This window comes from Lentzea flava, assembly GCF_014648475.1.
GTDB classification, from domain to species: Bacteria; Actinomycetota; Actinomycetes; order Mycobacteriales; family Pseudonocardiaceae; genus Lentzea; species Lentzea flava.
The window spans coordinates 1-56485 of record NZ_BMRE01000052.1 but is presented as its reverse complement, the minus strand read 5'-3'; the positions used below and the strand labels follow the sequence as shown (position 1 = coordinate 56485).

Annotated in this window: 50 protein-coding genes, 1 tRNA gene, 2 pseudogenes and 1 riboswitch; of the genes and pseudogenes, 20 read left to right on the top strand and 33 right to left on the bottom strand. The window is 68.5% G+C overall.

Features of this window, described 5'->3' with window-relative positions; translation table 11 throughout:
• Positions 1 to 895 precede the first annotated feature (895 nt).
• A complete protein-coding gene (locus IEZ09_RS37625; protein WP_189258600.1) occupies positions 896 to 1330 on the top strand; it encodes a hypothetical protein in 435 nt (144 codons plus the stop codon).
• A gap of 98 nt (positions 1331 to 1428) precedes the next feature.
• Here the strand turns inward: IEZ09_RS37625 and IEZ09_RS37620 are convergent, their stop codons facing one another.
• The 5 genes from IEZ09_RS37620 to IEZ09_RS37600 form a co-directional block, all read right to left on the bottom strand.
• Entirely contained in the window at positions 1429 to 4599 is a 3171-nt protein-coding gene (locus IEZ09_RS37620) for a S41 family peptidase (RefSeq protein ID WP_229813305.1), read from the bottom strand.
• 10 nt (positions 4600 to 4609) lie between these two features.
• Positions 4610 to 5548, bottom strand: a complete 939-nt coding sequence (locus IEZ09_RS37615) for a nucleoside triphosphate pyrophosphohydrolase (RefSeq protein ID WP_189258599.1) — start codon at positions 5546 to 5548, stop codon at positions 4610 to 4612.
• On the bottom strand, positions 5545 to 6486 hold the full coding sequence (locus IEZ09_RS37610; protein ID WP_189258598.1) for a hypothetical protein: 942 nt from the start codon (positions 6484 to 6486) through the stop codon (positions 5545 to 5547). The genes IEZ09_RS37615 and IEZ09_RS37610 overlap by 4 nt, the downstream gene beginning before the upstream one ends.
• 14 nt (positions 6487 to 6500) lie before the next feature.
• Complete coding sequence (gene mfd / locus IEZ09_RS37605) at positions 6501 to 10055, bottom strand: transcription-repair coupling factor (protein ID WP_189258597.1); 3555 nt, start codon at positions 10053 to 10055, stop codon at positions 6501 to 6503.
• A gap of 89 nt (positions 10056 to 10144) precedes the next feature.
• Positions 10145 to 10558 (bottom strand): RidA family protein, encoded by a 414-nt coding sequence (locus tag IEZ09_RS37600; protein ID WP_229813304.1) that lies wholly within the window; start codon positions 10556 to 10558, stop codon positions 10145 to 10147.
• Between the two features lie 70 nt (positions 10559 to 10628).
• On the opposite strand from IEZ09_RS37600, the gene IEZ09_RS37595 reads away from it, so the two are divergent.
• Positions 10629 to 11147, top strand: coding sequence for a DUF4291 domain-containing protein (locus IEZ09_RS37595; RefSeq protein ID WP_229813307.1), 519 nt, complete (start codon positions 10629 to 10631; stop codon positions 11145 to 11147).
• Here IEZ09_RS37595 and IEZ09_RS37590 read toward each other — a convergent pair.
• Positions 11126 to 11716: a flavin reductase family protein gene (locus IEZ09_RS37590; RefSeq protein WP_229813303.1), complete on the bottom strand. Its 591-nt coding sequence runs from the start codon at positions 11714 to 11716 to the stop codon at positions 11126 to 11128. The genes IEZ09_RS37595 and IEZ09_RS37590 overlap by 22 nt on opposite strands.
• 81 nt (positions 11717 to 11797) lie before the next feature.
• Here IEZ09_RS37590 and IEZ09_RS37585 point away from each other — a divergent pair, with 81 nt between their 5' ends.
• On the top strand, positions 11798 to 12907 hold the full coding sequence (locus IEZ09_RS37585; protein WP_189258594.1) for a PQQ-dependent sugar dehydrogenase: 1110 nt from the start codon (positions 11798 to 11800) through the stop codon (positions 12905 to 12907).
• Here the strand turns inward: IEZ09_RS37585 and IEZ09_RS37580 are convergent.
• Genes IEZ09_RS37580 through IEZ09_RS37565 form a run of 4 tightly spaced genes read right to left on the bottom strand, consistent with a single transcriptional unit; the run spans position 12891 to position 15339 of the window.
• Entirely contained in the window at positions 12891 to 13319 is a 429-nt protein-coding gene (locus IEZ09_RS37580) for a MarR family winged helix-turn-helix transcriptional regulator (protein WP_229813302.1), read from the bottom strand. The genes IEZ09_RS37585 and IEZ09_RS37580 overlap by 17 nt on opposite strands.
• Positions 13316 to 13720: an SRPBCC family protein gene (locus IEZ09_RS37575; protein WP_189258593.1), complete on the bottom strand. Its 405-nt coding sequence runs from the start codon at positions 13718 to 13720 to the stop codon at positions 13316 to 13318. The genes IEZ09_RS37580 and IEZ09_RS37575 overlap by 4 nt, the downstream gene beginning before the upstream one ends.
• A gap of 43 nt (positions 13721 to 13763) precedes the next feature.
• Complete coding sequence (locus tag IEZ09_RS37570) at positions 13764 to 14363, bottom strand: TetR/AcrR family transcriptional regulator (RefSeq protein ID WP_189258609.1); 600 nt, start codon at positions 14361 to 14363, stop codon at positions 13764 to 13766.
• A 34-nt stretch (positions 14364 to 14397) separates the two neighbouring features.
• Positions 14398 to 15339: an acyl-CoA desaturase gene (locus IEZ09_RS37565; protein WP_189258592.1), complete on the bottom strand. Its 942-nt coding sequence runs from the start codon at positions 15337 to 15339 to the stop codon at positions 14398 to 14400.
• A gap of 169 nt (positions 15340 to 15508) precedes the next feature.
• On the opposite strand from IEZ09_RS37565, the gene IEZ09_RS37560 reads away from it, so the two are divergent.
• From IEZ09_RS37560 to IEZ09_RS37520, 9 genes are all read left to right on the top strand, one after another.
• Entirely contained in the window at positions 15509 to 16648 is a 1140-nt protein-coding gene (locus IEZ09_RS37560; protein ID WP_189258591.1) for an alpha/beta hydrolase family protein, read from the top strand.
• Between the two features lie 88 nt (positions 16649 to 16736).
• Positions 16737 to 16807, top strand: a tRNA-Gln gene (locus IEZ09_RS37555).
• Positions 16808 to 16832: 25 nt separating this feature from the next.
• Positions 16833 to 18530 (top strand): GGDEF domain-containing protein, encoded by a 1698-nt coding sequence (locus IEZ09_RS37550; protein ID WP_308202450.1) that lies wholly within the window; start codon positions 16833 to 16835, stop codon positions 18528 to 18530.
• A 47-nt stretch (positions 18531 to 18577) separates the two neighbouring features.
• Positions 18578 to 20047 (top strand): bifunctional UDP-N-acetylglucosamine diphosphorylase/glucosamine-1-phosphate N-acetyltransferase GlmU, encoded by a 1470-nt coding sequence (gene glmU, locus IEZ09_RS37545; protein ID WP_189258590.1) that lies wholly within the window; start codon positions 18578 to 18580, stop codon positions 20045 to 20047.
• Between the two features lie 14 nt (positions 20048 to 20061).
• Complete coding sequence (locus IEZ09_RS37540) at positions 20062 to 21033, top strand: ribose-phosphate diphosphokinase (RefSeq protein ID WP_189258607.1); 972 nt, start codon at positions 20062 to 20064, stop codon at positions 21031 to 21033.
• Positions 21034 to 21720: 687 nt separating this feature from the next.
• Positions 21721 to 22323 carry a 50S ribosomal protein L25/general stress protein Ctc gene (locus IEZ09_RS37535; RefSeq protein ID WP_189258589.1) on the top strand — a complete coding sequence of 201 codons (603 nt, stop codon included), beginning with the start codon at positions 21721 to 21723 and terminating at the stop codon, positions 22321 to 22323.
• Between the two features lie 62 nt (positions 22324 to 22385).
• A complete protein-coding gene (locus tag IEZ09_RS37530) occupies positions 22386 to 22892 on the top strand; it encodes a DivIVA domain-containing protein (RefSeq protein ID WP_229813301.1) in 507 nt (168 codons plus the stop codon).
• Positions 22882 to 23445 (top strand): aminoacyl-tRNA hydrolase, encoded by a 564-nt coding sequence (pth, locus tag IEZ09_RS37525; RefSeq protein ID WP_189258588.1) that lies wholly within the window; start codon positions 22882 to 22884, stop codon positions 23443 to 23445. Before IEZ09_RS37530 ends, pth begins: the two co-directional genes overlap by 11 nt.
• Before the next feature lie 35 nt (positions 23446 to 23480).
• Complete coding sequence (locus IEZ09_RS37520) at positions 23481 to 23915, top strand: hypothetical protein (RefSeq protein ID WP_189258587.1); 435 nt, start codon at positions 23481 to 23483, stop codon at positions 23913 to 23915.
• Here IEZ09_RS37520 and IEZ09_RS37515 read toward each other — a convergent pair.
• Entirely contained in the window at positions 23912 to 25525 is a 1614-nt protein-coding gene (locus IEZ09_RS37515; protein ID WP_189258586.1) for a fatty acyl-AMP ligase, read from the bottom strand. The genes IEZ09_RS37520 and IEZ09_RS37515 overlap by 4 nt on opposite strands.
• Positions 25526 to 25625: 100 nt before the next feature.
• Between IEZ09_RS37515 and IEZ09_RS47765 the strand changes: the two genes are divergently transcribed.
• The gene (locus tag IEZ09_RS47765; protein WP_308202449.1) at positions 25626 to 26915 is read left to right on the top strand and encodes a DivIVA domain-containing protein; all 1290 of its coding nucleotides are present in this window, start codon (positions 25626 to 25628) and stop codon (positions 26913 to 26915) included.
• Here the strand turns inward: IEZ09_RS47765 and IEZ09_RS37495 are convergent, their stop codons facing one another.
• The 9 genes from IEZ09_RS37495 to metG all read right to left on the bottom strand — a co-directional run bounded on the left by IEZ09_RS37495 (position 26916) and on the right by metG (position 38038).
• Complete coding sequence (locus IEZ09_RS37495) at positions 26916 to 28685, bottom strand: ABC-F family ATP-binding cassette domain-containing protein (protein WP_189258585.1); 1770 nt, start codon at positions 28683 to 28685, stop codon at positions 26916 to 26918.
• A 125-nt stretch (positions 28686 to 28810) separates the two neighbouring features.
• Entirely contained in the window at positions 28811 to 29776 is a 966-nt protein-coding gene (locus IEZ09_RS37490; protein WP_189258584.1) for a 4-(cytidine 5'-diphospho)-2-C-methyl-D-erythritol kinase, read from the bottom strand.
• 54 nt (positions 29777 to 29830) lie between these two features.
• Positions 29831 to 30586: a MetQ/NlpA family ABC transporter substrate-binding protein gene (locus IEZ09_RS37485; protein WP_308427939.1), complete on the bottom strand. Its 756-nt coding sequence runs from the start codon at positions 30584 to 30586 to the stop codon at positions 29831 to 29833.
• A gap of 60 nt (positions 30587 to 30646) precedes the next feature.
• Positions 30647 to 31330: a methionine ABC transporter permease gene (locus IEZ09_RS37480; protein WP_189258582.1), complete on the bottom strand. Its 684-nt coding sequence runs from the start codon at positions 31328 to 31330 to the stop codon at positions 30647 to 30649.
• Positions 31327 to 32325 carry a methionine ABC transporter ATP-binding protein gene (locus IEZ09_RS37475; RefSeq protein WP_189258581.1) on the bottom strand — a complete coding sequence of 333 codons (999 nt, stop codon included), beginning with the start codon at positions 32323 to 32325 and terminating at the stop codon, positions 31327 to 31329. Before IEZ09_RS37475 ends, IEZ09_RS37480 begins: the two co-directional genes overlap by 4 nt.
• A 217-nt stretch (positions 32326 to 32542) precedes the next feature.
• Positions 32543 to 32636, bottom strand: a riboswitch (SAM riboswitch).
• A gap of 88 nt (positions 32637 to 32724) precedes the next feature.
• Positions 32725 to 33558: a 16S rRNA (adenine(1518)-N(6)/adenine(1519)-N(6))-dimethyltransferase RsmA gene (gene rsmA / locus IEZ09_RS37470; protein ID WP_189258604.1), complete on the bottom strand. Its 834-nt coding sequence runs from the start codon at positions 33556 to 33558 to the stop codon at positions 32725 to 32727.
• A 136-nt stretch (positions 33559 to 33694) separates the two neighbouring features.
• The gene (locus IEZ09_RS37465) at positions 33695 to 35107 is read right to left on the bottom strand and encodes a resuscitation-promoting factor (RefSeq protein WP_229813300.1); all 1413 of its coding nucleotides are present in this window, start codon (positions 35105 to 35107) and stop codon (positions 33695 to 33697) included.
• A gap of 302 nt (positions 35108 to 35409) precedes the next feature.
• On the bottom strand, positions 35410 to 36231 hold the full coding sequence (locus IEZ09_RS37460; RefSeq protein ID WP_189258580.1) for a TatD family hydrolase: 822 nt from the start codon (positions 36229 to 36231) through the stop codon (positions 35410 to 35412).
• A 13-nt stretch (positions 36232 to 36244) separates the two neighbouring features.
• Positions 36245 to 38038: a methionine--tRNA ligase gene (gene metG, locus IEZ09_RS37455; protein WP_189258579.1), complete on the bottom strand. Its 1794-nt coding sequence runs from the start codon at positions 38036 to 38038 to the stop codon at positions 36245 to 36247.
• Between the two features lie 54 nt (positions 38039 to 38092).
• Here metG and IEZ09_RS37450 point away from each other — a divergent pair, with 54 nt between their 5' ends.
• Genes IEZ09_RS37450 through IEZ09_RS37440 form a run of 3 tightly spaced genes read left to right on the top strand, consistent with a single transcriptional unit; the run spans position 38093 to position 40338 of the window.
• Positions 38093 to 38644, top strand: a complete 552-nt coding sequence (locus IEZ09_RS37450; RefSeq protein ID WP_189258578.1) for a PadR family transcriptional regulator — start codon at positions 38093 to 38095, stop codon at positions 38642 to 38644.
• A gap of 58 nt (positions 38645 to 38702) precedes the next feature.
• Complete coding sequence (locus IEZ09_RS37445; RefSeq protein ID WP_189258577.1) at positions 38703 to 39635, top strand: ATP-binding cassette domain-containing protein; 933 nt, start codon at positions 38703 to 38705, stop codon at positions 39633 to 39635.
• Positions 39625 to 40338 (top strand): ABC transporter permease, encoded by a 714-nt coding sequence (locus IEZ09_RS37440; RefSeq protein WP_189258576.1) that lies wholly within the window; start codon positions 39625 to 39627, stop codon positions 40336 to 40338. The genes IEZ09_RS37445 and IEZ09_RS37440 overlap by 11 nt, the downstream gene beginning before the upstream one ends.
• Here the strand turns inward: IEZ09_RS37440 and rsmI are convergent.
• Positions 40330 to 41175 carry a 16S rRNA (cytidine(1402)-2'-O)-methyltransferase gene (gene rsmI, locus IEZ09_RS37435; RefSeq protein WP_189258575.1) on the bottom strand — a complete coding sequence of 282 codons (846 nt, stop codon included), beginning with the start codon at positions 41173 to 41175 and terminating at the stop codon, positions 40330 to 40332. The genes IEZ09_RS37440 and rsmI overlap by 9 nt on opposite strands.
• On the opposite strand from rsmI, the gene IEZ09_RS37430 reads away from it, so the two are divergent.
• Entirely contained in the window at positions 41176 to 42738 is a 1563-nt protein-coding gene (locus IEZ09_RS37430) for a dolichyl-phosphate-mannose--protein mannosyltransferase (protein ID WP_189258574.1), read from the top strand.
• Here the strand turns inward: IEZ09_RS37430 and IEZ09_RS37425 are convergent.
• Positions 42725 to 43384, bottom strand: a complete 660-nt coding sequence (locus IEZ09_RS37425; RefSeq protein WP_189258573.1) for a hypothetical protein — start codon at positions 43382 to 43384, stop codon at positions 42725 to 42727. The two genes, IEZ09_RS37430 and IEZ09_RS37425, sit on opposite strands and share 14 nt — an antisense overlap.
• On the bottom strand, positions 43374 to 43895 hold the full coding sequence (locus IEZ09_RS37420; RefSeq protein ID WP_229813299.1) for an RNA polymerase sigma factor: 522 nt from the start codon (positions 43893 to 43895) through the stop codon (positions 43374 to 43376). The genes IEZ09_RS37425 and IEZ09_RS37420 overlap by 11 nt, the downstream gene beginning before the upstream one ends.
• Positions 43896 to 43959: 64 nt before the next feature.
• On the opposite strand from IEZ09_RS37420, the gene IEZ09_RS37415 reads away from it, so the two are divergent.
• A complete protein-coding gene (locus IEZ09_RS37415; protein ID WP_189258571.1) occupies positions 43960 to 44553 on the top strand; it encodes a hypothetical protein in 594 nt (197 codons plus the stop codon).
• A gap of 144 nt (positions 44554 to 44697) precedes the next feature.
• Here the strand turns inward: IEZ09_RS37415 and IEZ09_RS37410 are convergent, their stop codons facing one another.
• The 8 genes from IEZ09_RS37410 to IEZ09_RS37375 form a co-directional block, all read right to left on the bottom strand.
• Complete coding sequence (locus IEZ09_RS37410; protein WP_229813298.1) at positions 44698 to 46125, bottom strand: hypothetical protein; 1428 nt, start codon at positions 46123 to 46125, stop codon at positions 44698 to 44700.
• A 99-nt stretch (positions 46126 to 46224) separates the two neighbouring features.
• A complete protein-coding gene (locus IEZ09_RS37405) occupies positions 46225 to 48165 on the bottom strand; it encodes a serine/threonine-protein kinase (RefSeq protein WP_229813297.1) in 1941 nt (646 codons plus the stop codon).
• Positions 48166 to 48400: 235 nt separating this feature from the next.
• Positions 48401 to 48961, bottom strand: coding sequence for a hypothetical protein (locus tag IEZ09_RS37400; protein WP_189258570.1), 561 nt, complete (start codon positions 48959 to 48961; stop codon positions 48401 to 48403).
• Positions 48958 to 49221: a hypothetical protein gene (locus IEZ09_RS37395; protein WP_189258569.1), complete on the bottom strand. Its 264-nt coding sequence runs from the start codon at positions 49219 to 49221 to the stop codon at positions 48958 to 48960. The genes IEZ09_RS37400 and IEZ09_RS37395 overlap by 4 nt, the downstream gene beginning before the upstream one ends.
• A 48-nt stretch (positions 49222 to 49269) precedes the next feature.
• The gene (locus IEZ09_RS37390; RefSeq protein ID WP_189258568.1) at positions 49270 to 50106 is read right to left on the bottom strand and encodes an SEFIR domain-containing protein; all 837 of its coding nucleotides are present in this window, start codon (positions 50104 to 50106) and stop codon (positions 49270 to 49272) included.
• 25 nt (positions 50107 to 50131) lie between these two features.
• On the bottom strand, positions 50132 to 50677 hold the full coding sequence (locus IEZ09_RS37385; RefSeq protein ID WP_189258567.1) for a hypothetical protein: 546 nt from the start codon (positions 50675 to 50677) through the stop codon (positions 50132 to 50134).
• A gap of 68 nt (positions 50678 to 50745) precedes the next feature.
• Positions 50746 to 51126, bottom strand: a complete 381-nt coding sequence (locus IEZ09_RS37380) for a cupin domain-containing protein (RefSeq protein WP_189258566.1) — start codon at positions 51124 to 51126, stop codon at positions 50746 to 50748.
• An 88-nt stretch (positions 51127 to 51214) separates the two neighbouring features.
• Positions 51215 to 51529, bottom strand: a complete 315-nt coding sequence (locus IEZ09_RS37375; protein ID WP_189258565.1) for a hypothetical protein — start codon at positions 51527 to 51529, stop codon at positions 51215 to 51217.
• Positions 51530 to 51691: 162 nt separating this feature from the next.
• Between IEZ09_RS37375 and IEZ09_RS48265 the strand changes: the two are divergent.
• A pseudogene (locus tag IEZ09_RS48265) lies at positions 51692 to 51997 on the top strand (transposase); the annotation flags it as partial.
• A gap of 62 nt (positions 51998 to 52059) precedes the next feature.
• On the opposite strand, the gene IEZ09_RS37365 reads toward IEZ09_RS48265, so the two are convergent.
• Together IEZ09_RS37365 and IEZ09_RS46980 are read right to left on the bottom strand one after the other, a co-directional pair.
• Positions 52060 to 53640, bottom strand: coding sequence for a penicillin-binding transpeptidase domain-containing protein (locus IEZ09_RS37365; RefSeq protein WP_189258564.1), 1581 nt, complete (start codon positions 53638 to 53640; stop codon positions 52060 to 52062).
• Positions 53641 to 53875: 235 nt separating this feature from the next.
• Positions 53876 to 54589, bottom strand: a pseudogene (locus IEZ09_RS46980) (transposase); the annotation flags it as partial.
• Positions 54590 to 55599: 1010 nt separating this feature from the next.
• Between IEZ09_RS46980 and IEZ09_RS48005 the strand changes: the two are divergent.
• Positions 55600 to 56163, top strand: a complete 564-nt coding sequence (locus IEZ09_RS48005; protein ID WP_189258562.1) for a tyrosine-type recombinase/integrase — start codon at positions 55600 to 55602, stop codon at positions 56161 to 56163.
• Positions 56164 to 56485: the final 322 nt, after the last annotated feature.

Sequence of the window (56485 nt, the reverse complement as noted above, 5' to 3'; positions counted from 1 at the left end):
TTTTCGTCCGAGTTGACACCCCTCCCTGGGTGTGGCTCGCTCACGCGCGGCTCGTGACGAGACCCACCCCACCCGAAACGCAACCACCCACGCAACAGCAAGCCGCCCAACGCAACCGGCGTGCCATCAACCCGCTGAAGGCGCTGGTGGGTCTTTGATCAGATTGGCGGGGTCTGGGGCGGAGCCCCAGAAAGCAACCGGCACATGACTACGGCACGCAACCACCTACGGACACCCAACAGGAACCCGCCAACGCACCAGGGGGACGACCCACAAAACCCACGCGCACAACAACAAACGCAGAAACGGGGCAGCGGCAACAGCCACTGCCCCGCAGGCCGGGTGACCCAAGGAGGACGCGGTGCCGGCCAAGGTCGGGGCAGACCGGCACGGGCAACACCCAGCCCCGCACTGCACAAACAATCTGTGCGTTCTCAAAGCCCTGAAGAGGGTTGGGGCTTGGCGGAAGAAACCCCCAACCCCCCTCTATCAGGCCCCTGCCGAAGGCGCGGAGGACGTGGACAGAACCTCAGCAGGGGAAGGCAACGGCAACTCCAAACCCACCTCAACGGCCCCCTCGGAGCCCTCTCCGACAACCCCTTCGGAGCCCTCGCCAACAGCCCCTTCGGAGCCCTCTTCAGCCGACGAGGAAGGCTCAGACCGCTGAGACGGCGAGGAAGACCGCCCAGGCTGCCCCGACCGCCCAGGCTGCCCCGACTCCCCAGCCCGCCCCTTTCCGTGCTCCCCCTTCTCACAAGGAGGCTGAACAGGCGTGGTGGGAGTGACCGGCGGAACAGGATCCTCCGACCGAGGCGTGGAGCTAGGCGGAGTCTGCGTAGACGGATCGGACGGCGCCGACGTGCCAGGCGGCTGCGCAACAGGCGGCGCAGGAGGCTTGACCGAACTGGACGAGGTGACCACCGGCGGCGCCGAGGTGTCCGAAGAGGACGTCGGAACCGGCTCACCGGGCTCCTCGGCACCAGGCGACTCGTTCCGCGGCGCGGCAGGCGGTTTCGCCCCGGTGGCCCGGACGGTCTCGGTGACAGTGGACACCGCAACCCGAGTCTGCGTGGCCAGCCGAGCAGCCCGAGCCTCCCGAGCGGCTCCTTCCACCACAACGGTTTCCGTGACGGTGGACAGGGAGGTCGCGGTCTCGAACGGCTCGGTCCACCACTGCGAGGTGGGACGGGACGGCGGCGGCGCGGCGAGCGGCGCCTCTTCCGGCGACCCGGTGAGCGCGATCAGCGCGAACATGCCGCCCAGTGCCAGGAACGGCACGACGACCACGGCTCCGAAGCACCCGCGACCGCTGCGCGGCTCTTCACGGTGACTCATCTGGGACACCCCCGAACGGTGACAACTGTTCCATGTGGTTGATCGTCCACATGGAACAGTCCGTCACAGTTCTTTAGTCACACGATGGGGTGGTCAGGCCAGCGGTGGCAACTCCGGAGCGTGAGCAGCTGGCGAAGATGAAAGGCTTTCCAGGGCCAACGAAACGGCCTTCTCCAGCTGTGGGTCCCGCCCGGAAACGCGGTCGGACGGTGTCATGACCACCTCGATGTCCGGGTCGACACCGTAGTTCTCCACTGCCCACCCGTGGCCCTTGAACCACGTCGCGTACCTCGGTTGGGTGACCATGGTGCCGTCGACGAGCGTGTAGAGCATGTCGATGCCGATGACACCGCCCCACGTCCGGACGCCGACCACGGGCCCGATCCCGAGCTCCTTGATGGCCACGTTGACGATGTCGCCGTCCGAACCGGCGTACTCGTCGGCCACGGCCACGACCGGGCCGCGCGGCGCGTCCTGCGGGTAGGACTCCGACGCCGTGTACCCGCGGGCCACCGACCAGCCGATGACCTTGCGGCCGAGCTTCTCGATGACCAGCTGCGAGGTGTGGCCGCCGCCGTTCTCGCGGACGTCCAGCACCAGGGCCTCGCGCGCCAGCTCCACCCGCAGGTCGCGGTGCAGCTGGGCCCAGCCGGCGCCCATCATGTCCGGCACGTGCAGGTAGCCCACGCGGCCGCCGGACAGCGCGTGCGTGAACGCACGGCGGTTCGCCACCCAGTCGTGGTAGCGCAGCGGCTCCTCATCGGCCAGCGGCACGACCACGACCCGACGCAGCTCACCACCACCAGCAGGGCGAACGGTCAGCTCCACGGGCTTACCGGCAGTCCCCACCAACAACGCGCCGGGCCCGGCAATACCGACAGGACGACCGTCCACGGCCACGATGGCGTCACCCGCGCGCACGGCCACGCCAGGCGCGGCGAGCGGCGAACGGGCGTGCGGGTCGGACGTCTCGCCGGGGATCACGCGCTTGACGACCCAGGAACCGTCGACCAGAGCGAGGTCGGCCCCGAGCAGGCCCTGCCGGCGCGATGCGGGCACGCGCGGCGACTCGCCCCAGACGTAGGCGTGCGAGGTGCCGAGCTCGCCCTGCACCTCCCACAGCAGGTCGACCAGGTCGTCGTGGCTGCCCACCTGCGCCACCAGCGGCCGGTAGCGGTCCAGTTCGCCCTGCCAGTCGACGCCGCCCATGTCGGTGCGCCAGAAGTGGTCGCGCATGAGCCGCCCGTTCTCGGCGTACATCTGCGCCCACTCGGCGGCCGGGTCGATCACGACCCGCACGCGTGACAGGTCGATGTCGACGTAGTCGGACGAGTCCTCGTCGACCTTGCTGTCGGACGGCACGACCCGCAGGTCGCCGCGGTCCTCGACCACCATCCGCTTGCCGTCGCCGGACACCGCGAACGCCTCCGCGCTGTCCGCCAGGACGTCGGTCTTCTGCTTCGCGAAGTCGAACCGCTCCAGCACCGTGCGCGGCGGCCGTGCTTCCGGCGAGGCCAGGTTGTCGCCGAGCACCCCGAGCAACGGCCTGCGCAGCCACAGCAGCCCGCCACGGGCGGCCTTCAGCGAGACGTAGTCGGCGGCCGCGACGGGCACCGGCACGACGCGGTCGGCGAGGCCTTCGAGGTCGACCTTCGTGGTCGACGGCTTCTCGTCATCGTCGTCGGAGTCCTTGTCCTCGTCGCCGACCGGGCGCCCGCCTTGCATCGGGTGGAACGGCGACGGCGTGGTGGCGGCCAGCGGCACGAGGTGCGGCCGGCAGCCCGTGGGGAACGACAGGTCGAACACGTGCGCGTCGTACACCGGGTCGAACGTGCGGACCGACAGGAACGCCAGGTACTTGCCGTCCTCGGTGAACGACGGTGCGAAGTCCGAGAACCGCAGCGGCGTCACGTCCACAACGGACAGATCAGCCGTGTTCGCCATCTTGATGTGCCGCAACGGGATCGGGCCCGGATGCGACCACGCGAGCCACGACGAGTCCGGGGAGAAGGCGAGGTGCGTGACGTGCGCGTTGGCACCGGAGACGACCTCGCGCACTTCACCGGAAGCGATGTCCACCAACAACAACCGGCCGTCGTGCGTCGCCACGGCAACACGCGAGCCGTCGGGCGCGGCGGCCAGCGACATGACCCGCCCCAGCTGCCCGGAGGCGATCCGGCGAGCCGTGTTGCCCGGTTCGACACCACCGACGGGTGCGATCTCCAGGGCTTCCTCGCCCTCGACGTCGGTCACCCACACCACGTGATCGGTCTCGCCGAGCACCTTAGGCAGCCGCGCGCGGACGTCCGAGCGGTCGGCCAGGGCGCGCACGGGACCGTCGCGATGCGTCACCCAGTGCACGGAACCACGAACCTCGACGGCCGAGGCGCGGCCGGTGTGGTCGACGCAGAACGAGTCGATGTTGCCGGAAGCCTTGACGTGGTGCCGTTGCAGGCCGGTGCGCGGGCCGCCCAGCTTGATGTCGAGCTTGCGCAGGTCCGACAGGCCTTCCAGCAGCCACAGCTCACCGGCCTGGTGGAAGATCACCCGTGAGCCGTCGGTGGAAGCGTTGCGCGCGTAGAACTCCCCCGCCGTGTGACGGCGCAGGTCGGTGCCGTCCGGCAGCACGGAGTACACGCTGCCGACGCCCTCGTGGTCGGACAGGAACGCGATCCGCCCGTCGACCCACATCGGGTTCGTCAGCGACGATTTCAGATCACCGAGAATCCGGGAGAACTCACCGGTGCCCTCGACGTCCACCCACAGCTTGCCCGCGGTGCCGCCGCGGTACCGCTTCCACCACGCCGGTTCCTGCATGTAGCTGGACGACGTGACGACCTGCCCGTCCGGTCCGAACGAAACGTCGTTGACCCACCCGTACGGCAGCACCTCGGACGGTCCGCCGTCCAGCGGAACCGCGTGCGCCTGCTTGCGGTGGCGTGACATCTGGCCGGTGGTCGACACGGCGAGCACCCGCCCGTCCGGCAGCCAGCCGGACACGGCCGTACGGGCCACGCCCCAGTGCGTCAACCGGCGTGCGGGCCCACCGTCCACAGGCGCCACCCTGACCTCCGGCGCGCCGTCGATCCAGCTGGCCCAGGCCAGCTGCGTGCCATCAGGGGAAAACCGGGGTGTGCGGGCCGGTACCTGATCGGCGGACGCCCGCCAGGCCCTTCCTCCGTCGACGGGCGCGAGCCACACGTCGTCCTCGGCCACGAACGTCACCAAGTCACCGCGCAGGTGCGGGTACCGCAGGTAAGTCACGAGATCGACGTTAGCCCACGTTCACCGGTTGAGGAGGCCAAAAACGCCGCCAGTCCTCTGCCGTGAGCGAATCCAGACCTTCGGCCCGTGCCTTGGCCTCCGCCTCGCGGACGTTCGTGGCAAAACGGCGGCACACCTGGCGCAGTTCCGTCTCCGGGTCCTCACCCGCGAGCTTCGCCAGCGCGGTCACGGCGAACAACGTCGTGCCCGTGTCGTCGCCCTCCGGCAGCAGATCGACGGGGAAGCCAGCGCGTTTGGTGCGCTGCACCAGTTTCGCGGCCAGCGCGACCGCGGGCTGACCGAGCGCTACACCGTCCACACTGGACTCTCGCCGCTTCTCGACCTGCTTCAGCTCCTCCCACCGGTGCTGCTGCGAGGTCGCGTCGTGCACGGCCGGGTCGTGGCCCTCGAAGACGTGCGGGTGACGGCCGACGAGCTTCGCCACCAGTTCGCCCGCGACGGCGTCGATGTCGAACGGATCACCGGGGTCCTCGGCCGCGACCCGCGCGTGGAACAACACCTGCAGGAGCACGTCGCCCAGCTCCTCGCGCATCGCCGCGCGGTCGCCGTCCTCGATCGCCTCCAGCAGTTCGAAGGTCTCCTCCAGCAGGTACTGGCGCAACGACAGGTGGTCCTGCTCCGCGTCCCACGGGCAGCCGCCGGGAGAACGCAACCGGTGCATGACGGCGGCCGCGTCGAGCAGCGCGGCTCCCATCGGTTCCGGCGTCGTGATCACGTGAGCGCCCGGATACGCGGAGGGTTCCGTCGTGATCACCACCGCGCCGTCCTCCACCTCGGCGGGTGCGGGCCCGTCGACGCCGAGGGACGACCAGAAGTCCACCGGAACGCCCTCGCCCGCGTAGACGGCCTTGGCCGAGCGCAACGCGGGCAGGGCGGCAGCGGGCAGCACGGCGTCGAGCCGCTCGCTGAGGACGACGACGGTGATCAAGACTTGTTCTTGGTCGCGGTCACACCGACGAACCCGGCGCGCTCACCGGCGTTGCCCACGACGGTCGCGTCGGTCGGGTCCCACACGCCGTAGCGGGGGTTGACCTCGATGTTCAGGTCGGCGGCCAGGAACTGGGCGATCCGCAGGCCGAAGGCGGCGAGCAGACGCGGGTCGATGCGCTCGGACAGGTCGTCCTCGCCGGGCGTCGGCGAGACCGTGTTGCGCTCCTTGACCAGCGCGACCATCCAGCTGGACTGCTGCTCGTCGGCAGGGAAGGCGACGACGGTGCCGGGCTTCACGCCCCACAGCGTGGTGTGCACCAGCGACGGGTTCTCGGTGACGCGGACCTTCTGGTTCGTCGCCGACGCCTGCTGGCCGCCCGTGGTGCGCGGGGCCTCCTGGATGAACCGCGACATCTTCGAGGCGTCGGCCGCGACCTCGGCGGCCTTCTCCTTCGCTTCCTTCGGGTCCTTGGTCTGGAAGAAGTCGATCACGACCTCGAGCCGGGAGAGGTTGCGCTTCGCGAGCTCACCCATCACCAGCACGTCGCGCTGACGGCGGTAGATCGTGGTGGCGTCCTGCTCGCTCTGCTTGGCGGCGGCCTCGGGGCCACCCCGCTCCTGCACCGCGTCGTACACCTTGGTCTCGTCGACCGTGATGTTCTCGCGCTGCGCCGCGTGCTCGGCGATCTTGTGTGTGATCTCGTCGGCGAGCACCAGACGCGAGACCTGGTCGAGCTTGCCCTGGTCCTGCATCTGCTGAGCCGCAGGTTCCTTCTTGAGCACCGTGATGGTGCGGTCCTGGACGGTCTTCAGCTCGATCGCCTGACCACCGACGATCGCGGCCGAACCGGCCTTGGCGGGCCCGGTGCCGCATCCGGTGGCGACCAGGGCCACAGCAACACCGACCAGCGAGAAACGCTTCAGAACAGTGCTCACGAGGATCTACCTTCTCACGCCGTGGTGACTCCGGTCACGGGAGTCCCCGCGAGTGAGTCGAGGAACGCACCGCACCAGTCCAGCAGCTCCTGGTCACGCAGCTGCGGTGCACCCATCCGGCCGCCCGCCGCTCCCTCCGTCGGCCTAGGCACCGTCACGGTGCCCATGGCCTGCTTGTAGACGGCCTTCGGGAACAGCCGGCGCATCCTGACCAGCTGCGAGTCGCGCAGTTCGAGCTTCGCGAACCGCAGGTTCTGGCCCATGGCGATCACCTCGGTGACGCCGTGGCGACGGCAGGTGTGGCGCAGGCGGGCGACGCTCAGCAGGCGCTCGACCGGCTCGGGAGGCGTGCCGTAGCGGTCCTTGAGCTCGTCCCACACGGCCTGCAGCGCGGCGTCGTCCGAGGCGGCCGCGATCTTGCGGTAGGCCTCCAGCCGGAGCCGTTCGCCCGGCACGTACTCGTGCGGGATGTGCGCGTCGACCGGGAGATCGACCCTGACCTCGGCGAGCTCCTCCTCTTCGACGCCGCCGTCGGCGCCCGCGTGCTTGCGGAACGCCTCGACGGCCTCGCCGACGAGTCGCACGTACAGGTCGAAACCGACGCCCGCGATGTGCCCCGACTGCTCGGCGCCGAGGATGTTGCCGGCGCCGCGGATCTCCAGGTCCTTCATCGCGACGGCCATGCCGGCACCCAGCTCGGTGTTCTGCGCGATCGTCGCGAGCCGGTCGTGCGCGGTCTCGGTCAGCGGCGTCTCGGCCGGGTACAGGAAGTACGCGTAGCCGCGTTCGCGACCGCGGCCGACGCGGCCGCGCAGCTGGTGCAGCTGGGCGAGGCCGAGCAGGTCGCCGCGCTCGACGATCAGCGTGTTGGCGTTGGAGATGTCGAGGCCGGTCTCGACGATCGTGGTGCAGACGAGGACGTCGAACTCGCGCTCCCAGAAGCCCTGGATGATCTTTTCGAGCTTGTCCTCGTTCATCTGGCCGTGCGCGGTGACGACCCGTGCTTCCGGCACGAGGTCACGGATCCGGCGCGCGGCCTTCTCGATCGACGACACCCTGTTGTGCACGAAGAAGACCTGGCCGTCGCGCAGCAGCTCGCGCCGGATCGCGGCGGCGACCTGCTTGTCGTCGTACGCGCCGACGTAGGTGAGGATCGGGTGCCGTTCCTCCGGCGGGGTGAGGATCGTCGACATCTCGCGGATGCCGGCGAGCGACATCTCCAGCGTGCGCGGGATCGGCGTCGCGGACATCGTCAGCACGTCGACGTGCGTGCGCAGCGCCTTGATGTGTTCCTTGTGCTCCACGCCGAACCGCTGCTCCTCGTCGACGATCACGAGGCCGAGGTCCTTGTACCGCACGTTCTTCTGCAGCAGCCGGTGCGTGCCGATCACGATGTCGACCTCGCCGTCCGCGAGGCCCGCGATGGTCTGCTCGGACTCGGCGGCGTCGGTGAAGCGGCTGAGGCCCTTGATGTTCACCGGGAACTGGCGCATGCGCTCGGAGAACGTGTTGAGGTGCTGCTGGGCGAGCAGTGTCGTCGGCACCAGCACCGCGACCTGCTTGCCGTCCTGCACGGCCTTGAACGCCGCGCGGACCGCGATCTCCGTCTTGCCGTAGCCGACGTCACCGCAGATGACGCGGTCCATCGGCACACCGCGTTCCATGTCGGCCTTGACCTCGTCGATCGCGGCCATCTGGTCCTGCGTCTCGGTGAACGCGAACGCGTCCTCCAGCTCGCGCTGCCACGGCGTGTCCGGCGCGAACGCGTGGCCGGGGGCGCTCTGCCGGGCCGCGTAGAGCTGCACGAGCTCGGCCGCGATCTGCTTGACCGCCTTGCGCGCCTTGGACTTCGTGTTCTTCCAGTCGCTGCCGCCGAGCTTGTTGAGCGACGGCAGCTCACCGCCGACGTACCTGCTGACCTCGTCGAGCTGGTCGGTCGGGACGAACAGCCGGTCGCCGGGCTGACCGCGTTTGCTGCTCGCGTACTCCAGCACCAGGTACTCGCGGGTGGCGCCGGCGACCGTGCGCTGGACCATCTCCACGTACTTGCCGATGCCGTGCTGCTCGTGCACCACGAAGTCGCCGGCCTTGAGCGCCAGCGGGTCGACCGCGTTGCGCCGCCGCGACGGCATCTTGCGCATGTCCTTCGTGGACGTTCCGCCGCGACCACCGGTCAGGTCGGTCTCGGTGAGCACCACGAGCGCGAGGTCCGGCAGCACGAACCCGTCTTCGAGCGCACCGCGCACGACCGTGACGGTGCCCGCTTTCGGTGCCTCGTCGAGGCTTTCGACGCACACCGCCGAGACGTCGGCTTCCTTGAGCCGCTCGACGGCGCGCTGCGCGGTACCGGCACCGGGAACCACGAGCACGGCCGCACCACCGGTCGCGGTGTGCGCCTTGAGGTCGGCGAACGCGCGCTCGACGTCGCCCTGGTACGCCTCGACCGGCTTCACGTCGAGGTGCACGACGTCCGGCGCGTCGGTGGTGAGCTGGGTGAGCGTCCACCACGGACGGTCGTTGGCGCGCGCCTGCTCCGCGATCTCGCTGATGCTCTGGTACGCGCTGCGGCCGAGGTCGATCGGCGCCTTGCCACCGGCGGCCGCGGCCATCCAGGAAGCCTCGAGGAACTCCTGACCGGTGCGCACGAGGTCGGCCGCCCTGGCCCTGATCTTCTCCGGGTCGTTGAGCAGCACGTGGGTGCCCGGCTCGACCACCTCGGTGAGCAGCTGGAGCTCGCCGGGGCACAGCGCGGGGATGAGCGCCTCCATGCCCTCGACCGCGATGCCGTTGGAGATCTTCTCCAGCATCTCGGCGAGGTGGGCGTCGGACTGGTGCTCCTCCGCGAGATCCGCCGCGCGCTGCTTCACGTCGTCGGTCAGCAGCAGCTCACGGCACGGCGGCGCGACGAACTCGCTGACCTCGTCCGGCAGCGACCGCTGGTCCTGCACCGAGAACGGCCGGATCTCGCTGACCTCGTCGCCCCAGAACTCGACGCGGAAGGGGTGCTCCGCGGTCGGCGGGAAGATGTCGAGGATGCCGCCGCGGGTCGCGTACTCGCCACGCTTCTCGACCATGTCGACCCGCGTGTAGGCGTTCTCCGCGAGCCGCGTGATCAGCTCGGCGAAGTCCTGCTCCTCGCCCACCTTCAGGTGGACGGGCTTGAGCTCACCGAGGTCCGGCGCCATCGGCTGGATGAGGCTGCGGACCGTGGTGACGAGGACCCTGACCGGGTTGCCCTCGGGGTGCTTGAGCCTGCGCAGGACCTGCAGCCGCGCACCCACCGTGTCGGCGCGCGGCGACAGCCGTTCGTGCGGCAGCGTCTCCCAGCTGGGGAAGAACGCGACCTTGTCGGCGCCGATCAGGTCCTTGAGGACGCCGGTCAGCTCTTCCGCCTCGCGCCCGGTGGCGGTGACGGCGAGGACGGGCCTGACGGTGGACAGCGCCGCGGCCACGAGCGGGCGGGCGGCCAGCGGACCGTCCAGCTCCAGCTCTGGCACACCGGCGGAGTCGATCAACGTGCGGAGGGCTTTGTCGGGCAGGACACCATCGAGCAGGCCGAGCAGCGGCATGTGAGAAACCCCGTCGAGTGCGGAACGCCAGACAGACCCCTGCCTGGGACGAGGGGTCTCACCCCCACCTTAGCTCGTGAAGCGAACCCTTATCGGGTGGCTTCTGTCAGCGCGGCCGTGAGGTCGACCTCGACCAGCTGACCGGGGAATCCCAGCTGCGCCACACCGAGCAGCGTGCTCGCGGTCGTGAACGCGTCCCCCAGCGCCGAAGCGGTGAGCAGCCGCCAGACCTCGGCCAACACCGTTCGGTCGGAGCTCGCCACGTACACGACGGACCGCACCACGTGGCGGGGTTCCGCACCGGCCGCGGCGAGGGCCGTGAGGGCGTTCGACACGACCTGGCCGACCTGCGCGGCGAGATCTCCCTCGCCGACCAGCTCGCCGCCGGGGCCCATCGGGCACTGCCCTGCCAGGTAGGCGGTGCGGCCCGTCTCGACGATCGTGACGTGGTGGTAGCCGGGTGGTGCGTGCAGCTCGGCCGGGTTGATGCGGGTGATCTCCACGCGCTGACCGTGCCACGCCGAAATCCGGTGGCTCCACCGAATATCGGGCGGTCACCCTGTGGGCGTGGAAATGAGAGAGATCAGGGCTGACTACGACGATCAGTCCATCGTGGTGTACCAGGCGTATTCGCCGCAGATCGCGGCACCGGCCGTGGCGGCTCAGCGGTTCGTGCCGCCGTTCAAGATGGAGCGGATGACGTGGATCAAGCCGTCGTTCCTCTGGATGATGTACCGCTGCGGGTACGCGCGGAAAGAAGGCCAGGAACGCGTGCTGGCCGTGCGGATCACCCGAGAGGGCTTCGACTGGGCGGTGACGAACGCCGTCGAGAGCAACATCAAGGGCAAGCCCGCCGTGCGCGTGCAGTGGGATCCCGAGCGCGGGCTTCGGCACGAGGCCCTGCCGTACCGGTCGATCCAGATCGGGCTGACGCGTGAGGCCGTGCAGAAGTACGTGCACGAGTGGACCGTGAGCATCACCGACGTGACGGACCTTGCGCGCGAGGTGCATGCGGCGGTGCGTGCCGGGGACGACGACAAGGCGCGCGCGTTGCTGCCCGTTGAACGGCCTTACGCGGTCTCCGAGCGGTAGCTGTGGCCCAGCTGGTCGCCGAGGCCGAAGTAGTGCCGGAAGTTGTAGATCAACGGACTCCACGCCGCCGGGTCGACGTGGTCGGTACCGGGCACGACGATCCCGGGATCGGCGTGCACGGCCAGCACCCGCGCCTCGACGATCAGGAAGTCCCCGCCCGCGCCGAAGCGGGTGGACTCGGCCCGCGCCTCCAGCTGGAGCGGGCATTCGGCGACGCGGGGCGGCCGGACGTGCAGGGACGGCTCCTCGCTCAGACCGGCCGCCGCGAACTTCGCGGGTTCGTAGCGGTGCGTCGGCTTGTGAGCGGGAACGGGGTCACGCCCGGTCAGCGGGGCGAGACGCTCGACCGCCTGCCACAGCGACGGATCAGGGACGTTGATCACGACGTCCGGCCGTTCGACCAGGTTGCGGGCGGTCTGCCCCTCCGCGCCCAGGCCCAGCACGACGACCTGGCCGAGCGCCCAGGCCGAGGACATCGGTGCGAGGTTCGCGGTCCCGTCGGCGTTTTCCGTGGTCAGCAGGACGACGGGGGTGCCGAAGTAGAGGATCTTGGGCTTGATGATGGTCACGGCAGGCGACGCTAGGGCCGCAAAAGTTCGGCGACGGCCGAACTCACGGAACCTCCACGGCGCGAAACGCATAGTGAGGACATGCGCGCACTCGTTGCAGCCGGGTTGGTGCTGGTGGTCGCGGCCTGTGCCGCGCCGGAGCCGGGCGGCAACGCGCCGTCGAAAGCACCCGCTCCCGCGGGCCTGAAGATCGACGAGGTCGCCGGGGGCTTCGAACACGCCTGGGACGTCGGCTTCCTCCCGGACGGCTCGATGCTCGTGACCGAACGTCCCGCCCGGATGAAGCTCGTCAAGAACGGCCAGGTCACCCCGGTCGAGGTCGATCTCTCCGACGTCCAGGTGCGCGGCGAGGGCGGCCTGATGGGCATGGTCGTGCACCCCGATGGCAAGCGCTTCACCGCCTGCTACAACACCGCCAAAGACGTGCGGCTCGTGACGTTCCGCCTCGACGGCACCAAGGCCACCAAGGTCAAGGACCTCCTCACCGGCATGCCGAGCAACCCGAGCGGCAGGCACTCCGGGTGCCGGCCGACCCTCGCGCCGGACGGGACGATGTTCGTGGCGACCGGTGACATCGCCCAGGGCCGCAACCCGCAGGACAGGACCAGCCTCGGCGGCAAGGTGCTGCGGATCGACCCCGAGACCGGCGAGGGCGCGAAGGACAACCCGTTCGCGAGCTCCGCCAACGCCAACGAACGCCGGATCTACACCTACGGCCACCGCAACGTGCAGGGCGTGGTGTTCCGGCCGAACAGCGACCAGGTGTTCTCCAGCGAGCACGGGCCCGACGTCGACGACGAGGTCAACCTGCTCAAGGCCGGCGCGAACTACGGGTGGGACCCGTCCAAGGGCGGCACGCAGGGCGGCTACGACGAGGACGTGCCGATGACCGACCTGCAGCGGTTCCCGGACGCGGTGCCGGCCGTGTGGTCGTCCGGGTCGCCCACCGAGGCGATCTGCCAGGCCGCGTTCTGGCAGGGCAAGCTCGCGATCACGGCGCTGAAGGGCTCGAAGCTGATGCTCTTCACGCTCGACGACGCGGGCAAGGTGCAGAACGTCAGCATTCCCGACCAGCTGAACGACAGGTACGGACGGCTGCGCGCCGCCCGCACAGGACCGGACGGGGCGCTCTACATCACGTCGTCCAACGGCACGAACGACAAGCTCCTGAGGCTCACAGGAGCCGCGTGAGCCCGCGGACGAACGCCTGCTGCTCGTCGCCCAGCCCCGCGAAGTAGGCCACGTCGGCGTCCTCGACGTCCTTCATGGCCCTGACCACCAGCGCCTTGCCCTCGTCGGTCAGCGAGAGCAGCCGCGCACGGGAGTCCGCCGGATCGACCTCCCGCGAGACCAGCGACCGGTCCGCGAGCTTGCGCAGGACCTGCGAGGTCATCATCGGGTCGGTGCCCGCGTGCTCGGCCAGGCGCTGCTGCGAGGGCGCGCCGCTGTGGTTGACCAGCCACCACAACGACGCGAGCAGCACGAACTGCACGTGCGTCAGGTCGTGCGGGGCCAGCGCCGCCCGCATGGCCCGCTGCCACGCGAGCGTCACCCGCCACAACAGGAAGCCCGGTGAGTCGTCCGGGCCGGAGAACCGCGTCACGAGGCCAATTTCACCAGCGCCTCGACCGCGTCCGGCAAGTCGGCCGTCACGACGGGCCCGAGGAACTCCGCCCTGGGACCTTCGATGCTCACGGCGTGCGTGACCCGCACGCCCCCGGCGAGCTTCTCCACGCGGTGCGTGAAGCGGAGCAGCGCGCCGGGCACGGACGTCTCGTCGACGAAGCCCACCCCGGCCTCGACCGAGGTCAGCACGAACTCGATCGGACCCTGCCCCTTGATCGCCATCGTGCCGCTCGACCCCTCGGCGAACGGCCCGTCCAGCGTCACGGACTCCAGGCTCTCGTCCCACTCGACCCACCGGTCGACGTCACTCCACAGCGCCCAGACCGCCTCGACGGAAGCGGGGCCCTCGACGCTGTGCTCGAACTCGAACTTTGTCATGCGCGCATATTATATGCGCGCTTATCAACAGGCAACGAGCTGCTCACGAACGGATGCGCAGCTTGGGCTTGTGGTCCATCGCCGACAGACCCTTCCAGGCGAGGTTGACCAGGTGCGCCGCGACCTCGTCCTTCTTCGGCCTGCGCACCTCGAGCCACCACTGACCGGTCAACGCGACCATTCCGACCAGCGCCTGCGCGTAGAGAGGGGCGAGCTTGCGGTCGTAACCCTGCCGGGCGAAGTGCAGGCCGAGGATGTGCTCGACCTGCGAGGCGATGTCGTTGAGCAGCGAGGAGAACGTGCCGGAAGACGAAGCGACGGGCGAGTCCCGCACCAGGATGCGGAACCCGTCCGTCGAGCCCTCGATGTAGTCCAGGAGTGCGCAGGCCGCCTTCTCCAGCAGCTCGCGCGGGTGGCTGCCGCCGTCCAGCGCCTCGACTATCTGATCCATCAGGCGCTGCATCTCGCGGTCCACCACGACGGCGTAGATGCCTTCCTTGCCGCCGAAGTGCTCGTAGACGACGGGCTTCGAGACGCCGGCGCGGTGCGCGATCTCCTCGATCGAGGTGGCCTCGAAACCCTTCTCGGCGAACAGGGCCCGGGAGACGTCCAGGAGCTGCTCTCGGCGTTCCTTGCCCGTCATCCTGACCCTGGTCACCCGAGTCAGCCTACGTTGTTCACTTCTTGACGCTGATCCTGGCCAGCCGCTGCTCGCTCGGCCAGCGCACGTTCCACGCCCAGCCGAACTTCTCGAACAGCCAGATCAGCCTCGCCGAGGTGTCGATCTGACCGCGCTTCACGCCGTGACGCGCGGAGGTCGGGTCGGCGTGGTGCAGGTTGTGCCACGACTCGCCGAAGCTCAGGATCGCGAGCGCCCAGACGTTGGCGGAGCGGTCGCGCGCCGCGAACGGCCGGTCGCCGACCATGTGGCAGATCGAGTTGACCGACCACGTGACGTGGTGCAGGAACGCGACGCGGACGAGGCCCGCCCAGAAGAACGCGGTGACGCCGCCCCAGAACGACCAGGTGATCAGACCGCCCAGCACGGCGGGCGCGAGCAGCGAGATGGTCGTCCACAGCCAGAACAGCTTGTCGATCCGGACGAGGTCCTCGTCGGCCATCAGGTCGGGCGCGAACCGCTTGTGGTTGGTCTTGTCGCGGTCGAACAGCCACCCCATGTGGGCGTGCCAGAAGCCCTTGGCGAGCGCGGCAGGGCCGGTGCCGAAGAGCCACGGCGAGTGCGGGTCACCCTCGCGGTCGGAGAACGCGTGGTGCCGGCGGTGGTCGGCCACCCAGTCGATGACCGGGCCCTGCAAGGCCATCGAGCCCGCGATCGCCAGCGCGATCTTCAGGCCCCGCTTGGCCTTGAACGAGCCGTGCGTGAAGTACCGGTGGTAACCGATCGTCACGCCGAGCCCGGAGAGGTAGTAGAAGGCGACGAAGAGGGCCACGTCGACCCAGCCGAGGCCCCACCCCCAGGCGAAGGGGACGGCGGCGAGCAACGCCAGAAAGGGAACGATGACGAACACGTAGACGCCGAGCTGCTCGGCATGTCCGCGTTGCCCGTCGATCAACGGCTTGGGGCCCTGGTCGGTGGACCGGTCCATCGTCGTGGTCATACGGATACCTCTGGGGGGATGAGGGGCTTACCTACGCAACCGTAACTTACGGAAGCGTAAGTTAGGCCCACCTTGTTCGCCAGACCTCGCCTGGAAACTCACGGCCAGTTCTCAGGTTCGTCACGCTGTGTCGCCTGGAATCGAGATCCGGACGGGGCATCATCGGAGGATGGCCAGACGCAAGATCATCCGGATCACCGCGACCTCGCTCCTCGTGCTGCTCGTGCTGGTCACGGTCGCTCTGGGCGGCATCGGCTGGTACTACAGCGGGGAACTGCTCGAACCGGAGGAAGTGCCGCAGCGCTACCCCGAGACCGCGCTCGGCGTGGACGACAAGAACGTCGTGCTCGCCGAATCCAAGCTCACGTTGCAACGGGGCACCTTCGGCATCGTCTGGCCGGGCGGCGCCGCGAAGGTCGGTGACATCGCGGCGGCCGGGGACGGCCGCGTCGAGCGTCCGCTGTTGGAGGGCACCGCACCTCCCGAGGGCACCAAGGTGCGCATCGAGACCGACGTCTACGAAGGCAATCCCAAGACCACGCTGGGTCTGGTGTACAGCGAGGTCAGGGTGCCTGCCGAGCTCGGCGAGATGCCCGCGTGGTTCGTCCCCGCGTCGAACAACGACACGTGGGTGATCACGGTGCACGGGCGGGGCGCGTCCCGCGAAGAGGCTCTGCGCGTGGTTCCTCAGCTGCACAGTGCTGGGTTGCCCGTTTTGCTGATCACCTACCGCAACGACCCCGGCGCGCCCGCGTCGCCGGACGGCCTGTACCACCTCGGCGACACCGAGTGGCGCGACGTCGAGGCGGCGATCAAGTACGCGCAGGCCCAGGGCGCGCGGAAGGTCGTGCTCTACGGCTGGTCGATGGGCGGCGCGATCGTCGGCCAGACGCTGGCCCGCTCCAGCGTGGCGGCGGCGGTCAGCGGCGTCGTGCTCGACTCCCCCGTCACCAACTGGACGCAGACGCTGAACCTGCAGGCGGAGAACCGGGGCGTGCCGACGTGGCTCACGCCGGTCGCCGAGCTGGTGTCCGGGTGGCGGGCCGGCATCGACTTCGACCGGTTCGACCTGGTCCGCAGCCCGCCCGCGCTGAAGCCGCCGACCCTGCTCTTCCACGGCTCCGCGGACGGCACGGTGCCCACCCAGTCGTCGCGCGACCTGGCGACCGCGGCGAACGGGCTCGGGTGGCCGCTGCAGTACGTGGAGATCCCCGGCGCCGACCACACGTCGGGGTGGAATGTGGCGACCGACACGTACCGGGACGCGCTCGCGGACTTCTTGACCAGGTCAATCGGCGCCAAGCCGTGATCTTGACTTGAGCCGGATGAGTGGTGGTTGGACAAGAGGAGGACGTCTCGTGACAACATGTGCGCAGGACGCGCGCGAGCGCGTCCGTTCCGCCATGGTGTAAAGGCAGCACCTCGGATTTTGGTTCCGATGGTCCAGGTTCGAATCCTGGTGGCGGAGCAAGCCCCTGGGCACGGGGTGTCTTGTGCGGTCTTTGGGAGGTGCGAAGCTGCCCGAGGAAACGGTCGACGAGCAGGGCAACGTGGGCCACCGCCACCACGAGATGTCCGACGCGTGGCTGGTGGGCCGCGCGAGCGAGCTTGTCGCCGTGGCCCAGAGCAGTCACCTCGCGGCGCAGCTCGACGCGGCGTCGGAGATCGACCACATCCTCGCCGAGGCGCAGGGCCGTGGTGAGCCCCGCATCGTCGCGCAGCTGCTCAGAGCCGCGGCCGTGGTCCGGTTGGTGACGCCGGGCCTCGTCGACATGTCCGATCCCCAGCTCGACGAGATGCTCAGCCACTGCCGCCGCCACGGCCTGATCGTGCTGGAGGCGGACGCGCGGGCGTTGCGCGGACGCCGGTTCCTGCTGGGCAACGCCGAGGACAAGGCGCTGACCGAGATCGCGGCGGCACTCGCGATGATGCTCGACGAGGAACCGGAGATGGACCCGGTCTTCGACAAGCGGATCTGGGACCAGCTGCTCGCCACGACGCTGCAGGACATCGCCCTCGTGCTGACCCAGCTCGGCGTCTACGAGATGGCGGACGACGTGCTGGCGGGCGCGAACAACGCGTTGCGCGAGAGCGGCCAGCCGCACCAGATCTACGTGCACCTCGTGAACAGGGCCCGCCTGCGGATCGGCTGGGGCCTGCGGCTCGAACGGGTGAACCTGTTCGACGCCGCGCACGAGCAGTTCAAGGTCGCCTCGGGGCTCGCGGAGGCCGCCGAGGTGCCGTTCCGCCAGTCGCTGCACCCCGGCCGGCGCGACCTCGACGCCGCCGAGCAGGTGCCGATCCTCGGTGCCGCCCACGCGTTGACCAACCCCAGCGCAGACCACCTCGACCGGCTGTGGTCGTTGCGCGGCCTGTCGATGTACGCACGGGAGCTGATCATCGTCGCGATCGCGCTGGCCAGGTGCCTGGTCGAGGCGAACCGGCTGGACGACGCGCTCAAGGTGCTCGACGACACGCGCACGCAGATGGAGCACGACACGTCCGAGCCGTCGCTGGTGCTGTCGCTGGAGCGCGAGTACGCGCACCTCTCCGGCCCGCACACGATGTCGGCGCTGCAGTCCTACAACGCGGCGCTGGAGCTGGAGCTGTGGCAGATGCGGGAGTCCCGCGTGGCCACGCTGCAGACGCGCCGCGAACTCGAACGGCTGACGCGCGCGCACGGCGCGATCGCACAGCAGGCGTTGCAGGACCCGTTGACCGGACTGCCGAACCGCCGTGCCCTCGACGACAAGATGAGCGAGCTCATCGCCGGTCAGGTCGACCCGTTCTCCATCGCGCTGGTGGACCTCGACGGCTTCAAGGGCGTCAACGACCGGCATTCACATGCCGAGGGTGATGATGTTCTTCGGGTGATTGCCAGCACACTCCGGCAGGCCCTGCGCGGCGACGACATGGTGGCCCGCTACGGCGGCGACGAGTTCGTGGTGCTGCTGCCGGGAGCCCCTCTGCACGCCGCGGAAGCAGCACTCGGCAGGGCCGTGGATGCCGTGGCAGGCTTGCCAATCGACCTCTCCAGGGGCGTCACGCTGTCGGTCGGCGTCATCTCGTTGCGCCCCCGCGAAACCGCCAACCAGGCCCTGTCCCGTGCCGACTCGGCGATGTACGTGGCGAAGCGTCAGGGTGGCTGCCAGGTTGCGGCCGTGGCGGGGGAGCCCTCCTCGGAGGCTTAGGCTGGTCCGCGGACTTGGAACCACCCAGCCTGTTAGGGAGAGCATTGATGCTCGAGGGCCCTGTCAGCACGGTCGTGCTCGCCGCCGGGGAAGGCACCCGCATGCGGTCGTCCACGCCGAAGGTGCTGCACCGGATCGCCGGACGTTCACTCGTCGAACACGCGGTGCGCGCGGCAGCGGGCACAGATCCCGACCACCTGGCCGTGGTCGTCGGCCACGGCCGTGAAGCCGTCAGCGAGCATCTGGAAGGTCTGGCCGAGGCGCTCGGCCGCAAGGTCACCGTCGCGGTGCAGGCGGAGCAGAAGGGCACCGGCCACGCGGTCTCGTGCGGCCTCGCCGAACTGCCGCACGACCTGGCCGGCACGGTGATCGTGAGCTACGGCGACGTGCCGCTGCTCGACACGCAGACGTTCAAGGCCCTGCTGGCCGAGCACGCCGCCGCGGGCAACGCGGTCACCGTCCTGACGGCCGTGGTGGAGAACCCCACCGGCTACGGCCGCATCGTGCGCTCCAGCGACGGCACGGTCCAGCGGATCGTCGAGCAGAAGGACGCGTCCGACACCGAGCAGCTGATCAACGAGATCAACTCGGGCGTCTACGCGTTCGACGCGGCGGTGCTGCGCGACGGCCTCTCGCGCCTGTCCACCGACAACGCGCAGGGCGAGCTCTACCTGACCGACGTGCTGGGCATCGCCCGCGGCGACGGCCGTCGCGTGGGCGCGCTGATCGCGTCCGACCCGTGGCTCGTCGAGGGCATCAACGACCGCGTGCAGCTCGCCGCCGTCGGCGCCGAGATGAACCGCCGGATCGTCGAGCGCCTGATGCGCTCCGGCGTCACGTTCGTCGACCCGTCGTCGGTCTGGGTCGACGCCGACGTGCAGATCGGCCAGGACGCGCTGATCGAGCCGAACGTGCAGCTCCGCGCGGGCACGGTGATCGGCGCGGGTGCCGTGGTCGGCCCGGACACCACCCTCTCCAACGTGACCGTCGGCGCCAAGGCCTCGGTGGTCCGCACCCACGGCAGCGACTCGGTGATCGGCGACGGCGCCTCCGTCGGCCCGTTCGCCTACCTGCGCCCCGGCACGTCCCTGGGCGTGAAGGGCAAGATCGGCACGTTCGTCGAGACCAAGAACTCCACGATCGGCGAGGGTTCGAAGGTCCCCCACCTCTCCTACATCGGCGACGCCACGATCGGCGATCACAGCAACATCGGTGCAGCATCGGTAACCGTCAACTACGACGGCGTGAACAAGCACCGCACGATCGTCGGCTCCCACTGCCGCACCGGCTCGGACAACATGTTCGTGGCCCCGGTGACGGTCGGCGACGGCGCCTACACCGGCGCGGGCACCGTCCTGCGCCGCGACGTCCCACCGGGCGCGCTCGCCGTGTCCGGAGGCCCACAGCGCAACCTCGAAGGCTGGGTCCTCAGCCGACGTGAAGGAACCGCCGCGGCTCAGGCAGCGGCAGCCGCCCTCGCGAAGCAGAATGCGGATGAGACAGAGGAGGGTCGCTGACCGTGAACCCGCAGATGCCCGGCACACCGAAGAAGAACCTGATGCTCTTCGGCGGGCGTGCCTACCCGGAGCTGACGGAAGAGGTCGCCAAGCACCTCAACGTCACGGTGACCCCGCAGCAGGCCTACGACTTCGCCAACGGCGAGATCTTCGTCCGCTTCGAGGAATCCGTGCGCGGCTGCGACGCCTTCGTCATCCAGTCCCACACCAACCCCATCAACCAGTGGCTGATGGAACAGCTGATCATGGTCGACGCCCTGAAGCGCGCCTCGGCCAAGCGCATCACCGTGATCATGCCGTTCTACCCGTACAGCCGCCAGGACAAGAAGCACCGCGGCCGCGAACCGATCTCCGCCCGCCTGGTCGCCGACCTCTTCAAAACCGCCGGCGCCGACCGCCTGGTCTCCGTCGACCTGCACACGGCCCAGATCCAGGGCTTCTTCGACGGCCCGGTCGACCACCTGTGGGCCATGCCCCTCCTGGCCGACCACATCCGAGGCAAGTACGCGGGCCACGAGATCACCGTCGTCTCCCCCGACTCGGGCCGCACCAAGCTGGCCGAGAAGTGGGCCGACACCCTCGGCGGCGCCCCGATCGCGTTCATCCACAAGACCCGCGACCCGCTCCGCCCCAACGAAGTGGTCTCGAACCGCGTGGTCGGCAAGGTCGAGGGCCGCCTCTGCATCGTGATCGACGACATGGTCGACACCGGCGGCACCATCGCGGGCGCCGTGAAGCAACTGCTCGGCGAGGGCGCCGCCGACGTGGTGATCGCGGCCACGCACGGCATCCTGTCCGGCCCGGCCACCGAGCGTCTCGCCAACTGCGGCGCCCGCGAGGTCGTCTTCACCGACACGCTGCCGATCCCGGCGGAGAAGCGGTTCCCGCAGATGACCGTTCTCTCCATCGCACCGCTCCTGGCACGGGTCATCCAGGAGGTCTTCGAGGACGGCTCCGTCACCTCACTGTTCGACGGCAACGCCTGATCCTGCTTCAGCCAGGGCCAGCGGGGCCCTCCGCATCCGAAACCCGGACGCGGAGGGCCCCTTCTCGCTTTTTCGATCGCGAAGCCGCAGGCGAGCCCCAAGCGATGGCGCAGCCGAGCAGTCCTTGGCATACCGGGCTGGTGGGGTGGGTCCCGTCACGAGTCGTGCCTGATCGTCTGCCGCGCTCGCTCCGGTACGGCTTGTGACGGGACACGCCCCACCCGGAACGCAACCACCTACGCAACCGGCGGCCGCCCAAAGCAACCGGCGTGCCATCAACCCGCCCGCGGCGCTGGCGGGTCTTTGATCAGATTGGCGGGGTCTGGGGCGGAGCCCCAGAAAGCAGCGCAACACACGCACGCAACAGCACCACCTACGGACACCCAACAGGAACCCGCCAACGCACCAGGGGGACGACCCACAAAACCGACGCGCACCCCAAAGCAGGCCCCCGATTGGCCCCACTCCCAAGCCCTCACCTACACTGGTCGGGTTGCCTCGGCGAGGGCGAGCCTCACACCGGCTCGGCGTGATCGACGCGGTGGCTTGATGCCGCGCGTGTTGACGTCCCGCGCTGCTCGCCGCCGCAGGCCACCACCCCAAAGCTGAACAGCCGGACAGCTTCAACCGCTGATACTTGTGCACCGCCCCGACGTACAAGGCCAGACTTGTAAGGAGAGCCCCACCGTGTCCGAGGTCCGTCTCGCCGCTGAGCAGCGCACTGAATTCGGCAAGGGCGCCGCCCGCCGTACCCGTCGCGCCGGCAAGATCCCCGCGGTGCTCTACGGCCACGGTTCCGACCCGAAGCACCTGGCCCTGCCGGCGCTCGAGTTCGCCCGTGTTGTCCGCGAGCACGGTCAGAACGCCGTCCTCACCCTCGCCCTCGACGGCGGGAGCGAGCTGGCGCTCACCAAGACCGTCACCACGCACCCCATCAAGAACTACATCGAGCACGTCGACCTGCTGCTCGTCCAGCGCGGCGAGAAGGTCACCGTCGACGTCCCGGTCGTCGTGACCGGTGAGGCCGCTTCCGGCACGCTCGTCACGCAGGACGCCACCACGATCAGCGTGGAGGCCGAGGCCCTGCACATCCCCGAGCAGGTCGAGGTCTCGATCGAGGGCAAGGAGGCCGGCACCCAGATCCACGCCGGCGACCTGACCCTGCCGTCGGGCGTCACCCTGGCCGTCGACGCCGACGCTCTGATCGTCGCCGTGAACGAGGCCCCGTCGGCCTCGCAGCTCGAGGGCGAAGAGGCCGCGCCGGCGGCTGAGGCGACCGAGGAAAGCTGAGCCCCATCACGTCGGGCCGCACGAACGGCGCGCCACCTCCTCACGAGGGGGGCGGCGCGCCGTTGCCTTACCTGCGCCCGACCGAGATCCGGACCAAGACCTTCCGCCGCAAGCGGCAGGGTTACGACCCGGATCAGGTGAACGAGTTCATGCTGATCATCGCCGACGCCCTGGCCGGCCGCATCCGCCTGAACCCGGACCACGTGCGCACCGTCCGGTTCGCCACGGTCCCCAACGGCTACGACCCGCTGAGCGTCGACGGGGTCCTGCACCTGCTGGAGTTCCAGGTCCGCAACGGCATCGTGCCGCCGACGGGCCTGAACACCGGCGAGGACCTGTACGCGCGCAAGCTGCCGAAGACCGGCACCGGCTACGATCGCGCCGAAGTCGACGCCTTCATCGCCCGCGCCGCGGCCAACCTGGACGGCCGGGGTGGCATGACCTCCACCGAGGTCCGCAACACCCGGTTCAGCACCACGTCCGGCCTGCTGGGCAAGGGGTACCAGGTGCAGGCCGTGGACGCGTTGCTGGACGATCTCGAGCAGGAGTTGCGGTTCCGTGGACGATGACCTCGCCCTCGTTGTCGGGCTGGGCAACCCAGGCCCGAAGTACGAGGGCAACCGCCACAACATCGGCTTCCTGATCCTCGACGAGCTCGCCGCCCGCGTCGGCGGCAAGTTCAAGGCCCACAAGTCCGGCGCCGAGATCGTCGAGGGCCGCCTGTCGGGCCACCGCGTGGTGCTGGCCAAGCCCCGCAGCTTCATGAACCTCTCCGGCGGCCCGGTCTCGAGCGCCGTGAAGTTCTTCAAGCCCACCACCATCGTCGTGATCCACGACGAGCTGGATCTCCCGTTCGCCGCGATCCGCATGAAGCTCGGCGGCGGCGACAACGGCCACAACGGACTCCGCTCCATCACGAAGTCCTTGGGCACCAAGGACTACTACCGCGTCCGCTTCGGCGTCGACCGTCCGCCGGGCCGCCAGGACCCCGCCGACTACGTCCTGAAGGACTTCTCCACCGTGGAACGCAAGCAGCTCGCGCTGGAGATCGACAGGGCGGCGGACGCGACGGAGGCCCTCGTGACCAAGGGCCTGGAAGCGGCACAAAGCGCCTTCCACTGAGCCGTACGATCAAGGCATGACCAACCGAAAGGGCCATGCCGCGTAAGCCCGCAGGCAACGTCCGCAGGGACGTCCCTCCGCTGCCCCGCCGCGACGACGCAGTGCACGACCTCCAGGGCGTGTCACCCCGGACCCGGCAAGCGATCCGCAAGCTCGAACTCGCCCGCCTGTACCGGGGAGCTGTCCAGGCCTACGTGCGGACGTGGCGAATCGAGGCGTGCGGCCCACCGTGTCACGAGCTGTCCGACGGCGAGTGCCGGGAACCGTGGGCACGTCACGACGACAGCCACTGGGAACGCGAGCAGCTGGAGGAGGTCCTCCACCAGCTGCCTGAACACGCGGCGCGGGAGCTGCGGCGCCGCGTGGCGCGGATCGACAACCACCACCTGTCGGGGTGTCCTGGCTGGCGCGATTGCCGTTGGGATCGCGTCGGCAGAACACCCCCGACCTGGTGGCACAAGCCGAACTAGACCAACGCGGCCGCCGCGGACCGACGAAGCTTGCCCGACGGCGTCTTCGGCAACGTCCCCGGCGGCTGCACCACCACCGCGAACGGCCGCAGCCCGACCGCGTCCACGACCCGCGCCGTCACCTGCTTCACCAGGTCCTTCTCCGCCTCGGAGTCGCCCGCCAGCTTCGACTCCACCACGACGGCGAACCGCTCCCGCTGAGTCCCTGCGTCCAGTCGCACGGCCACGGCATTGCCCGCGCGCACGCCGTCAACCGCGCAGGCGGCACGCTCCACATCGGTGGGATAGATGTTCCGCCCGCCCATGATGATGACGTCCTTGCGCCGTCCACAAACGACAACCTGGCCGTCCTCCACCAGATACCCGAGGTCGCCGGTGGACAGCCAGCCCTCAGCGTCCTGAGTGGCCAGAGGGCCGTTCACGGTCAGATAGCCGGGAGTGACCGCCTCACCGCGGATCTGCAGCTCACCGACGTCCCGGACGCCCAGGACCTTGCCCGAGTCGTCCACGACTCGAAGCTCCAGGCCTGGCAACGGCGGCCCGAGCAACGGGAACGCGCGGCCCTCGGCAGCAGGCACGGCCCGGCGATCCGCCTCCACGGCGTCCGCGTCCACCACGTCCACGGAAAGCCCCGTGAACAACGGCGCGAACGCCACACCCAGAGTCGTCTCGGCCATGCCATAGGCCGCCAGGATCGACTCCGGCCGCAGCCCGAAGCGAGCACCCGCGTCGACGAAAGCCTGCACGGCAGCCGGATCGATCGGCTCGGCACCGTTCAACGCCAGCCGCATCGACGACAGGTCGAAGTCGTCCGACGACGACGCCAGGCGGCGTGCCACGATCGCGTAGGCGAAGTTCGGCGCGGCTGTGATCGTGCCGCGATAGCGCGTGATCAGGTCCGCCCACAACGTCGGCCGTGACAGGAAGTCGACAGGGGTGACCTTCACCAGTTCCAGGCCGTACAGCATGGGCACGGTCAGGAAGCCGACCATGCCCATGTCGTGGAAGAGCGGCAGCCAGGAAATCATCACGTCGGACTCGGGATCCAGCGCGGCCGCGATGCGCATGCCCTCGGCGTTCGCCATCAGGTTGCGGTGTGTGATGCGCACCGCCTTCGGATCGGCGGTCGATCCACTCGTCAACTGCAGCAGTGCCGTGGCATCCTCGGGAGTGGGAACAGGGTGAGCGATCGGCTCGCCGTCGAGCTCGGAGAGCAAGCGGTACGGGATGCCGTGCTGGTCCAGAACAGAGGCCAGGGCGTCGAACGGGCTGCCGAGCAGCACCAGGCGAGAGTCGATCATGGCGAGCACCCGCAGCGTGTCCTCGGCCCACTCGGCCAGGTCGGTGCGTGGTGTGGGTTGATGCAACATCGTGACGCTGCCACCACACAGCCAGGCTGCCTGCACGGCTGGGACGATCACGGCAGGCTCGGCGGCGAGCACCGCGATCGCGGTGCCCGGTGCCACGTCGAGCGCGCCGGCCATCCGCCGGGCGCGTTCGTGCACCTCGGCCCAGGTCCGGCGAACGGGCGCGGCGGGCTCCCCCGTCGTCATGCCCCTGTCCCGGCCGTTGGCGGCCGTCGCCAGCATCACATCCACGAACTGACTCATGTTCGCGATCGTAGTGGCGCCCTTTGGTCCAACAGGACGAAACGTTATGCCACACGAAACGCGATACTCCCCAGTACAGGTACGCAGGAGGAGGTCATTGGTGGATCGGGGCGGCCCCGGAGCGCAACATCGTCTACCCGCGCATCCGGCACCTCTGCTCTCCGCGCAGGACGTGGCCCTCGTCGCGTTCCACCGTCCCCCGAGGGGCGCGCGCGGGTACGACGCGGCTGAGGTGGACGCATTTCTCGACCGTGTCGAGGACACCATGCGCAGCAGGGACATCCTGACGCGCGAGGACGTGCTCAACGTCAAGTTCAGCACGGCGACCCGGGATCCGGGCTACGACGTGAACGAGGTCAACGTCTTCATGGAGCTCGTGGCCGACACGTTGCGCTCCACTCCGCAACGACAGCAGGCCGCGGCACCGGCTCAGGGCGCGCACGCCACGTCGCAGGCGCTGAGACCGGCGGTGCGACTGTCGCCGGAGGACGTCGCCGCCGTGCGCTTCCACAAGCCCAGACCGGGGACGCGCGGCTACCACGAGGGCCAGATCGACGCGTTCCTCGACCGCATCGAAGCCACGCTGCGCGGGCAGGACAACCTGACGGCCCAAGAGATCCAGGACGCGGTGTTCGGCGAGACCGCGCCGGGCACCTTCGGCTACGACGAGGAGGACGTCGACACGTTCCTCGACCTCGTCGTCCTCATGTTCGAGACGGCACCTCCGCCGGCCAAGACGCCGCCGACCACGCAGCTGCCGCAGCAACAGCAGCGACCCCAGCAGCGCCGTCCACAACCGCCGCCACGGCCGCAGCAGCAGCCTCCCGCGCAGCAGCCGGCGACCCCGCGCGCGGTCGAGTCACCGAAGCTCACCGCGGCGGACATCCGCAACGTCGCGTTCCACCGCCCTCCCCGCGGCCGCCGCGGCTACCAGGAGTCCCAGGTGGACGCGTTCCTCGACCGGATCGAGGCGACGCTGCTCGGTCAGGACAACCTGACCGCCAAGGACATCCGCGACGTCAGGTTCTCCCGTCCGCTGATCGGACGACGTGGCTACGACGAGACCGAGGTGGACGCGTTCCTCACCAGGGTCGAGCAGCAGCTCTCCGGACCGATGCGCAGCATTCCCCCGATCCGGTCGTGGAAGGAACTGCGCCAGCTGCGGATTCCGCAGGCGGCGTCCGGCCAGCGCGGCTACCGCACCGCGCAGGTCGACAGGATGCTCGAGGAGATCGGCGTCGCGCTCGACGGCATGCTGGGCGCGACCTCGGAAGAGGTCATGAAGGCGCGCTTCAGCTACGCGTTGCTCTCCGGGCAGGGCTACGACACGTCGTTCATCGACGAACTGCTGCCCATGCTCGCCAACGAACTGCGCCGCCGGGGCAAGTAGCTACCCCTCGACGACCTCGGCCGCGGCCATCCAGGCAGCCTCGACGTCGGCCTCTTCCGCCAGCACGGCACGGAGTTCGGCGTCGAGCTTCAGCAGCCTGTCGGGATCGGTCGCGGCCTCGGCGAGCGCGGCGTGCAGGTCGGCTTCCTTCTTGTGCAGCACCTCCAGGCGCCGCTCCAGCCGCGCCAGCTCCTTGCGGGCCGCGCGCTGGTCGGCGGCGTTCGAGGGCGCCTTCTCCACGGCGGGGGCGGCAGCGGTTTCCCTGTCGCGCAACGAGTCCCTGCGCTTGAGGTACTCCTCGATGCCGCCGGGAAGGTCGGTCAGCTTGCCGTCGCCGAACAACGCCACGACCTTGTCGCACACGCGCTCGACGAGGTACCGGTCGTGCGAGATCACCACGAGCGTGCCCGGCCACGAGTCGAGCAGATCTTCCAGCTGCTGCAACGTGTCGATGTCCAGGTCGTTGGTCGGCTCGTCGAGCAGCAGCACGTTCGGCTCCGCCATCAGCAACCGGCACAGCTGCAACCGCCGCCGCTCGCCACCGGAGAGGTCCGACACCGGCGTCCACTGCTTCTGCGACGAGAACCCGAACCGCTCGCCCAGCTGGGAGGCCGACATCTCGTACTTGCCGAGCACGACCCGCCGGGCGACCTCCTCGATCGCCTCCAGCACGCGCATCGACCCGTCGAGGTCGTGCAGCTCCTGCGAGAGGTGCGCGATCTTCACCGTCTGGCCCTGGATCCGCTTGCCCGTCTCGGGTTCGCGCTCGCCGGCCAGCAGCTTCAGCAACGTCGTCTTGCCGGATCCGTTGACGCCGACCAGACCGATCCGGTCGCCGGGCCCGATGCGCCACGTCAGATCGCGGACCAGCACGCGGTCCGGAATGGACAGTGTGGCGTCCTCGAGCTCGATCACCGTGCGGCCCAGGCGCTTCTTGGCGAACGCGAGCAGCTCGACCGTGTCGCGCGGTGCCGGAACGTCAGCAATCAGCGCCTCGGCGGCCTCGATCCGGTAGCGCGGCTTCGACGTGCGGGCGGGCGCGCCACGACGCAGCCAGGCGAGTTCCTTGCGCGCCAGGTTCTGCCGCTTCTCCTCCGCCGCGTCCGCGAGCCGCTGCCGCTCGGCGCGCGCGAAGATCCAGTCGGCGTAGCCGCCCTCGTACTGCTCGACCTTGCCCTGCACGACTTCCCAGGTGCGGTTGCAGACCGTGTCGAGGAACCACCGGTCGTGCGTCACGACCACGAGCGCGCACTTGCGCGCCAGCAGGTGCTCCGCGAGCCAGCGCACACCCTCGACGTCCAGGTGGTTCGTCGGCTCGTCCAGCACGATGAGTTCGAGGTCCTGGATCAGCGCGGCCGCGAGCGCGACCCGGCGCCGCTCGCCACCGGACATCGTGGAGACCACGGAGTCCAGGCCCAGCGCCGTGATCCCCAGTCCGTCCAAAATGGACCGGACGCGGGCGTCGGACGCCCACTCGTGCTCCGCGTCGAAGCCGAGCGGGTCGATCACCGCGTTGCGCACGGTCGAGCCGTCCGGCAGCTCGGTCCGCTGCGTCACGACGGCCATCCGCAGATCGCGCGACCGCGACACCCGGCCGTCGTCGGCGGGCTCGACCCCGGCCAGCACCTCGAGCAGCGTCGTCTTGCCACCGCCGTTCAGTCCGACGACACCGATCCGGTCGCCCTCGTTGACGCCGAGCGACACGCCGTCGAGCAGCGGCCGGACGCCGAACGACTTCGACACGGACTCCAGGTTGACCAGGTTGGCCATCAAAACCTCACGACTAGACGAAACTGCCCGACCCGAAGGCTACCCAGCCCACCCAAACCCCTGCTCCGGACCGCACGCGGGGCGCTTTCGCACTGTCATGCAGTGCGAAAGCGCCCCGCGTGCGGTCAAGCATGCACTTCGGGAGGCGTCGGCTTGGGCTCTTCGGTCGTGATGACGCGGGCGCCCGGTACGGGGCCGTGCGCCACGCGGACCGTCCGGCACACGCCGGCGCCGGCCAGCTCGGCGGCCACGCGGACCGCCGTGTCGCCGTCCTCGCACAGGAACGCCGTCGTCGGGCCCGAACCGGACACGATGCCGGCCAGCGCGCCCGCGTCGACACCGGCTCTGAGCGTCCGGCGCAGGTTCGGCCGCAGCGAGACCGCGGCGGCCTGCAGGTCGTTGCCCAGCAGCAGCGCCAGCTGACGCGGATCGCCGGAGGACAACCCCTCCAGCACCGCCTCGACCGGACCGACGCGCGGCGGGTCTCCCTCGGCGCGCAGGCGGTCCAGCTCGTCGAACACGTCCGGAGTGGACAGACCGCGCCGGTCGAAAGCCAGCACCCAGTGGAACTGGTGACGCCCCAGCACGGGGACGATCCGCTCGCCGCGGCCCGTGCCGAGCGCGGTGGCCCCGTACAGGGCGAAGGGCACGTCGGCGCCGAGCTTGCCGGCCAGTTCGGCCAGCTCGTCGCGGCTGATCTCCAGCCGCCACAGCGACGACAGGCCCACGAGCGTGGCGGCCGCGTCGGCGCTGCCGCCCGCCATACCACCCGCGACCGGGATGGCCTTGCGGATGACGACGCGGACCTTCGGGTCGTCCGGGTCCTTGCCCACGTGCGCGGCGAGCAGCCTGACGGCGCGCCAGGCGAGGTTCGAGGCTCCCGTGGGCACCTGGTCGGCGCCCTCGCCGTGGACCTCGACGCCTGGCTCGTCCGCCACCGCGACGGTGACCTCGTCGACCAGCGACAGCGCCTGGAAGATCGTCACCAGGTCGTGGTAGCCGTCCGGGCGCACGTCGCCGACGGCCAGGTGCAGGTTGACCTTGGCCGGGACGCGGACCGTGACCGGGGGTGGAACGACTGCGAGCACCATGTCAGCCTACGGGCGTTCTGGGGTCGTGGACTCCTCCCCCGGTCACCGGTGATCTCACACCGGGATGACGGAACCGTTGTAGGTCTGCTTGATGTAGTCCTTGACCTGCTGCGACCCGAGCAGCTCCGCCAGGTCGCGGATGCGCTTGTCGTTCTTCAGCTCGGTCCTCGTGACCAGGCCGTTGGCGTTCGGGTTGCCCTCGGCCTTCTCCAGCGCGAGCGAGTCGGTGGCGGGCTTGAGACCCGCGTCGATCGCGTAGTTGCCGTTGATCACCGACGCGTCGGTGTCCTCCAGCGAGCGCGGCAGCTGAGCGGCCTCCAGCGGCACGAACTGCAGGTTCTTGGGGTTCTCCGCGACGTCGCGGACGGTCGGCGCGTCGACGGCCTTGAGCTTGATCAGGCCGTTCGCCTCCAGCAGCTTCAGGCCGCGGGTCTCGTTCGTGGCGTCGTTCGCGAGCGCCACCTTGGCGTTCTGCGGCAACTCGTCGAGCTTCTTGACCTTTTTGGAGTACAGCCCCAACGGCTCGACGTGGACGGGCGCCACCCAGTCGACCTTGGCGCCGCTCTCCTTCGTGAACGTCTGCAGGTACGGGACGGTCTGGAAGTAGTTGGCGTCGAGCGAGCCGTCGACCAGCGCCGTGTTGGGCTGCACGTAGTCGGTGAACTCGACGACCTCGATCTTCAGGCCCTTCTGCGCGGCGAGGTTGTCGGCCACGTACTTGAGGATCTGCGCGTGCGGGACGGGCGACACACCAACCTTCAGCGTGTCGGAAGCGCTGCCACCGGACGAGCAAGCGGACAAAGCGGTCAAAGCAACTGCAATCAGGGCAGCACGAATACGCATGACGTTCCTTTGAGAATTTCTGACGGATCAGACTGAGGCGTGCCGGCGCCGGTCGGAGGCACGGGCGGCACGGGTGAAAGCGAGCTGGATCAGGGTGGTGAGCACGGCTAGCCACGCCACGGTGCTCCACAGGATCCGGTCGTTGAAGCGCTGGTAGCCCTCGCGGATCGCCAGGTCACCGAGGCCACCGCCACCGATCACGCCCGCCATCGCGGAGTAGCCGATCAGGGCGATCACGGTGACGCCGATGGCGTTGATCAGCGCGGGCAGCGACTCGCGGATCAGCACCGAGCGCACGATCCGCAACGTCGAGGCACCGGTCGTGACCGCGGCCTCGACCACGGTCACGTGCACCTCGGACAGGATGTTCTGCACGAGCCGCCCGACGAACGGGATCGCACCCACTGCCAACGGCACGATGACCGCTGTGCTGCCGATGGATCCGCCGACGATCAGGCGGGTGACCGACGTGAGCGCGACGAGCAGCACGATGAACGGCATCGAGCGGCCCAGGTCGGTGATGAAGCCGAGAACGCGGTGCACCGCGGGGTTCGGCCGCAGCCCGCCCTTGGCGGTGAGCTGCAGCCAAACTCCGAGGGGAACTCCGAAAGCTGTGGCGATCACGGTGGAAACGCCGACCATGTACAGCGTTTCCCCGGTGGCCTCGACGAGGTAGCTGACAACGTCGGGCCAGGGTGTAGCAGACCTCACGCAGCTACTCCCTGCGGACCCTTCAGGGACCTCTGCACAGCGCCACCGGCCTCGCCGATCCACTCCAGCGCGGAGTCGGACCGCTCGCCGTTCAGGCCGAGGCGGAACCGCGCGACCGGCGTCTCGCCGAGGCGGGTGAGACCGCCACCGACGATGTTCAGCTCGACGCCGAACCGGTGCGCGGCCTCGGGCAGCAGCGCGCCGACCGCGGCGAACCCGACGAGCACGACGTCCGCGACGCGGTCGTAGCTGCTCTCGTTGATCGGGTTCAGGTCGACGGCGGGCAGCAGGGCGCTGCTCGTGCGGCTGCCGGCATCGCTCACCAGGTCGAGCACCTTGCCGTGCTCGACGACGCGGCCCTGCTCCAGCACGGCGACGTCATCGCAGATCTTGCGGACCACGCCCATGTCGTGCGTGACGACGAGCACGGTCACACCCAGCTCAGCGCGCGCACGGTCGAGCACCGTCAGCACGGAACCGGTGGTCTCGGGGTCGAGCGCACTGGTGGGCTCGTCAGCGAGCAGCACGGACGGGTTCGCGGCGAGCGCACGCGCCACGGCGATGCGCTGACGCTGCCCGCCGGACAGCTGGTCGGGGTACGCGGCCGCCTTGTCGGTGAGCCCGACGAGGTCCAGCAGCTCGCCCACGCGGCTGCGGCGCTGCGGCCCCGGCACGCCCGCGGACTCGAGCGGCAAGGCGATGTTGCCGGCCGCCGTGCGCTGCCTGAGAAGGGAATCCCCCTGCGGCACAACACCGATCTGCCTGCGGGCGGCCCGCAGAGCGGACCCGTCCAGCGCGGTGATGTCCGTGCCGTCGACCCGGATGGCTCCGGAGTCGGGACGCTCGAGCAGCGCAACGCAGCGCGCGAGCGTCGACTTGCCGGCCCCGCTCGGGCCGACGACGCCGAGCACGGTGCCCGCTTCGACGTCGAGGGTCACGCCGTTCAGGGCGTTGACGCCCTGGAAGGACTTGGTGAGGTTTTCGACAGTGATCACTTCTGCTCCACGGCTGCGCGCGACGGCACACTCCGCCTCGTTCGGCGGCGTGCGGTCGAAGTTCTGCTCAGGTGTGTGCGCCACTCGTTGATCGAGCGCGCGTCAAAGGACTTGGAGAAGGCGCCTTAGACGAGGTGGCGACGACATGCAGAAGCGGTGCGACGGCACTGGTCGACGACTCGCCGGCGCGTCAGCATTCGCGTGGTGCCCATGTGATCCTCCATCGGTCCTGGCGTTAGCACCTGCCCGCATCCAGCGGGTGGTTGCTGCGACGTCAAAGAGCCAGGTCTCTCGGTCGCTCCGGATGGCAACTAGCAGTCAACCGGACGCACGTTCGGTTGCGCAAGCCAGAATCCGGATCGTTCGACAGATCACACTGTTGGCCGATGGATCCCCGGCCTAGACCTCCGCGATCCGGATGAAGTCGATCACGCTCAGCTGCTCGCCCCTGGACTGCGGGTCGATGCCCGCCTTCTGGAGCAGCTCGTCGACGTTGACGGTCTCGCTTTCCGCCCAGCCCTTGAGGGCCGCCCTGAGGGTTTTGCGGCGTTGCGCGAAGGCGGCGTCGACGATCGCGAAGAGCCTGGTCTTGTCCACTGTGGACAGCGGCTTTTCGTGGCGGTGGAAGGAGACCAGGCCCGAGTCCACATTGGGAGCCGGCCAGAAGACGTTCCTGCCGACCGGGCCCGCCTTCCTCGCTTCCGCGTACCACGCGAGCTTCACGCTGGGCACGCCGTAGATCTTGCTGCCCGGCTTCGCTGCCATTCTGTCGGCCACCTCGGCCTGCACCATCACGAGGCCCTTGTCGAGGGTCGGGAGCTCGTTCAGGAGGTGCAGGACCACCGGGACGGCGACGTTGTACGGCAGGTTGGCCACGATCGCGGTGGGCTGGACCACGAGGTCGGCTCGAGTGATCTTCATGGCGTCCTTGAGGACGACGTGCAGCTTGTCCGCGTTCTCGGGGTCCATCTCGCGCGCGGTCTGCGGGAGGCGTTCGGCCAGCGGCGGGTCGATCTCGACGGCCACCACCTGCTTCGCGCTGGGCAGGAGGGCGAGGGTGAGCGAGCCCAGGCCAGGGCCGACCTCCAGGACGACGTCGTCCGGCGTGAGCTCAGCCGCGGCGACGATCTTGCGGACCGTGTTGGGGTCGTGCACGAAGTTCTGGCCCAGTTTCTTGGTTGGCCGGATGCCCAGCTCTTCGGCCAGACGTCTCACTTCGGCAGGTCCCAGCAGACTCACCGGAGCATTCTCGCAGGTTGGGGTTGGGGGTGGGTCGGTCGGGTGGATCGCCCTGCCCGGCTCGCACACGACGAAGACCGCCCCTGGCGAACCAGAAGCGGCCTCATCGGGAACGAAGAGAGGTGCGGGTTTACGGCAGGCCCAGCTTGGCGCGGCAGCCCGGCCAGGCCGAGTAGGTGCCGCCGCGGCCGTCGCGCAGCTTGGTGGCGATGGCGATCTGCTGTTCGCGGGTGGCCTGGTGGGGCAGCGCGGCGTAGGCCGTGCCGCCGTAGGCGCGCCAGGTGCTCGCGTCGAACTGGAGGCCGCCGTAGTAGCCGTTGCCCGTGTTGATGGCCCAGTTGCCGCCTGCCTCGCACTGGGCGAGGCGGTCCCAGATGGCACCGTCGGGCAGCGGCTTGGTGCCCACGGTGATCTTCTTGGGCTTCGGCTCCTTGGTGACCTTGCCGCCGATCTTCTCGCGGCTGATCTCCTTGCCGTTCTTCACGGTCACGCGGTAGGTCGAGATCTGCTCGCCGGCCTCGCCGGGGTCGGTGACCTTCTGCTCGCCCGCGTTCATGTTCGGGTCGTTGGTCTTCTCGACGGGCGGGGCGACCGGCTCGTTCACGTTGATGACCGTGACGCCGGTGCGGGAGATGTAGACCTCGGCGCCCGTGGCGAGCTTCACGTCGGTGCCGGAGGCGACCGCGTCCTCCGGGCCGAGGGTGAGGTTCTCGTTCTTCAGCAGCTCGTCGACCGTGACGGCGGTGGTCTGGATCTCGCGGACCGGGTTGGCGCCGTCGAAGAGCTTGATGGTCTTGCGGGTCTTGATCTCGAGGTTCATGCCCTCGAGGGGGATGTCCTTGTCGCCCGGTGCGGAGAACCAGGCACCCTCGGTCGGGACGCCTGCCTGGCGGGCGGCTTCCTCGACGGTGATGGAGCGGACCCAGTCCTCGCGGGCCTGCCCGTCGATGCTCATCTTGACGAGGCGGCCGCGGTCGAGGGTGATCTTGCCGCCGTCGGAGATCGGGGCGTTCAGCGACGGGGAGAGGGCGTCGTGCTCACCGACGACGATGCCTTCCTCCGCCAGGACCTCGCCGACCGTGCCCTCGTAGGAGTGGACGGTCTGGAGGGCGCCGTCGACGTCGACGGTCAGCGACTTGTCCATCGCCATGGCGGTGACGCCGCCACCGGAGATCGAGACGAGAACCGCGGCGACCGCGCCCTTGAGGAAGCGGCGCTTCCAGGACGAGACGGCCGTGACGAGGAGCTGCGGGTCCTTCTTCTCCTCTTCCTCCGACGGGAGGACGAGGGGCGGCATGATCGTCGTCTCGGCGTTGATGAGCCGGATCAGCTCGTCGACGTCGACGTTGGCCGTGGCGAGCAGGTCGTCGGCGTCCGGGCCGAGCACCTCGAGCACGTCCGCGGGCGTGATGGTCAGCGCACCGGCGGGAAAGCTCGGGTGAGGATCGGCGACCGCGGTGGCCGTGGTCATCCCGACCGGCGTGAACCAGTCGGTGTCCTCGTTGAAGTCGTACGGAGCGGCAGTTCTGTCGCTACCAGACACTGGGTCGATACCTCCATTGCGGAAGCTCGAGGCCACCGCACAGTTGGCGTTGACAAGATCATTCGAGTTGGAGCTCGAAGGTTCCCGGCAACTCCTCCTACGTGGTCTCGCTTCTTCGCGCTTCTGGCTTCGGTCCCGCCCCGACTGCGGGCGTGCCCCTAACCGACAAGGTCGGCTTCGGTGGCACGGTCACGGGACAGTAACGGGGTCGCGCACGTTGCGCAAACACCCCCGCCAATGTTGTGACCTCAGTCACCCCATGGGGGTAGGAACCTCTTGCTCCGTTCGTCTTAGATCGCATCTCAGTAGTCGAGTCCGAACACTCGTTGAGCATTACGGGTGACTGCGACGCAGAGTTCAGAAAGATCTTCGCCACGCAGCGTGGCCAGATCGCGAACTGTGTAATTCACACAATAGGGTTCGTTTGGCCGTCCCCTGAACGGATGCGGCGTCAGGAACGGCGCGTCGGTCTCCACCAGGAGCTGATCCCGTGGCACGAGCCGGGCCGCCTCCTGCAGGGCGCGGGCGTTCTTGAACGTCACCGGGCCCGCGAACGACAGCACGTAGCCCGCGTCGACGCACCGCCGGGCGAAGTCCGCGTCGCCGGAGAAGCAGTGGAAGACCACAGTGGACGGTGCGCCCTCCGCCTCCAGCACCTTGAGGATGTCCTCGTGCGCGTCCCGGTCGTGGATCATCAACGGCTTCCCGACGCGCTTGGAAAGGTCGATGTGCCAACGGAAAGCCTCGTGCTGGGCAGCCGGCGGCGAGTAGTCCCAGTAGTAGTCGAGACCGGTCTCGCCGATCGCCACCACACGGGGCTGGACGGCCAGCCGCTCCAGTTCGGCCTTCTCGACATCACCGAACGTGGAGGTGCGCGTCGGGTGCACGGCCACCGCGGCGTACACCCTCGGGTCCCAAGTGGACGCCTCGGCGGCCCACTGCGCGGCCTTCAGATCGTCCGCCACGGTGATCACGTGCGAGACCCCGGCGGCGTTGGCCCGGTCCAGCAGCTCGGCCACACCGGCGGCGTCGACAGCCCCGCACGCGTCGAGATGCGTGTGGGCGTCGATCACCGGTGCCGGAAGAGCTTCCGGCACCGGCGGTCGTTCGCGCTTGTCAGTCACTTGTTTTCAGGCACTAGTCGGTGACGATCGGGGCCCACTCGGGCCCGACCTCGCCCAGCTTCGGGTCGAGCTTCGCGAACAGCGGCGACGGCTTGGCCAGCGGCCGGCCGACCTCGATCGGCGTCGACTCCCACTTCGCCTGCTCGTTCGCGTAGTCACCGGTCAGCACCGGGTACTCGCGGTCGGCGACGTCCAGGTCCTGCACCTCGGTGAGCTGCGGCTGCGCGGCCCACACGCCCGTGCCGCCCAGTGCCTCGTGCACCTTCTGCGCGGAGTGCGGCAGGAACGGCGTCATCAGCGTGTTCGCGTCCTGCACCACCTGCAACGCGGTGTGCAGCACCGAGTCGCGGCGGTCCGGGTCGTCCTTGAGCTTCCACGGCTCCTGGTCGGACAGGTACTTGTTCGCCGCGGAGATCACGCGCATGGCCTCACCGGAGGCCTGCTTGAACCGCGACCGGCGCAGGTGCGCGCCGACCGTCTCGAACGCCGCCTTCGACTGCGCGAGCAGCTCGTGGTCGGCGGCAGTCAGCGACGTCGCCTTCGGGATCGCGCCGACGTTCTTGTGCGCCATCGAGATCGAGCGGTTGACCAGGTTGCCCCACTCGTTCGCCAGCTCGAAGTTCGTCCTGCGGACGAACTCCTCCCAGGTGAAGTCGGTGTCCTGGTTCTCGGGACCCGCGACGGAGATGAAGTACCGCAGCGCGTCCGGCCCGAACTCCTTCAGGAAGTCGCCGACGTAGATCACGGTGCCGCGCGACGTGGAGAACTTCGAGCCGCTCATCGTCAGGTACTCCGACGACACGACCTCGGTCGGCAGGTTCAGCGTGCCGAACCGGCCGGGCTCGCCGCCCTTGTCGCCCGCGCCGTTCTGGCCCAGCAGCAGCGACGGCCAGATCAGCGAGTGGAAGACGATGTTGTCCTTGCCCATGAAGTAGTAGCCCTGGGCGTCACCTGTCCAGAACTCCTTCCAGGCGTCGTCGTTCCCGGATCGCCGTGCCCACTCCACGGAAGCGCTCAGGTAGCCGATCACCGCGTCGAACCACACGTAGAACCGCTTCATCGGCTGGTCGCTCCACCCGTCGAGCGGGATCGGCACACCCCAGTCGAGGTCGCGGGTGATCGCACGCGGCCGCAGGTCGGAGATCAGGTTCTGCGAGAACTTGAGCACGTTCGGCCGCCACTCGGTCCGCGTGCCCATCCACGCGCCCAGCGACTCGATGAACGACGGCAGGTCGAGGAACAGGTGCTCGGTCTCGACGAACTTCGGCGTCTCCCCGTTGATCCGCGAGCGCGGGTTCTTCAGGTCGATCGGGTCGAGCTGGTTGCCGCAGTTGTCGCACTGGTCGCCGCGCGCGCCGTCGTACCCGCAGATCGGGCAGGTGCCCTCGATGAAGCGGTCGGGCAGCGTCCTGCCGGTCGACGGGCTGATGGCGCCCATCTCGACCTTGGGGACGACGTAGCCGTTCTTCCACAGCGCGGAGAACAGGTCCTGCACCACCTGGTAGTGGTTGCCGGTGGTGGTGCGGGTGAAGAGGTCGTAGGAGAGGCCGAGGCCCTGGAGGTCTTCCGCGATCACGCGGTTGTACTTGTCGGCGAGCTCGCGGGCGGTGAGCCCTTCCTTCTCGGCCTGCACCTGGATGGGTGTGCCGTGCTCGTCCGTGCCGCTGACCATGAGCACCCGGTGTCCGGACATTCGCATGTAGCGGGAGAAGACGTCGGACGGGACACCGAAACCGGAGACATGACCGATGTGCCGGGGGCCATTGGCGTAAGGCCAGGCCACCGCGGTCAGTACGGAGGCACTCATGCACATAGCCTACGGAGGCGGTGCCAGCCGCTTTTCACTGCATGGGAGGTCGGTTTGTCCGCGACCAGGATGCTGGTGCTCGGCGTGGTCAAGCTCGTCGGCGAGGCACACGGCTACGTGGTGCGCCGCGAGCTGAAGTCGTGGGCGGCGGACCAGTGGGCGAACGTGCAGCCGGGCTCGATCTACCACGCGCTGAAGTCGCTGGCCAGGGACGGCCTGCTGGAGCCGGTCGGCACGGAATCGGGCGAGGGTCCCGCCCGCACCACCTACAAGATCACCGCGGCCGGTGAGCACGAGCTCCAGGACCTGTTGGCCCACGCGCTCGCCGACGCGACCGCCGGCAACGACGAGGTCTCCGCCGCCGTGGCGATGCTCAACCTCGTCCCCCGCAAGCAGGCGGTCGTGCTGCTGAAGAACCGGCTGGCCGGGCTGGAGGGGCAACTCGCGCCGACGCGGCACGGTGTCACGTCGATGCCGGAGATGGGCAAGCCCGAGCACGTCGGCGAGCTGTTCCGGCTGTGGCTCGTCCACCTCGAAGGCCAGGTGCGCTGGACGCAGGAGCTGATCGAGCGCCTGGAGGCCGGCGCGTACGCGCTCAAGGACTAGTCAAACTTGAATAGTTCCGTCTACCCTCTAGTCAAACTTGACTAGAGGGGGTTCGGTCATGATCAAGGCACGCGGCCTCGCGCGCCGGTTCACGACGAAGCTCGGTCCCGTGGACGCGGTCCGCGGGGTCGACATCGACGTTGCGGTTGGGGAGCTCGTCGGGTTTCTCGGCCCGAACGGCGCCGGCAAGTCCACGACGTTGCGCATGCTCACGACGCTGCTGCAGCCCACGGCGGGCGAGGCGGTCATCGCCGGGCACGACCTGCTGACCGACCCGGCCGGAGTGCGCCGCAACATCGGCTACGTCGGGCAGAAGAACGGCGCGAGCGCCGACCAACGGGTCGCAGAGGAGCTCGCGTTCCAGGCCCGGTTCTACGGCCTGGGAAAGCACGAGACCCGCAGGAAGGTCGGCGACCTGCTCGAACGGTTCGAGCTGCAGGGCATGGAGAAGCGAGCGGTGATCACGCTGTCCGGCGGGCAGCAGCGCCGGCTCGACATCGCGATGGGCGTGCTGCACGACCCGCGGCTGCTGTTCCTGGACGAGCCGTCGACCGCGCTCGACCCGCAGAGCCGCCGCAACCTGTGGGACCACGTCAAACAGCTCAAGGCCGACGGCACCACGGTCTTCCTGACCACGCACTACCTCGACGAGGCCGACTTCCTCAGCGACCGGCTGCTGGTGATCGACCACGGCTCGATCGTCGGCGAGGGCTCACCGGACGAGCTGAAGAACAGCGTCTCCGGCGACCTGGTCGTGCTCGGCACACCGCAGGCCTCGCTCGTCGCCACGAAGTTCGAGAACGCGGTCGTGGACGGCGAGAAGGTCAACTTCCGCATCCCGGACGGCGACCGCGCGCTGCCCGCGTTGCTGCGCGACCTCGACCAGATCGGCGTCGAGCTGCACTCGGTCCAGGTCCACCGGCCGACGCTGGACGACGTCTTCCTGACCATGACCGGCCGTTCCCTGAGGGAGGAAGCCAATGCTGCGTGACACCTGGCTCGTCTTCGCCCGCGTGATGCTGCCGGTGGTGCGCAACCCCGTCGCGGTGGTCTTCGGGCTCGCTCAGCCGTTGCTCTACCTGGCGCTCTTCGGACCGCTGCTCGGCGACTCCGGCTGGCAGTGGTTCGTCCCGGGTCTGCTGGTGCAGCTCGCGCTGTTCGGCACCGCCTACGCGGGCTTCTCGCTGCTGCCGGAGGTGCGGACGGGTGTGATGGAACGGCTGCGGGTCACGCCGGTCAGCCGGGTCGCGCTGCTCGTCGGCAGGGTCGGCAAGGACGTGGTGCTGCTGGTCGTGCAGGGTCTGCTGATCGTGCTCGCCGCGATGCTGTTCGGGTTCCGGGCATCGGCAGGCGACGTCCTGCTCGGCCTCGGGTTGGTGGCGTTGCTCGGCATCGCCATCGGGTCGGCGTCGTACGCGATCGCGTTGAAGGTGAAGCTGGAGTACGTCTTCGCGTCCGTGCTGTCGTCGACCATCGTGCCGTTGATGCTGCTCTCCGGCGTGCTGCTGCCGATGTCCAACGGCCCGCGGTGGCTCTACTGGCTGTCTCGGGTCAACCCGTTGGCGCACGTCGTCGACGCCGAGCGGTCGATCTTCAACACGGGCTCGGTGCTGCTCGGGCTGATCTCGGTGTCGGCGCTGGTGCTGACCGGCGTCTTCTACGGCGTCCGCACGTTCCACCGCGAGTCAGCTTGATTTGATCGCCGCGTCGTAGAGGACCTTCTTGCTGATCCCGGCCGCCTCCGCGATCTCGGCGGCGGCCGACTTCAGCCGCTCCCCGTCCGCCACGCGCTGCTTGACCTCGGCGACCAGCGTCTCCAGGTCGGGCTTGTCCTCCGCCGGGGCGGGGCCGAGCACCACGGTGATCTCGCCGCGGGCGCCTTCCACGGCCCACTCGGCGAGCTCGGCGAGAGTCCCCCGCACGACCTCTTCGTACTTCTTGGTCAGCTCACGGCAGACCGCGGCGTTGCGATCCGGTCCGAGCACCTCGACGGCGTCCGCGAGCGTGTCTGCGAGCCGATGGGGTGCCTCGAAGAAGACGACCGTGCGTTGCTCGCTGGCGAGCGGCGCGAACCAACGCTTCCGCTCACCGGACTTGCGCGGCGGGAAGCCGTCGAACGCGAACCGGTCGCTGGGCAGACCGGACACGGCGAGCGCGGTCGTCACGGCGGACGGTCCCGGCAGGCAGGTGACCTTGAGGTCCTGCTCGACACACGCGGCGACCAGTCGATATCCGGGATCCGACACGGACGGCATCCCGGCGTCCGTCACGAGCAGCACGGTCTCGCCGTTGTGCAGCGATTCCAGCAGCCCCGGAAGGCGTGCGGTCTCCACCTGGTCGTAGAAGCTGATCACCCGTCCGGACGGCTTGACCTGCAGCGCGGCCGCGAGACTGTGCAACCGCCGGGTGTCCTCCGCGGCGATCACGTCGGCTGTCTCCAGCGCCTCGACCAGGCGCGCGGAAGCGTCGCGGATGTCCCCGAGAGGGGTGGCTGCCAGAACAAGACGGCCTGAACCGGATACAGGACTCACATGGTTCACCCTACGATCGGCGACGTGACAGTCCTCGTGCAGCCAGGAGAGGCGCCCGTCGTCGTCGAGGAGCCGCGCACGGATCGTGCGGCCGCGCTCGACCCGCCGCCGTCCGGAGACCGCCTGCGCGGCTGGCTCGTCACGATCGTCGTGACGCTGATCGGCGCCTTCGTCCGGTTCTGGAACCTCGGGTATCCGACCGACAAGGGCACACCGATCTTCGACGAGAAGCACTACGTGCCGCAGGCGGCGCAGGTGCTGCGCAACGGCGGCTACGAGGACAACCCCGGCTACGAGCTGATCGTCCACCCACCGCTCGCCAAGCAGCTCATGGCGATCGGCCAGGATCTCTTCGGCTACGACGGCATCGGCTGGCGGTTCGCCTCCGCGCTCGCGGGGACGATCACGATCCTGCTGATCGTGCGGATCGCCCGCCGCCTGACCCGCTCGGACCTGCTGGGCGCGCTGGCCGGCGTGCTGCTCATCGCGGACGGCGTCTCGCACGTCCAGTCGCGGATGGGCATGCTCGACATCTTCCTGGCGCTGTTCGTCGTCGGCGCGTTCGGCTGTCTGGTCGTCGACCGCGAACAGGTGCAAGAACGGCTGGCCGTGGCCGTGCGCGAGGGGTTCGTCACCAACTCGGCGTTCGGGCCGTGGCTGGGCTTCCGCTGGTGGCGCTTCGGTGCGGGCGTGTGCCTCGGTCTGGCGTGTGGCGTCAAGTGGTCGGGTATCTGGTACATCATCGCGTTCGGCCTGCTGACGGTCGTCTGGAGCGCGCTGGCCCGCCGTGCGGCCGGGGTCGAGGAGCCGTGGCTCGGCGCGCTCGCGAAGGACGTGCTCCCCTCGATCGGCGGCCTCGTCGCGATCCCCGTGCTGGTGTACGTCGCGACGTGGTTCCCGTGGATGGCCAGCGAGACCGGCATCGACCGGCACGTGGTCGGCGGCAAGGTCAAGGACGTCCCGTACATCCCCGACGTGCTGCAGGCGCTCTGGTACAACGCCAAGAACGTCTACAAGTTCCACGTCGAGCTGGTCACCTCGGCGACCAACCGGCACCCGTGGGAGTCGAAGCCGTGGACGTGGCCGATGGGCCTGCGTCCGATGCTCTACTACTACGACAACGGCGTGACGGGCTGCGGCGCGGCGTCGTGCCTCGGCGCGATCATGCTGATCGGCACGCCCGCGATGTGGTGGCTCGCGTTCCCGGTGATCGGCTGGGCGGTCTGGCGCTCGATCGGCCGGATGGACTGGCGCTACGCCGGCGTGCTCGTCGGGTACATGGCCGGCCTCCTGCCGTGGTTCCTCAACCTCGACCGGCAGATGTACTTCTTCTACGTCACGCCGATGGCGCCGTTCCTGGTGCTGCTGATCGTGCTGGCGCTGGGCGAGATCCTCGGCCGCCGCACCGCCGGTTCCGAACGCCGCGGCACGGGTCTGCTGGTCGTGTCGCTGTACGTCGGCATCGTGGTGGCGAACTTCGTGTGGCTGTGGCCGATCCTGAACGGCAACCCGATCACACCGGAGATGTGGCAGCAGCAGCTGTGGCTGCCTAGCTGGCGCTGATCTCCAAGGCTTTCTCCTTGGTCAGGTCGCCCTGGAGCCTCATGGTGACCTGACCTCGTTGCCAGATCAGGGTTTTCCCCGCACCGTGCGGTTCCTCGTCGTGCCACACGCCGTTGCGGTCGATGTAGAAGATGACGTGCGGGTACGGGATCCAGACCTTGTCCCCGATCTGCTCGACGCCTTCGCCGTGGACCAGCTTGCCGATCGCCTCCCGAACGGTGCCGTCGAACTCGTCGAGCCGCAGGTTCCCGTAGTGCAGCGTCACGAACCGTCCTTCGTGGACAGTGATCTTGTCGGGCGTGCCGAGCTGTCCCGGCAGGTGGATCTCGAACGGCATCTGCTTCCGCGCCTCGTCGAGCGAGAGCTCCTGACTGGGCAACGGAGGCGCGATCGCCGGCGGCGGCTCCTCGCGGAACACGACACCCGCGAACTCCAGGAGGTTCTGGACGCCCGCGCGCACCGCCGGTGACACGGCGAACGCGATCGCGAACGCAGTCACCGCCGCTACCAGCGCTGTGAGCCAACGGTTTCGCCTGCGCGGGGCGTTGATCCTGGTGAGGACGCTCGCGGTGAGCTCCGGCGGCTCCGGCACGTGGATCTGCTGGCCGAGATCGCGGAGGGCGGCCTCGACGTCGTCACCGGTCATGGGCCACCTCCTCCAGCATCGGCCGCAGCTTGGCGAGCGCACGGGACAGTCGCGACTTCACGGTTCCCTTGGCGAGGTTCAGGGTCTGCGCCGTCTCGGCCTCACTCAGGTCCAGCAGGTAGCGGCAGGTGACGACCTGACGGTCGTGCTCGGGAAGGCTCTGCACGGCCTTCAGGAGCTTGGCGCGGGAGTCGTCCACGAGCGTTCCGGGGTCGTCGTGGTCGACGGTCTCGGTCATCGCCCCGACCTTCAGTTCCATCAGGTTGCGGCGCCGTCGGCTGCGGTGGAGGTTCTTGGTCTCGTTGGCGACGATCTTGAGCAGCCACGGCTTGAAGTCGGCGTCCCGCTTGAAGGTGTCGAGCTTGCGGTACGCCTTCACGAACGCCTCCTGCACCACGTCACCGGCGTCCGCACCCGCCCCGAGCAGGTAGGCCGTCCGGTGCGCGAGCGCGGTGTACCGGGCGACCAGCTCGCCGTAGGCCGTCTGGTCACCTGCGATCGCCCGTGCCACCGCTTCGTCCGTGATGCCTTTCCTACACCGGGAACCCGGCCTTGGTTCCCGGTGTATTCGCGCCATGAGGATTCTCGCCTTGATATGCGCGTTGCTGCTGATCAGCGCACCTTCTGCGCACGCGGGCGGCTGGGCGGTCACGTACCTCGACCCGGTGCCGTCGATCGAGACCTCCGTCACCAACACCGTCGGCTACTGGGTGCTGCAGCACGGCACGCACCCGTTCAGCGGAGGAGATCTCGGCAAGACCGGGCTGCGGTTCAGGTCGGGGCCGGACGAGCGGGTGTTCACCGGCGTGCCGCTGGAGCAGGCCGCGCACTACGCCGTGACGTTCAGCCTGCCCGCGGGGTCGTACGAGGTGTTCGGCGTGCAGGGGGTGTTCCCCGACCACCCGCTCGGGACGCTGACGGTGCCCGGCACGTTCCTGATCAAGCCCGTGGACCCGCAGATGGTCCAGGGACCGACCGACTGGAAGTGGGGGGACCTGGCGCCACCGCTGAAGAAGCCCGAGGTGGCGCCCGCTGCCGCGGTGGTGCCGTCCGAGCCCGAGCCTGAACGCGGACCGGCGCCGGTGTGGGTCGTCGGGCTCGTGGTGGTGGCCGCGACCGGGCTGTTCGTGGTGGTGCGCAAGCGGTTGCGGCCGCCGGCGCGAGGGTGAAGTGGTGAGGCGATCGGCGGAAACCGCCTCACCACCCCTCGCAGGGCATCGCCTCCGATGCCGAAGCTTTCCGGGTGACCACGGCTTAGGTCGTTGAACGGTGAATCACCGTTACGGCCGCACCGGAACGTTCACCCGGATCGCCTAGGCGTCGACCGGAACCTCGTGGTGAATCGGCGGCGCCGTGCCGGTGATCGGCTCCTCGTCCGGGGCAGCAACCGGTGCTTCGAGTTCCGGGCCGTCCTGCGATGACGGTGCCGTCGACACGAGCGCCACCGGCACGTCGGCCGGAGGCGCGAACGCGGCCTCCGCCCTGATCTTCGGCGGCGTGGCGGCCCACGGCTTGAGGTTCTGCACGATCTCCTCGTAGAACGACGAGACCGCGTTCAGCACCGAGTCGATGAACGAATTGCGCCCCATTCCGCGTTTGGTGCCCATCGGGACCGAGATCTCGATGCGGAACCCGCGGATCTCTTTCTGCGGATCGGCGATCAGCAGTGCGGGATCCGCCCGGACGGCGCCCAGCAGTTCCGACGCGCCCGCTCCTCTGCCGTGCGCGACGAACGCTTCAAGGCGAACCGAATCAGGTGCGTTCTTCAACTGCCGGATCAGCCAGTTGACCCGCGTGGCCGGGCGGCCTTCTCTGGGCGCTTCCAAATCGACGCCGCAGATCACGGAGCCCGCCCGCAGATCGGCGATGAGGTGCAACACCCCGACGGTGTCGGGGATGCGGATGCCGCCGGACAACCTGCCGTCGCTCACCAGCTGGTTGAGCTGCCGGGAAAGACGGATCTGCGGTTCGGCGAGCTCCTTGCGGGACAGGGCGGGCGTGACATCCGTGCCGAGACGTCGACCGAGCTGCAGCCCCGCGAATCTGAGCAGTGCTTCGAACCGGAGCACCACGTCAGGTGCGATCTTGTCGGTGGCCCGGAGCGTGCGGGCCTGCACCGCCTCACGCAGCGGAACCCACGACTGGCCCATGTCCTCGAACGCCATGGCTCCGGACCTGGGGTGTTCGAGGTACCTGATCAACTCTCCGAGGACCCAGGCCTGGTCCGGATCGGCCACCCCGCGGTGTTCCTTCTGCATCACGGCTTCGCAGAGCACCTCGCTCCACGACAAGTGGTGGAGCGCGACCTTCTTGAGCTTCTTCCGATCGACCGCGGTCGGGTGCTGGCCCGGCAGCGGCGGGATCTCGTTCGAGATCGTGATGACAGCGTCGAACCCGAACTCGCGCGCGATGTCGAGGTAGTTCTCCAGCTGTTCCACTTGGAGCTCATTGGACCCGGTTTTCACCTCGACCAGCGCGGTCCACGACTTCTGCCCGCGGGTCACCCGGATCAGTCCGTCCGGGATGAGCTTGCGCCCGTCGAGTTCGAACGGAACCTCGATGAAGGTCTGCACCGCGGCCGCGGGCGCTCCCAGCGGTTGTGTCAGCGCCCGCCCGAACTCGCGCACCGCTGACATGACAGCCAGCAGCGCCGAGGTCGCACGTCGTTCTTGCTCTTCAGCACCGTTGATGCCCGAGGTCGGAATCAGGCGTGCAGCGTGCCAGCTCTCTTCAGCGGTCATGGTTCCCTCGCAAGGCGGCTGTGCGGTCAGGAAACAACGCTGTCGTCGTTGAACCTTGAACGACCGTTATCCGCCATGCGAGACGTTCACCCGGATCGCCTACATCGGCATGTGCTTCGTGGGAGGAGGAGCCGGCTTGCTGATGATCTTCGTGACCGGGCCTTCCTTGCTCATCCCTGCCTGGTCGAGGAACTGCGCCAGCTGACCCCGCACCTGCGCCAGCGTCGGACGGCGGCTCGGCTCCGGGTCCATCGCCGCGAGCAGGAGCCGTGCGTGGGCGCTGTTCTGCGGGAGCTTGGTGATCGGTTCGCCCTGAGCGGCGGCCATCAGCGAGGAGATCGGGTTCTCGCGGGAGCCGCGCGGCGGGTGGCCGGTCAGCGCGTAGGAGACCGTCGCGGCCAGCTGCCAGGAGTCCGACGCCGGGGAGGCCGTCTCGCCGCGGGCGGTCTCCGGGGCGAGGAAGTCCGGCGTGCCGACCATCATGCCGGTGGCCGTGAGGGTGCTGTCGCCCTTGGAGCGGGCGATGCCGAAGTCGATCAGGTGGGCGGTGCCCTGGTTGTCGACGATCACGTTGGACGGCTTCACGTCGCGGTGCAGGACACCCCGGTCGTGGGCCGCGGCCAGCGCGTCGGCCATGTTGAGCCACAGGCGCGCGGCGAGCTTGTCGTCGATCAGGCCGTTCTTGAGCACCGTCTCGGACAGCGACGCGCCCTCGATGTACTCCATGACCAGGGCGAGGCCGTCCGGGTCCTGGACGATGTCGAACACCCGCACGCAGTTGGGGTGCCTGACCGCGGCCAGCGCGCGGGCCTCGCGGAGCATGCGCTGCTCGGTCTCGTTGTCCGGGGCGTGCGCGAGCTTCACCGCGACCGTGCGGTCGAGCTGCTCGTCGACGGCCAGCCAGACGGTGCCGAACCCGCCGGAGCCCAGCTGGCGGACGCGGCGGAACCTGCCGTTGCCGGGGTTCCAGACCTTGCCCGACTTCTGCACCGGCGCGGGCGAGTCGGCGTTCGCGGCACCCGGCCCGAACGGCAGCGGACCGGGCGTGTCGGCGAGCGCCGCCGGTTGCGAGGGCTGCGGCGACTGCACCTCGGCAACCCGCGTCGGCGGGTACTGCCTCGGCGGTGGCGGCGGCTGGTTCACCGGGCGCATCGGCCGGTTCATCGGCGCGGGCTGGTACGGCGGCACCTGCGCCGGCTGGTACGGCGGCGGCTGGTGCCCGGCGGCGTTGATCGGCTTGGTCGGCGCCTTCTTCTGGGGCTGGTTCTGGGGCAGCGGGGGCTGCGGCGTGCGAGCCACCGGCTGCGGTGGCGGGTTCTGCGAGTTCCGGTCGGCAGACCGGTCGCGGCCGGGGCGGTTCAGCATGGCGGTAGTCAACCCGAAAATCCGCACGACGATTGAGCCGATTACCGCAATGGGCAAAAACCCGAGGAGCACGTGGCCCACGAGTGTCACGGGCTGTGCCGACGTCGCTGCGAGCAGCACCAGGAACGGCGGCCAGAACACGCGCCGCGGCCAGCTGGGCCCGAGCCGGAACGCCGACCCCGCCTGCAGCATCACGAACAGCAGGCACAGCAGCGCCAGCACCACGGTGATGCACGCCGCGACCAGGAACACGGGCTCCGCGGTCGGCTGCCGGATCACGCCGAGGATCGACGGCGTCCCGTCCACCAGGTAGTCGCCCTGCTGCAACTGCCCGAAGCAGGTCGACCCGTCGAGCGATTCGGAACCGGGGATCGTCCGCTTCTGCAGCCCCTGCACGGTGCCGCGCATGATCAGCCAGGGCAGCACGAGACAGCTGGCGACGCCGAGCACGGCGAAGATGGCGCCCGTCACCGCGCCGTAGGAGTTGCCGACGATCCGGCGCACCACGATGGACAGCAGCGCCCCGATCGTGGGGAACAGCCCGAGCACCGCGCCGAGCGCTGTGGTGGTCCACACCCAGTCACCGGGGCAGACACTGGCGCCCACGAAGCCGTGCAGCCACGTGAGCAAGGACTCCGCGAGCCCCACGACCCACACCACCCCTTCCGCGATCACCCCCAGCCTAGGCGCACTGTCAGCCTACGGTGCGTGATTGGTCTGCGGTTGACGCCACAGCAACCCTTTCCTTGATCACTGCGTTGTACCTCCGTCCCGGTGAGAAAGCGCTGCCCGGTTGGCCACTACAACGCTCCGGTGCCCGGTCCTGTTGAACCGCACCGTCACGGTTGATGTCGGTCTGCGGCCGGTGAGCGTGACGCTCCGCGGCGAGCACCTGATCACCGTGTTCGAGTCAGCCGATCTGACGCTGCCAACGCGTGTACCGCGCGGCGATCGCGGCCGTCGTGAGCACCACTTCGACGTGCGGCAGCGCCATGAAGTCCTCGCCGCGGGAGCGCTGCGGCGGCGGAGCGGGAGGGCTGGTTCGCTGCGGAGCAGCAGGGCTGGGCGGTACCGGCACCGCTGCCTGTTCCGGCAGCTGGGACCGGACGTGCCACAGCTCCTCCGCCGCTCTGTCGACGGCGGCCACCGCGACGCGTTCCTCCTCGGCCAGCTGCCCGCGGAGCCGTTCGACCTGGTCCGGGTCGCCGAACTCCATTAGGCGGGCAACCTCGGCGTGGGTGTGCAGGTAGGTCTCGACGGCGTCGGAGGCGTCTCCGAACGAGTCGGACACGTCGAGCCAGCGCATGCGGGCGCGGTGCCGGTACTCGTCGAACGCCGTGCTCGCGGGTCCCGTCCACGACGGCGGTGTCGCCTTGGCGTAGGCGACACCGACGGACGCGCTCTCGTCGCGCATCCGCTTCAGCCACTCCTGGACGCTCCGGAGGGAGTGGAAGTCACCGGAGAGGCTCACGCCGGGAAGATGTCCGCCTGCTCGTAGTGCCGTGCGGTGTCCGCGAGCCGGGACGCGGTCTCGTCCACGTCGCGCACCAGCACACCGGTCGCGTGATCAGCCGCGGCGCGGAACCGCGTGAGAGCCGCGAACAGCGCGCCGCGGGACCGGTCGGGACGCCCGTCCGGGTGGCGGGCCAGTTCGACGACGTCCTCGGTGGCGCGCAGCAGCGGCCGGACCAGCACGCGCAGCTCGTCGGTGTCGACTGCGAACCCGTTCACGGCACCTCCCCCAGCCCGGAAAGTTTGGTGAAGAACGATACAACAGGGTCAGCAGGTGAGCTCGCGGATTTCGCGGGCCGACACGAACACCATCTCGTCGAGCGGCGCGCCCGCGTCGACCACGACGCCCACGCCGAGCGGCGCCACGAACGGCAGCAGCTCCGCGCACTCGACCTCGAGCCACCGGTCACCCCAGGGCAGGCCCTTGAGCGCGCGATAGGCCACCAGCCGGTCGAGGCCGGTGAAGACGAGCACCGACCGCTCGTGCCCCTCGACCGCGGTGGCCATCAGCCCTGGACGGCCGGGATCCGGCAGGTACACGGTGGTGTTGAGCAGCTCGGCGACGATCCCGGGATCGCCCGCTCGCGCCAGCTCCCGCAGCCGCGGCTCGCCGACCTCGGGCTTGGTGTACATCGGCTGCCCGAGCAGCTGGTGCTCGAGGTCCACTGCGGACGCGGGCACGGCGGGATCGACCACGAAGTGCGGCACGCAGTGCAGCGACGGCGGGATGTCGTCGGTCGTGGCGCCCGGCAGCACGACGACGATCACCTTGCGCTGGAACAGTTCCGGCTCGCGCATGAGCAGGCCGCGCAGGTGTTTGAGCTCGTACTCGGCACCGCGGCTCAACGGGTTGCGGCCGCTGAAGGCGAGCTTCCAGCCGGACGACACCGCCACCACGATCCGGTCGGCGTCCTCCATGCGCTGCAGGCAGAACGTCGACCAGTCAACGGGTTCGTGCTGGTGGTAGAGGTCGAGGTCGGCATCCACGCCGATGTGGTGCAGCAGCTCGGCGAACCGGTGCACGGTGGCCCGCCACGCCTGCGTGCGCACAGCGTCCCAGCCGGGACTGGTGTGCGCCCAGACCACGAAGACCTCGGGACGCATCGGCACATCATGGCAGCCCGGCATCTCAGCCGTCGTAGACCTCGTGATTCGCGTGCGTCCGCGACCCTCCGTCCCCGGCCGACGCCTTCACCGCGGGATCCGGTGCGACCGGCAGATCACCGAGGCCGGCGACGTGCTCGACGGTCCACAGGTGCCGCGCGGACGGGTTCTTCTCCGTGAAGGCGTCGCCGAGGTCATAGGTGGCGACGCGGGCGTCCCCGGCGCCGTACATCTCCACGGTGATCTGCGAGCCGAGCAGGCCCTTCTCACCGGGGGGGCAGGCCAGTTCCAGGCGGGCGCGGATCCACTGTGGAACGCCGGCGGGGTCCGCTTCCAGTTCCGCCGCGACCGCGGTGCAGGAGGTGCCGTGGGCGCGGGCCACGAAGACGGCCCGGAAGACGACGAGCTCACCGGCCGTGCAGCCGGTGAGAACGCGCGCTTCGACAGCAGTCTCGGTCGAGGTCACTACGGGGCGGGCGGCCGCGCACCTCGCGGCGGGGGCCTCGGACGACGCCGCTGCTCCGCCGGAGGTGACGGCCACGAGTAATAACGCGGCGGCCACAGATCTCATGCGAGAAAGTTATTTGCGGGGGCCGCTTTCCTCACCGAACTTCACCCCACAGATGGGTGAGCGGAGGCTCAGTGATCGCCGTGGTCGTGATCGTGCTTGGGCGCGAACGGTTGGTAGATGTAGAACATCGTGACGGGCTGATCACCGGCCACGGTCTCGTGGTCGACACCGGGCGGTACGAACGCGTACGAGCCCGCCGTCGCCTCGACGCCGCCGATGCTGACCGTGCCGTCGAGGATCCACGTGTGCTGCGTCGCCGACGGGTGGTTGTGCCCGACGTCGCGCGCACCCGGTGCCATCTGGATCAGGCCCACGATGGTGTCGCCGCTGGAGGACTTCCACAGGAGCTTGTTCTGCAGCCGTTCGTCGCCGTGCAACGGGAACGACTTCATCTGGGCAAGGGCTTCAGCGGACAGGACTGTCACCTTGTCCTGCGGCGAGTCGCTCATGGGCACAGCCTCTCGGGAGCCGAACGGGCTTATGGCCGATATATAGACGAGCGGGCCGCCCACATTACGGCGGACGGCCCTGCTCCGCTCAGCCGCACTGCGCTTCCGAGTCGAACAACAGGAACTCTGCCAGCTTGCCGTCGGCGAAGTGGAAGACCAGCACGGTGCCCTGCTTGTCCGGCACCGGCACGTTGAAGGTCTTGTCGTCCTCCTGCACGAGGTTCGGGTAGGCCGCCTTCACCTGGTCGACCGTGGCACCCTTGCCGATGTTCTTCGCCGTCGTGGCACCCGGCGGCGGCAGGATCATCCGGATCTTGTCGCCGGCGAACAGCACACCGCCGTTGGCTTCACGAGCCTCCGCCCGATCGGCGATGCGCTTCGTGGACTCCGCGGAGAGCTGCACGACCTTGTTGCCCGCCTCGGCCGACGCCGCGATCCGTTCCGCGTGGGCGGCGTACTCCGCGGCACCCGCGTTCGCTCCCGGCGCGGGTCCGATCGCGGCCTTCTTCGCGCCCTGGTACCGGAGCCCTCGCAGTTGCCGGACCTGCCCGCACCCATGGCGGCCCGCTATCCGGCGATCGTGCGGTTGTGGGACAAGTCTGGGCCGAATTCGTGCCGTTCCTCGCCTTCGAGCCCGAGATCCGCAGGGTGATCTGCTCGACCAACGCCATCGAGAACGTCAACGCCCGCATCCTCCGCGCCGCGAAGGCTCGCGGACGGACACTTCCCCAACGAGCAAGTCGCGCTCGAATGCGTCGCATGACTGGGCCCGACCGGCACCGGCCGCAACGGCTGGACCATGCACTGAAAGCCCGCACTCAAGCCTCCCGAGATCGCCTTCGATGGTCGCCTGGCCGCCGCACGCAAGTAGTTTCCTTCAACCCGAGTTATGCCGTTCGTTTGACAGGCCCCGAGCGGCGGTGTCGACTGCGGTCACAATGCCGACAGGAAATTCCTCGTAACGTCAACCGCGGCTTTCGAGGAACCTCCGTCCACTATCAATACAGCGAAGGCCATGTTGCGTTGATAGCCGACGAACCAGCCATGAGCGCGACTGCCATCACCGAATTGCGCGGTCCCAGTCTTTCCGTGTACCTGACCGAAAGGCGCCAATGCAGTTGCTGTACCACTGGTCACGACGTCACGCATCATCGAACCCAACGCAGTCGCAACATTTGGCGCCAGACCAGGCAGATCGGTGTTCTTGATCGTTGGGATCTCGCGGATCAATTTCGGAGTTGGCGTCTTCCCGCCTGCAGCCACGGTCGCGGCGGCGAGCGCCATGCCGAACGGAGTCACCTGGACTTTGCCCTGCCCGATACCGTTCTCAACCTTCGCTGCCACGTCCTGAGCCGAAGGCACTTTGGCGGTATTCGTACTGATACCTGCGATGGCGAAGTCGGCACCGAGCCCGAACCCGAGCGCCGTCTTAGGCAATGCGTCACCGGGCAGGTCGGCCGCCAGCTTGCCGAACGTCGTGTTGCAGGACTGAGCGAACGCCTTGCGCAGCGGGACTTTCCCGAGTTCGAAGCCTCCATCGTTCGGAATCTGCCGGGTGCCGATCGTAACCTTTCCCGGACACTCGACCTGTGTTTCAGCGATTAAAGAGTTCTGTTGCATCGCTGCCGCCGCTGTCACCATTTTGAAGGTGGATCCAGGTTCGAAGAAGAGGCTCAGCGCAACCGGTCCAACCTCCTGCGCAGAACGATTTTCCGCAATCGCGAGAATCTCACCACTGGCGACGTCGAGCGCCACGATGGCGGCTTGTTTCTGGACGGCGTCCAGAGCACCCTGTGCCGCAGCCTGCACAGATTTGTCCAACGTGAGAGTGAAAGGCTTTGTTCCCTCTGTGGATTCCTCCACCAGCGAGTTCACGACTCTACCTGAAGGATCGACAGCTGCTACCTGCCACCCAGCGCCACCGTTCTCGGTCAAGGCAGTTCTCACCCCAGGGATCACCGCTTTGGCATAGTCGCCGGTGTCTTTCGGTATGGGCTCTCCGTCGCGGTCGCGCAAGACACCGTCACTGGCCTTGGGCAGGAACGTCAGCGCCTCATCAACGCCCAGCAACGGATGCAGGACAGTGGGTGACCAGTGCAGGCGCCAATGCCCGTTGTCACGGTTCATGATGAACGTCGTTTGGTAGTTCCACCGCGAGCCGCTGGGTAGAGTCCACGAAACGTCAGCGGCAAGTTTGACCGTCATCATGCGATCTTGGATGAGCGGCACCGTGCCCAGCCGCACTTCATACTTTGCCTTCGCCGTCATCCCAGTCTTCGTCCTGGCGAGAACCTTGGTAGCAATCTGTTCGGCGTCGGTGTGAGCGGCGGCCGCAGCGATGTCACCTGTGTTGAACGCCGCAACGAAACCTTGGGCCGCCACCTCCAACTTCTCATTGAGGCCGCTTGCGCGTGACGAGTTCAGGCGTGTCCAGATCACCACAGTTGCGGTCACGAGCATGGCGACCACCGTCAGGCCAACGATCAAGGTGATTCGGCGGGTTCTCGTCTTCACGTTGTCAACCTCTCTTGCGTTCGAACCACCGCCGCCGGTTCAAGACCAGGCTTTGCGGTCGATGCCACCCAGAGCACAGCGGGCGTACTGCGAGAGGTCAATAGCTGACCTAGATCTGAGGCACAGCGTCGCGCAGTTGTGCCCGTCTGGCCAACGATGTGGGGTTTAGGTTTAGGGGCATGTCGAGTCTGTCTGTTCAAACAATCAGTCGAACACAGTTGTCAACGAGCCATGGTCAAGACCGGTGAATGAAAATCTTTAGGCTCCGATGGGTGTGCATGTTCGTCGGATCGTTCGAGGAGTTGCCGTTCTCGAAGCTGGCGCCGACGCGGACGAGTGCGACCAGCTGCGAAACGTTGACCGCTCGCCAGTGGGCCTCGGCGGATTCGATCAGTTTGAGTGCCAGGCCGACGGCAGCCGGGGGAGCCGGGCCGCCCTGTGACCTCGGTGCGGTGGCGAAGGTGGGACTCGATCAGGTTCGTGGTGCCCAGGTGGATCCGATACTCGGCGGGGTAGTCGTAGAACGCAACCAATTCCTCGAGATCGCCGGTGAGCTTCGCGGTGGCCTTGGGGAGTTTCGCGCCGGGATGCGCAGACTTCGGCAGTGCGGACAGCACGTTGCCGACCTTGTGGGACCAGCAGCGCTGCTCGCGGGTTCAGGGAAGACTTCGCGTAACGCGCCCGAACCCCAGCGGCCCGTCGCCAGCCGCGAGTACCGGGGGCGCGTGCCGCGGCGGGCCCAGTCCCGCAGCAGATCAGCCCATGCCTCGGTCGATTCACGGTATCCGCCGGCCAGAGCGACGAGTTCCTTGCGGCTATCGGCACGGGTTCCGATCATGACCAGCAGGCTGAGTTTGTGTGCTTCTAGGCGGATGTTGACGTGGATCCCGTCCGTCCACAGATACGCGAAGTCCACATCGGACAGGCTGCGTCCAGCGAACGCGTTGCTCGGCCTGCCGCTGGTTGGCCGGCCTCGCTAACGCTCATGGTGCGATCCTCAATACGGGTATGCGGATCATGTCGGCCCGATACCCGGACGAGTCCAACCGCTGTGTTCGGCCTCCGGAAGGGTGCGATCCTCGGGCTCGCTTGGGGCGCGCCCGACTTCGAGCATGCGAGTTTGCGGTGACTCACCAGCTCCAACGGGGCCGGTGAGGAGCTGCTGCACCGCGAAACGAAAACAGACGCCTCGGAGACACGTTGCCGCTGCCATCGATCGTCGTAGCGGCGCTTGAGGAGCGGAGACGGCAACAGCTCAGATCGGAAGGAAGCAGACACGGCGTGACACAAGTCGGACCTCGTCTTCACAACCAAGTTCGGGCTGCCGATCGATCCCCGGAACTTCAACCGGTCCTGGGACAACAGGGTTGCCCGCTCCGGGGTCCGCAAGATCACGGTCCATGACGGACGCCGATCCTGCTGAACGCTGCTGGTCGACCTCGACGTGCACCCGCGTGTGATCATGGCCATCCTGCGCCATGCCGAATTCTCCGTGACGATGGAAGATCTACGCGCAAGCGTCCTCGCAGAAGACGCGGGACGCGCTCAAAGCGGCTTGGTGAGAGTCTCGATCAGTAGCACTGCTGTACTTCGCTGCTGTACTGGCAACGAAGAAGGAGACGCACGTCTGCCTCGCTCAGTCGGTCGCTGACCCGCCACTGTCGGGTGCCGCGCCCAGTCGAACGCACGCTGTCCGATGTAGTCGTGTCGTCGGCTCGTGCCTGCTGAAGCTGATCCAATGCCGTGACCAGCGATGACGCGAGGTCCAGGCGGTTGGAGTAAGCCGTCACGAGGTCCACAGCACGTCAAAGGCCGTCCACTTTGGAGTGGACGGCCTTGGCTCACGCGGAGCATCGCGCAGACTTCCGGAATCGTCAGAAGTACGGGCGCGATGCTTGCGAACGAGCCGCTTGACGCTGCTCTCACTCACGCCGTACTGCTCGGCAAGCTTCCACTTGGGTGTGCCGGACTCGAACGCCTCGACCAGCCTCCTTTGTCAGGGGCGTCCTGCGCGCACATCGGGACCAGCACGGATTTGCAACGGGCCTGGTTTTCACAACCGGGAACGATACCCCGATTGACCCTAAAAACTATTCACGCTTGTTCAAGCTGCTATGCAAGCGGAATAGAGTCCGCAGCATCAAGCTGCATCATGTTCGACACACGACGGCTACGCTACTCAAAGACCTGGGCGTACCTGACCGCGATATACAACTGATTCTCGGCCACGCGCATGTGTCAACGACACAGCAGATATATCAACACGCAAGTATGGAGACTCGAACAGCAGCGCTCGAAAAAATGGAGCGGTTGCTCATGCGAGCAGCAGGAAGCCCGCGTTGCCGTCAAGGACTGCCGTCACAGCCTTCAATCATTGCAAGACTTACATCATCTATCTTTGGTACACCCGGCAGGATTCGAACCTGCGACCCCTTGGTTCGAAGTCATACCGAGTGTCGCAGTGCTGACAGGTTCACCGAAGTTCGAGGAGCGTTGGAGGCATTAGGCGGATGTGGTTGTTAGGCCTCGTTGCCGTCATCGCTGCCGTCAAGTCTGACGGCTTACAGTCCTTATCCTGGTACACGACGAATAGTTCGTCTTCACCATCGGAATCAACTGCATAAAGAGAAAGACCCTGACAGGACCACTAGTCCGCTTTAGTAATTCCTGCCCATCTACTTCAACCGCGAAGATCGATTGCGCAGACGCGATCGGAGACCTGCTCGTAGAGGTAGAACCCCAACGGGAACATCCCGCGCGCGGTGTGCAGCAAGGTGGCTGGACCTCAATGCCGCTAAGTTAAGCGGCCCTGCCGAAGATGTGCAGCTCGGGCGGCATGTCGTGG

Excerpts from the sequence above, each read along its gene's own strand:
- mfd (WP_189258597.1), bottom strand. The coding sequence starts at position 10,055 with ATGCCGCTGCTCGGCCTGCTCGATGGTGTCCTGCCCGACAAAGCCCTC.
- IEZ09_RS37595 (WP_229813307.1), top strand. The coding sequence starts at position 10,629 with ATGAGAGAGATCAGGGCTGACTACGACGATCAGTCCATCGTGGTGTAC.
- IEZ09_RS37585 (WP_189258594.1), top strand. The coding sequence starts at position 11,798 with ATGCGCGCACTCGTTGCAGCCGGGTTGGTGCTGGTGGTCGCGGCCTGT.
- IEZ09_RS37575 (WP_189258593.1), bottom strand. The coding sequence starts at position 13,720 with ATGACAAAGTTCGAGTTCGAGCACAGCGTCGAGGGCCCCGCTTCCGTC.
- IEZ09_RS37570 (WP_189258609.1), bottom strand. The coding sequence starts at position 14,363 with ATGACGGGCAAGGAACGCCGAGAGCAGCTCCTGGACGTCTCCCGGGCC.
- IEZ09_RS37565 (WP_189258592.1), bottom strand. The coding sequence starts at position 15,339 with ATGACCACGACGATGGACCGGTCCACCGACCAGGGCCCCAAGCCGTTG.
- IEZ09_RS37560 (WP_189258591.1), top strand. The coding sequence starts at position 15,509 with ATGGCCAGACGCAAGATCATCCGGATCACCGCGACCTCGCTCCTCGTG.
- glmU (WP_189258590.1), top strand. The coding sequence starts at position 18,578 with ATGCTCGAGGGCCCTGTCAGCACGGTCGTGCTCGCCGCCGGGGAAGGC.
- IEZ09_RS37540 (WP_189258607.1), top strand. The coding sequence starts at position 20,062 with ATGCCCGGCACACCGAAGAAGAACCTGATGCTCTTCGGCGGGCGTGCC.
- IEZ09_RS37520 (WP_189258587.1), top strand. The coding sequence starts at position 23,481 with ATGCCGCGTAAGCCCGCAGGCAACGTCCGCAGGGACGTCCCTCCGCTG.
- IEZ09_RS37515 (WP_189258586.1), bottom strand. The coding sequence starts at position 25,525 with ATGAGTCAGTTCGTGGATGTGATGCTGGCGACGGCCGCCAACGGCCGG.
- IEZ09_RS37495 (WP_189258585.1), bottom strand. The coding sequence starts at position 28,685 with ATGGCCAACCTGGTCAACCTGGAGTCCGTGTCGAAGTCGTTCGGCGTC.
- IEZ09_RS37490 (WP_189258584.1), bottom strand. The coding sequence starts at position 29,776 with ATGGTGCTCGCAGTCGTTCCACCCCCGGTCACGGTCCGCGTCCCGGCC.
- metG (WP_189258579.1), bottom strand. The coding sequence starts at position 38,038 with ATGAGTGCCTCCGTACTGACCGCGGTGGCCTGGCCTTACGCCAATGGC.
- IEZ09_RS37445 (WP_189258577.1), top strand. The coding sequence starts at position 38,703 with ATGATCAAGGCACGCGGCCTCGCGCGCCGGTTCACGACGAAGCTCGGT.
- IEZ09_RS37440 (WP_189258576.1), top strand. The coding sequence starts at position 39,625 with ATGCTGCGTGACACCTGGCTCGTCTTCGCCCGCGTGATGCTGCCGGTG.
- IEZ09_RS37430 (WP_189258574.1), top strand. The coding sequence starts at position 41,176 with ATGGTTCACCCTACGATCGGCGACGTGACAGTCCTCGTGCAGCCAGGA.
- IEZ09_RS37425 (WP_189258573.1), bottom strand. The coding sequence starts at position 43,384 with ATGACCGGTGACGACGTCGAGGCCGCCCTCCGCGATCTCGGCCAGCAG.
- IEZ09_RS37415 (WP_189258571.1), top strand. The coding sequence starts at position 43,960 with ATGAGGATTCTCGCCTTGATATGCGCGTTGCTGCTGATCAGCGCACCT.
- IEZ09_RS37410 (WP_229813298.1), bottom strand. The coding sequence starts at position 46,125 with ATGACCGCTGAAGAGAGCTGGCACGCTGCACGCCTGATTCCGACCTCG.
- IEZ09_RS37390 (WP_189258568.1), bottom strand. The coding sequence starts at position 50,106 with ATGCGTCCCGAGGTCTTCGTGGTCTGGGCGCACACCAGTCCCGGCTGG.
- IEZ09_RS37385 (WP_189258567.1), bottom strand. The coding sequence starts at position 50,677 with ATGAGATCTGTGGCCGCCGCGTTATTACTCGTGGCCGTCACCTCCGGC.
- IEZ09_RS37380 (WP_189258566.1), bottom strand. The coding sequence starts at position 51,126 with ATGAGCGACTCGCCGCAGGACAAGGTGACAGTCCTGTCCGCTGAAGCC.